The sequence below is a fragment of the Nonomuraea sp. MG754425 genome, from assembly GCF_021699195.1.
Taxonomy (GTDB): domain Bacteria; phylum Actinomycetota; class Actinomycetes; order Streptosporangiales; family Streptosporangiaceae; genus Nonomuraea.
On the sequence record NZ_SSXE01000078.1, the window covers coordinates 1 to 40,483 of the forward strand.

The 40,483-nt window shown below is 72.7% G+C and carries 41 protein-coding genes; 16 read left to right on the forward strand and 25 right to left on the reverse strand.

Annotation, left to right across the window (positions count from 1 at the left end):
* From FAF44_RS25755 to FAF44_RS25775, 5 genes are all read left to right on the forward strand, one after another.
* Positions 1 to 562: hypothetical protein (locus FAF44_RS25755; protein ID WP_237105829.1), on the forward strand; the 562-nt coding region annotated here is incomplete at its 5' end.
* Positions 559 to 1,500: a DUF418 domain-containing protein gene (locus FAF44_RS25760; RefSeq protein ID WP_237105830.1), complete on the forward strand. Its 942-nt coding sequence runs from the start codon at positions 559 to 561 to the stop codon at positions 1,498 to 1,500. The genes FAF44_RS25755 and FAF44_RS25760, both read left to right, overlap by 4 nt.
* Positions 1,460 to 2,236 carry a carbon-nitrogen hydrolase family protein gene (locus tag FAF44_RS25765; protein ID WP_237105831.1) on the forward strand — a complete coding sequence of 259 codons (777 nt, stop codon included), beginning with the start codon at positions 1,460 to 1,462 and terminating at the stop codon, positions 2,234 to 2,236. Before FAF44_RS25760 ends, FAF44_RS25765 begins: the two co-directional genes overlap by 41 nt.
* A gap of 46 nt (positions 2,237 to 2,282) precedes the next feature.
* Positions 2,283 to 2,729 (forward strand): hypothetical protein, encoded by a 447-nt coding sequence (locus FAF44_RS25770; RefSeq protein ID WP_237105832.1) that lies wholly within the window; start codon positions 2,283 to 2,285, stop codon positions 2,727 to 2,729.
* Positions 2,726 to 3,121 carry a hypothetical protein gene (locus tag FAF44_RS25775; protein WP_237105833.1) on the forward strand — a complete coding sequence of 132 codons (396 nt, stop codon included), beginning with the start codon at positions 2,726 to 2,728 and terminating at the stop codon, positions 3,119 to 3,121. Before FAF44_RS25770 ends, FAF44_RS25775 begins: the two co-directional genes overlap by 4 nt.
* A gap of 40 nt (positions 3,122 to 3,161) precedes the next feature.
* Here the strand turns inward: FAF44_RS25775 and FAF44_RS25780 are convergent, their stop codons facing one another.
* Entirely contained in the window at positions 3,162 to 4,646 is a 1,485-nt protein-coding gene (locus FAF44_RS25780) for an acetyl-CoA carboxylase carboxyltransferase subunit alpha/beta (RefSeq protein WP_237105834.1), read from the reverse strand.
* 87 nt (positions 4,647 to 4,733) lie between these two features.
* Complete coding sequence (locus FAF44_RS25785) at positions 4,734 to 5,891, reverse strand: CaiB/BaiF CoA-transferase family protein (RefSeq protein WP_237105835.1); 1,158 nt, start codon at positions 5,889 to 5,891, stop codon at positions 4,734 to 4,736.
* 79 nt (positions 5,892 to 5,970) lie between these two features.
* On the opposite strand from FAF44_RS25785, the gene FAF44_RS25790 reads away from it, so the two are divergent.
* Positions 5,971 to 6,510 carry a uridine kinase gene (locus FAF44_RS25790; protein WP_237105836.1) on the forward strand — a complete coding sequence of 180 codons (540 nt, stop codon included), beginning with the start codon at positions 5,971 to 5,973 and terminating at the stop codon, positions 6,508 to 6,510.
* Here FAF44_RS25790 and FAF44_RS25795 read toward each other — a convergent pair.
* A complete protein-coding gene (locus FAF44_RS25795) occupies positions 6,500 to 7,168 on the reverse strand; it encodes a histidine phosphatase family protein (protein ID WP_237105837.1) in 669 nt (222 codons plus the stop codon). The two genes, FAF44_RS25790 and FAF44_RS25795, sit on opposite strands and share 11 nt — an antisense overlap.
* Positions 7,169 to 7,245: 77 nt before the next feature.
* On the opposite strand from FAF44_RS25795, the gene FAF44_RS25800 reads away from it, so the two are divergent.
* Positions 7,246 to 8,109 carry an NAD(P)-dependent oxidoreductase gene (locus FAF44_RS25800; protein ID WP_237105838.1) on the forward strand — a complete coding sequence of 288 codons (864 nt, stop codon included), beginning with the start codon at positions 7,246 to 7,248 and terminating at the stop codon, positions 8,107 to 8,109.
* 12 nt (positions 8,110 to 8,121) lie between these two features.
* Here FAF44_RS25800 and FAF44_RS25805 read toward each other — a convergent pair whose 3' ends face one another.
* Genes FAF44_RS25805 through FAF44_RS25815 form a run of 3 tightly spaced genes read right to left on the reverse strand, consistent with a single transcriptional unit; the run spans position 8,122 to position 12,313 of the window.
* The gene (locus FAF44_RS25805; protein ID WP_237105839.1) at positions 8,122 to 9,930 is read right to left on the reverse strand and encodes a hydantoinase B/oxoprolinase family protein; all 1,809 of its coding nucleotides are present in this window, start codon (positions 9,928 to 9,930) and stop codon (positions 8,122 to 8,124) included.
* On the reverse strand, positions 9,923 to 11,923 hold the full coding sequence (locus FAF44_RS25810; RefSeq protein WP_237105840.1) for a hydantoinase/oxoprolinase family protein: 2,001 nt from the start codon (positions 11,921 to 11,923) through the stop codon (positions 9,923 to 9,925). Before FAF44_RS25810 ends, FAF44_RS25805 begins: the two co-directional genes overlap by 8 nt.
* 6 nt (positions 11,924 to 11,929) lie before the next feature.
* Positions 11,930 to 12,313: a hypothetical protein gene (locus FAF44_RS25815; RefSeq protein ID WP_237105841.1), complete on the reverse strand. Its 384-nt coding sequence runs from the start codon at positions 12,311 to 12,313 to the stop codon at positions 11,930 to 11,932.
* A 129-nt stretch (positions 12,314 to 12,442) separates the two neighbouring features.
* Here FAF44_RS25815 and FAF44_RS25820 point away from each other — a divergent pair, with 129 nt between their 5' ends.
* Positions 12,443 to 13,063, forward strand: a complete 621-nt coding sequence (locus FAF44_RS25820; protein WP_237105842.1) for a thymidine kinase — start codon at positions 12,443 to 12,445, stop codon at positions 13,061 to 13,063.
* Positions 13,064 to 13,210: 147 nt separating this feature from the next.
* Here FAF44_RS25820 and FAF44_RS25825 read toward each other — a convergent pair whose 3' ends face one another.
* The 4 genes from FAF44_RS25825 to FAF44_RS25840 all read right to left on the reverse strand — a co-directional run bounded on the left by FAF44_RS25825 (position 13,211) and on the right by FAF44_RS25840 (position 16,032).
* Positions 13,211 to 13,630: a MarR family winged helix-turn-helix transcriptional regulator gene (locus FAF44_RS25825; protein ID WP_237105843.1), complete on the reverse strand. Its 420-nt coding sequence runs from the start codon at positions 13,628 to 13,630 to the stop codon at positions 13,211 to 13,213.
* Between the two features lie 26 nt (positions 13,631 to 13,656).
* Positions 13,657 to 14,328: a DsbA family protein gene (locus tag FAF44_RS25830; RefSeq protein ID WP_272895014.1), complete on the reverse strand. Its 672-nt coding sequence runs from the start codon at positions 14,326 to 14,328 to the stop codon at positions 13,657 to 13,659.
* A gap of 62 nt (positions 14,329 to 14,390) precedes the next feature.
* The gene (locus FAF44_RS25835) at positions 14,391 to 15,287 is read right to left on the reverse strand and encodes a hypothetical protein (RefSeq protein ID WP_237105845.1); all 897 of its coding nucleotides are present in this window, start codon (positions 15,285 to 15,287) and stop codon (positions 14,391 to 14,393) included.
* Between the two features lie 67 nt (positions 15,288 to 15,354).
* A complete protein-coding gene (locus FAF44_RS25840; RefSeq protein ID WP_237105846.1) occupies positions 15,355 to 16,032 on the reverse strand; it encodes a carbon monoxide dehydrogenase subunit G in 678 nt (225 codons plus the stop codon).
* Between the two features lie 72 nt (positions 16,033 to 16,104).
* Between FAF44_RS25840 and FAF44_RS25845 the strand changes: the two genes are divergently transcribed.
* The 3 genes from FAF44_RS25845 to cydB all read left to right on the forward strand — a co-directional run bounded on the left by FAF44_RS25845 (position 16,105) and on the right by cydB (position 19,427).
* On the forward strand, positions 16,105 to 16,959 hold the full coding sequence (locus tag FAF44_RS25845) for a polysaccharide deacetylase family protein (protein WP_237105847.1): 855 nt from the start codon (positions 16,105 to 16,107) through the stop codon (positions 16,957 to 16,959).
* A gap of 189 nt (positions 16,960 to 17,148) precedes the next feature.
* Positions 17,149 to 18,492, forward strand: a complete 1,344-nt coding sequence (locus FAF44_RS25850) for a cytochrome ubiquinol oxidase subunit I (protein WP_237105848.1) — start codon at positions 17,149 to 17,151, stop codon at positions 18,490 to 18,492.
* A 14-nt stretch (positions 18,493 to 18,506) separates the two neighbouring features.
* Complete coding sequence (cydB, locus tag FAF44_RS25855) at positions 18,507 to 19,427, forward strand: cytochrome d ubiquinol oxidase subunit II (protein ID WP_237105849.1); 921 nt, start codon at positions 18,507 to 18,509, stop codon at positions 19,425 to 19,427.
* Here cydB and FAF44_RS25860 read toward each other — a convergent pair.
* Genes FAF44_RS25860 through FAF44_RS25880 form a run of 5 tightly spaced genes read right to left on the reverse strand, consistent with a single transcriptional unit; the run spans position 19,400 to position 23,929 of the window.
* Positions 19,400 to 20,131 carry an ABC transporter ATP-binding protein gene (locus FAF44_RS25860; protein WP_237105850.1) on the reverse strand — a complete coding sequence of 244 codons (732 nt, stop codon included), beginning with the start codon at positions 20,129 to 20,131 and terminating at the stop codon, positions 19,400 to 19,402. The two genes, cydB and FAF44_RS25860, sit on opposite strands and share 28 nt — an antisense overlap.
* Positions 20,124 to 20,855: an ABC transporter ATP-binding protein gene (locus FAF44_RS25865; RefSeq protein ID WP_237105851.1), complete on the reverse strand. Its 732-nt coding sequence runs from the start codon at positions 20,853 to 20,855 to the stop codon at positions 20,124 to 20,126. Before FAF44_RS25865 ends, FAF44_RS25860 begins: the two co-directional genes overlap by 8 nt.
* On the reverse strand, positions 20,852 to 21,841 hold the full coding sequence (locus FAF44_RS25870) for a branched-chain amino acid ABC transporter permease (protein WP_237105852.1): 990 nt from the start codon (positions 21,839 to 21,841) through the stop codon (positions 20,852 to 20,854). The genes FAF44_RS25865 and FAF44_RS25870 overlap by 4 nt, the downstream gene beginning before the upstream one ends.
* Positions 21,825 to 22,703, reverse strand: coding sequence for a branched-chain amino acid ABC transporter permease (locus FAF44_RS25875; protein WP_237105853.1), 879 nt, complete (start codon positions 22,701 to 22,703; stop codon positions 21,825 to 21,827). Before FAF44_RS25875 ends, FAF44_RS25870 begins: the two co-directional genes overlap by 17 nt.
* Positions 22,700 to 23,929 carry an amino acid ABC transporter substrate-binding protein gene (locus FAF44_RS25880; RefSeq protein WP_237105854.1) on the reverse strand — a complete coding sequence of 410 codons (1,230 nt, stop codon included), beginning with the start codon at positions 23,927 to 23,929 and terminating at the stop codon, positions 22,700 to 22,702. The genes FAF44_RS25875 and FAF44_RS25880 overlap by 4 nt, the downstream gene beginning before the upstream one ends.
* Before the next feature lie 101 nt (positions 23,930 to 24,030).
* Here FAF44_RS25880 and FAF44_RS25885 point away from each other — a divergent pair, with 101 nt between their 5' ends.
* The gene (locus FAF44_RS25885) at positions 24,031 to 25,071 is read left to right on the forward strand and encodes a LacI family DNA-binding transcriptional regulator (protein ID WP_237105855.1); all 1,041 of its coding nucleotides are present in this window, start codon (positions 24,031 to 24,033) and stop codon (positions 25,069 to 25,071) included.
* A 12-nt stretch (positions 25,072 to 25,083) separates the two neighbouring features.
* Here the strand turns inward: FAF44_RS25885 and FAF44_RS25890 are convergent, their stop codons facing one another.
* From FAF44_RS25890 to FAF44_RS25935, 10 genes are all read right to left on the reverse strand, one after another.
* On the reverse strand, positions 25,084 to 25,500 hold the full coding sequence (locus tag FAF44_RS25890; protein WP_237105856.1) for a hypothetical protein: 417 nt from the start codon (positions 25,498 to 25,500) through the stop codon (positions 25,084 to 25,086).
* A 61-nt stretch (positions 25,501 to 25,561) separates the two neighbouring features.
* Positions 25,562 to 25,984, reverse strand: a complete 423-nt coding sequence (locus FAF44_RS25895) for a hypothetical protein (protein WP_237105857.1) — start codon at positions 25,982 to 25,984, stop codon at positions 25,562 to 25,564.
* Positions 25,985 to 26,036: 52 nt separating this feature from the next.
* Positions 26,037 to 27,038, reverse strand: coding sequence for a hypothetical protein (locus FAF44_RS25900; protein WP_237105858.1), 1,002 nt, complete (start codon positions 27,036 to 27,038; stop codon positions 26,037 to 26,039).
* An 8-nt stretch (positions 27,039 to 27,046) separates the two neighbouring features.
* Entirely contained in the window at positions 27,047 to 29,407 is a 2,361-nt protein-coding gene (gene cutA / locus FAF44_RS25905; RefSeq protein ID WP_237105859.1) for an aerobic carbon-monoxide dehydrogenase large subunit, read from the reverse strand.
* A complete protein-coding gene (locus tag FAF44_RS25910; RefSeq protein WP_308193374.1) occupies positions 29,404 to 29,883 on the reverse strand; it encodes a 2Fe-2S iron-sulfur cluster-binding protein in 480 nt (159 codons plus the stop codon). Before FAF44_RS25910 ends, cutA begins: the two co-directional genes overlap by 4 nt.
* A complete protein-coding gene (locus FAF44_RS55930) occupies positions 29,873 to 30,706 on the reverse strand; it encodes a xanthine dehydrogenase family protein subunit M (protein ID WP_237105860.1) in 834 nt (277 codons plus the stop codon). Before FAF44_RS55930 ends, FAF44_RS25910 begins: the two co-directional genes overlap by 11 nt.
* Positions 30,703 to 32,145, reverse strand: coding sequence for a uracil-xanthine permease family protein (locus FAF44_RS25920; protein ID WP_237105861.1), 1,443 nt, complete (start codon positions 32,143 to 32,145; stop codon positions 30,703 to 30,705). Before FAF44_RS25920 ends, FAF44_RS55930 begins: the two co-directional genes overlap by 4 nt.
* A gap of 172 nt (positions 32,146 to 32,317) precedes the next feature.
* Entirely contained in the window at positions 32,318 to 33,625 is a 1,308-nt protein-coding gene (locus FAF44_RS25925) for a uracil-xanthine permease family protein (RefSeq protein WP_237105862.1), read from the reverse strand.
* A gap of 114 nt (positions 33,626 to 33,739) precedes the next feature.
* Positions 33,740 to 33,943: an RNA-binding S4 domain-containing protein gene (locus tag FAF44_RS25930; RefSeq protein ID WP_237105863.1), complete on the reverse strand. Its 204-nt coding sequence runs from the start codon at positions 33,941 to 33,943 to the stop codon at positions 33,740 to 33,742.
* A gap of 11 nt (positions 33,944 to 33,954) precedes the next feature.
* The gene (locus FAF44_RS25935) at positions 33,955 to 35,568 is read right to left on the reverse strand and encodes a PucR family transcriptional regulator (RefSeq protein ID WP_237105864.1); all 1,614 of its coding nucleotides are present in this window, start codon (positions 35,566 to 35,568) and stop codon (positions 33,955 to 33,957) included.
* A gap of 130 nt (positions 35,569 to 35,698) precedes the next feature.
* Between FAF44_RS25935 and FAF44_RS25940 the strand changes: the two genes are divergently transcribed.
* From FAF44_RS25940 to FAF44_RS25955, 4 genes are all read left to right on the forward strand, one after another.
* Positions 35,699 to 36,553: a DUF2877 domain-containing protein gene (locus FAF44_RS25940; protein ID WP_237105865.1), complete on the forward strand. Its 855-nt coding sequence runs from the start codon at positions 35,699 to 35,701 to the stop codon at positions 36,551 to 36,553.
* On the forward strand, positions 36,550 to 37,950 hold the full coding sequence (locus tag FAF44_RS25945; RefSeq protein ID WP_237105866.1) for an FdrA family protein: 1,401 nt from the start codon (positions 36,550 to 36,552) through the stop codon (positions 37,948 to 37,950). Before FAF44_RS25940 ends, FAF44_RS25945 begins: the two co-directional genes overlap by 4 nt.
* The gene (locus tag FAF44_RS25950) at positions 37,947 to 39,422 is read left to right on the forward strand and encodes a DUF1116 domain-containing protein (RefSeq protein ID WP_237105867.1); all 1,476 of its coding nucleotides are present in this window, start codon (positions 37,947 to 37,949) and stop codon (positions 39,420 to 39,422) included. Before FAF44_RS25945 ends, FAF44_RS25950 begins: the two co-directional genes overlap by 4 nt.
* Positions 39,423 to 39,702: 280 nt before the next feature.
* The coding region (locus FAF44_RS25955) for a serine/threonine-protein kinase (RefSeq protein ID WP_237105868.1) at positions 39,703 to 40,483 on the forward strand (781 nt) is incomplete at its 3' end.

Consider the following 40,483-nt stretch of genomic DNA (forward strand, 5'->3'; position numbering starts at 1 on the left):
CCCGAGGACGGCCCGCCCCGCCGCCGAAGCCCTGCCACATGCCCGCTTCGAGGAGTTCCCCGGCCTCTCCCACGCCGTCTTCCTGGCCGGGGCCTGCGCCCGGCAGCGGATCGTGGCGTTCGTCGCCGACCCCGCCCGCAGCGGCCCCGCCGCCCCCTGCCAGGATCCCCCGCTCCAGGCGGGCGGCCTGCACGTGACCGGCGCTCCCTACCAGGTCTCCCGCTCGCCGTGGCTGGCCGCGCCGCTCGTCCTGTTCGCGCTGGCCAGCCTGGTCCAGCTCGTCACGGCCGCGCTCAGGGGCAGGTCGGCGGCCGCCTTCGCGGGATTGTCGGGCGTGGCGTTCACGGGGCTCGTCGCGCAGTCCACGTACACGCTGGCGAGCAGGAACGAGACGGCCCTGGCCGTCGGGCTGCCCGACCTGGTCGTCCCGTACAGCGCGCTCGCGGTGCTCTCCGTCGTGCTGAGCCTGGTGACCCTCGCCCGCACCAGGGGCTGGCCGCAGATCGCGGCGGGCGTAATCGGTGGTGGATTCCTCGTATGGTGGGTCACCTGGGTGCTTTGACGCGGAAGACCCGCATTCACGAGCTTGACGCCCTACGCGGCTTCGCGGTGGGCGGCATCATGCTGGTCAACACCTGGCAGCACGTCAGCGTCAAGAAGGCGCACCCGGTGGCGCTCGACTGGTTTGTCGAGGCGTTCTTCCAGAGCCGGTTCTACCCGATCTTCTCGCTGCTGTTCGGCATCAGCTTCCTGCTGTTCCTCCAGGGCAACAGCCGGTGGGCGCTGCTGAGCCGGCTGTTCTGGCTGTACCTGCTCGGGGTGCTCCAGCACCAGTTCTACGAGGGCGAGGTGCTGACCGACTACGCCTTCTACGGGGCGCTGGTGCTGCTCCCGGCCACGTTCCTGCCTCCCGGCCTGCCGGTGCTGCTGCTGGGCGCGGTGGGCGTCGGGTGGGCGCTGCTGCCCGCCGTGGGCGGCGGGTCGCTGCTGATCCCCGGGCTGTTCCTGGTCGGCATGGGGCTGTGGCAGCTCCGGCCGTCCCGGTCGCTGCTGCTGCCCGGGTTCGCGGTCACCGCCCTGGCCGGCGTGCTGCTCACCATGGCCTGGAGCGCCACCGGCGAGTGGACGCTCTACAGCGTGGCCGCCCTGGCGGGCGCGGCGTCGTACGTGCTGGGCCTGCTGCTGGTCCTGCGGCCGTGGCTGTCGGCGGTGCTGGAACCGCTGGGCAAGATGGCGCTGACCAACTACGTCTCCGGCACCGCCGTGATCGTGCTGGCCCTGCCGCTGCTGGAGGCCGACCCCACCCGCTGGTCGGTGGTGGCGCTGGCGGCGCTCACGCTGGTCGCGCAGGCGCTGTTCAGCCGGTGGTGGCTGGCCCGCTTCAGGTACGGCCCGCTCGAATGGATCTGGCGCTGCCTGACCTGGTTTCGTCCGGTGCCCAACCGGCTAAAGTCGATCCGTGACCAGAATCGCCCTCTGCCAGATCCCGGTGTCCCCTGACCCCACGGTCAATCTCAAGAGGGCCAAGGAGGCGATCGCCGCCGCCGAAGGCGCCGACCTGGCGATCTTCCCCGAGGCCACGCTGACCCGCTACGGCCGGCGCATCACCACCCTGGCCGAGCCGCTCGACGGGCCGTTCGTGTCGGGCCTGGCCGACTCGGCCCGCGAGCACGGGCTGGCGGTGATCGCGGGCGTGTTCGAGCCCGGCGACGACCTGGTGCACAACACCGCGGTCGCGATCGACGCCCAGGGGGCGGTGCGGGCGGCCTACCGGAAGATCCACCTGTTCGACTCCTTCGGCGCGAAGGAGTCCGACCTCGTCGCGCCCGGCACGGAGCCGGCCGTGGTCGAGCTGGCGGGCGTCAAGGTCGGGCTGATCACCTGCTACGACCTCCGCTTCCCCGAACTGGCCAGGGCGCTGGTCGACCGGGGCGCCGAACTGTTCGCGGTGATCGCCGCCTGGGGCTCGGGCCCGCTCAAGGAGGACCACTGGGTGACCCTGGTCAGGGCGCGGGCGCTGGAGAACACCATGTGGACCGCCGCCGTCGGCCAGGCCCCCAACCCGGCCGAGTCGTCCGACGGGTTCGGGGTGGGCCGCAGCATGCTGGTCGACCCGCTCGGCGTGGTCCGCGCCGACCTGGGCACCGGCCCCGGCGTGCAGGTCGTGGAGGTGGATCACGAGTGGACGACCGCCGCCAGGGCCACGCTGCCGTGCCTCGAACACCGGGTGCTGTGACCCAACCCCGGTCCATGTCCCCGTCAACCGATCGTAAAGTAGGACTGTGAGCGGAACGCAGATGCAGAAGGTGGTCCCGCCGCGTCTGCTCGTGCCATATCTCTCGGGCAAGCGCACGGTCATCTCCGGCTACGTCTACCGGGTGCAGGATTGCGTCCGGCTGACCGGCCCCGAGGCCCTCTACCACGGGCTCGATTTGTCCTTCGAGGGCTCCGAGCTGTTCGGCGAGGTGCCCGAGCTCTACGTGATGCGCTGGTACGCCCGCGACGTCGACAACTACGCGGTGCCCTACGGGCCCCACATGGGCGGCGACTGGAGCGACGCCGCGCCGTTCGCCGGCAACGGGTTCACCACCTCCTCCGAGCACGTGGTGCCGCAGTTCCACACCGTGCCGATGCCGATCCCGGCCGGGGCGGAGATCGTCCACGTCACCGGCGAGGGCGAGTCGCCCTTCGCCGAGTACGACGGGCTCACCTGGCGGCCCGCCGCATGAGCGACGACCTCACGCCGATCGCCTCCGGCTTCGTGGCCCGCTTCGGCGAGCACACGCTGCCGGCCGCCCTCGGCCCGGAAGGCGACCAGGTGGTGCTGTTCAGCGAGGCCGAACTGGAGGGCTTCGAGGCCGTCTCCGGCTACTGGCGGCAGGTGGTGCCCAGGTCGCAGGTGGAGTGGCTGGTCCTGATCCGCACGGTGGGCGCGTTCGGCGGCGAGCCGTGCATCGTGCTCGACGAGGACGACGACGGGCTGCACATCGCCTACACCGGCCACAGCGGGATGAAGGCCGAGGCGCTGGGCTACTGGATGGTCGACCACGGCGCGTACGAGGTCGTGGTGCCCCGCGAGGAGGTCTTCTCCATCCGCGTCGAACGCACCCCGGTCCCGTAGCCGGGCGCGCCCCTCCCCCGCCGGCGGAGAGGGGCGCGGCTCAGCCGAGGTTGCGGAAGCGGGCCTGGCGGGCCGCGAAGCGCTCTTCCGGGCGGATCCGCAGCAACTGCGCGATCTCGTACTCCAGCGCGCGCCCCACCCGCTCGCAGAACTGCCTGGGCTCATACGCGGCGTCGGGCACCTCGGGGATGACCCGGTCGACGATGCCCTCGCGCCGCAGGTCGGTGGCGCGGATGTGCTGCGCCTGGGCGATCTCGGGCGCGAAGTCGACCGAGCGGTAGAGGATCGCGGAGGCGCCTTCCGGCGGCAGCGGGGCCAGCCAGGCGTGCTGCGCGCACAGCACCCGGTCGGCGGGCAGCAGCGCCAGGGCCGCGCCGCCGGCGCCCTCGCCGAGCAGCAGGCAGACGGTCGGCGCGTCGAGCATGACCAGTTCGGCCAGGCAGCGGGCGATCTCGGCGGCCAGCCCGCCCTCCTCGGCGGCCTTCGACAGGTCGGCCCCGGCCGTGTCGACCACGGTGACCAGGGGCAGGCCGAGTTCGGCGGCCAGCCGCATGCCGCGCCTGGCCACCCGCAGCCCGGCCGGGCCGAGCGGCGAGTGGGCGCGCTGGAGGCGGCGGTCCTGGCCGAGTACCACGGCCGGCGCGCTGCCGAACCTGGCCAGCGCGAGCAGCAGCCCCGGCTCGTTCTTGCCCTCGCCGGTGCCGCTGAGCGGTGTCACGTCGGTGGCGGCCAGCTTGAGCAGCGCGCGCACGCCGGGCCGGTCGTCGCGCCGGGACCGGGTGATCGCCTCCCACGGCTCCACCGGCCGCAGGTCCTCCTCGGGCGGCTCGCCCGCCGTGATGCCGCCGCGGTCGGCGGCCAGCACCGACAGCGCCCTGATCGCCACCTCCCGCGCCTCCTGGGCCGAGACCACCGCGTCGAGCAGGCCCTTGCCGTGCAGGTTCTCCGACACCTGCACGCCCTCGGGGAAGGAGTAGCCGTGCAGCGACTCGAACACCCGCGGCCCCAGGAAGCCGATCAGCGCCTCCGGCTCGGCCACGGTGACGTGCCCGAGCGAGCCCCAGGACGCGAGCACCCCGCCGGTGGTGGGGTGCCGCAGGTACACGAGGTAGGGCAGGCCGACCGCCCGGTGCGCCTGGATCACCGAGGTGATCTTCACCATCTGCACGAACGCGAGCGCGCCCTCCTGCATCCGGGTGCCGCCGGAGGCGGGCAGCGCCAGCAGCGGCAGCCGCTCGCGGGTGGCCCGCTCGACCGCGGTCACGAACCGCTCGGCCGACGCCACCCCGATCGACCCCGCCATGAACGAGAACTCGCAGGCCGCTATGGCCACCCTGCGCCCGTCGAGCCGCCCCTCACCGGTGATCACGGCCTCGTCGTAGCCGGACTTGACGCGGGCCGCGACCAGTTCGTCGGCGTAGGAGGAGCCTGGCTCTGCCGGGTCGGCGGGCGGCGCGTCCCACGATTTCCACGAGCCCCGGTCGAGGATCGTTTCGATCAGTGTGCGCGCGTCCGGACGGCTCACTATCGCTCCCTGGTCATCAATCAACGATGCAATGTTGACGCATGAGCGCCCCAGCCGGTGCCACCTGCCGCCGATCCTCGTTCCCGATCATCGTTCGCGCTCTTCCAGCCAGGCGAGCACGGCGTCGCCGTCCTGGCCGAGGGCGGGCGGCGCGGTGTGCTCGACCCCGGTCAGGCCGTCGAAGCGCAGCGGCGGCCCCGGCAGCTCGATCGTGCCCAGCACCGGGTGCTCCACCTCGACGACCAGGCCCTGGGAGCGGGTCTGCGCCCACTCGTAGACCTCGTCGATGCTCCTGATCGCGCCCGCGGGCACGCCCGCCTCGGCCAGCGCGGCCAGCCAGTGGGCGCGGTCGTGGGCGCTCAGGGCCTTCTCCATGTCGGCGATCAGCTCGGCGCGGTGGGCGAACCGGTCGCGGTTGGTGGCGTAGCGCGGCTGCCCGGGGTCGATGCCGAGCAGCGCGGCGACCTTGCGCCACTGGCCGTCGTTGGCGGCGGCGATCTGCAGCATGCCGTCGGAGCAGTGGAAGGCGCCGTACGGGGCGATGGAGGCGTGGTGGTTGCCGCCCGCGACCGGCACCTGGCCGCCGACCGTCCAGGCGGTGCCGTGGTAGGCGTGCACGCCGGTGATCGCGGCGAGCAGCGAGGTGCGCACGACCCGGCCCACGCCGGTGTGCTCGCGCTCGTAGAGCGCGGCGACCACGCCGTACGCGCCGTGGATGCCGGCCAGCAGGTCGCTGATGGACGCGCCGACGCGGTACGGCTCGTCGGGCGACGGGCCGGTCAGCGACATCAGGCCGCCCTCGCCCTGGGCGATCTGGTCGTAGCCGGGACGGCCGCCCTCGGGGCCGTCGTGGCCGAAGCCGGTGATCGACAGGACGACCAGGCGGGGGTTGAGCTCGTGCAGCCGCTCGACGGAGAAGCCGAGACGGTCGAGCACGCCGGTACGGAAGTTCTCGACGAGGACGTCGCTCTGGCGGACCAGGCGCTCGATCAGGCTCCTGCCCTCGGCGGACTTCAGATCGACGGCGATGGACTGCTTGTTGCGGTTGGCCGACAGGAAGTAGGTGGAGATGTCATGATCCGGTCCGACGAACGGCGGCCCCCAGCCGCGTGACTCGTCGCCCCCGTCCGGATGCTCGACCTTGATCACCCGAGCGCCCAGGTCACCGAGCATCTGCGCGGCGTGCGGCCCGGCCAGGGCCCTGGACAGATCGAGCACGACGATGTCACCGAGGGGTCCGAGCAAGATCCAAACCTCCTACTTGCGTTCGGGGTGAAAGAACATTCTCTCAGGCGTTCGCTTCCCGTCACCTACCCTGGGTCCGATGAAAGATCTGCCCTGCTCCGCGGCCCGCATCATGGCCCTGCCGCCTTCGTGCGGCCCGGTGCGGCTGGTGGCCGTGGACGGGCCCGCCGGCTCGGGCAAGACGACCTTCGCCGGCGAGCTGGCGGCGGAGCTGGATTGCCAGGTGATTCACAGCGACGACTTCCCCGTGCCGTGGGAGGAGGGGCCCGGCGGGTGGTTCCACGCCCTGGAGTCGCAGGTGCTGCGCCCGCTGCGGCGCGGCCGGCCGGGCGGTTTCCGCAGGTACGACTGGGTGCGCGGGGTCTACGCCGAGCGGGTGACCGTGCCGCCCGCGCCGGTCCTGGTCATCGAGGGCGTCGGCACGGCGCGGGCCTCGGTGGCCGGGCTGCTGGCGTACACGGTGTGGGTGGAGGCCGACGAGCGGGTGCGCCTGCGGCGGGTGCTGGGCCGAGACGGGGCCGCGCTGGAGCCGCGCTGGCGCGACTGGTTCGCGGCCGAGCGGGCCTGGTTCGCCCGGGACCACACCCGCGAACGTGCCGATCTCGTGATCAGAACGTGAGGTGGCCGACGTCGTTGAAGCGCACGAGCCGGCCGCCGTCGCGCCAGACGGACACCGAGGCGTTCAGCACGGGCCCGAACTCCAGCACGGCCGCGAGTTCGGCGTCCGGCCGCCCGCCGAGGACGTGGCGCAGCGCCAGCACCACGGCGTCGTGGGCGACGATCAGCACCCTGCGCCCGTCGGCCGGCCGCCCGAGGTCGTCGAGGCAGGCGCGCACCCTGACCACGACGTCGGCCAGCGACTCGCCTCCGGGCGGGCGGAAGGCGGGCACGCCCTCGGCCTCCCGGCGGGCCAGCTCGGCCGGATGGCGTTCGCGGACCGCGGCCAGGTTGAGGTGCGCGAACAGGCCCGGCTCCTGGTCCCTGAGCCGATCGTCCACGGTGACCGGCAGCGGCCCGGCGCCCCAGGAGTCGCGGGCGATCTCCCAGGTGTCCAGCGCCCGCGGGTACGGCGAGCACCACACCAGCTCGGGGGCCTCGCCCGCGGGCAGGGCGGCCAGCAGCCGGCCGAGCGCCGCCGCCTGCGCCCTGCCCAGCCCGGTCAGCCGCACCTCGTCGTCGCCGGGCCCGTAGACCAGCGGACGCGGGCCGGCCTCCTGGTAGGCGAGGTTGGCCTCGCTCTCGCCGTGCCGTACCGCCATGATGCGCGCAGGGGCCATGCGCCCCATCCTCACACGCGTCCGTGTCACGGGCGACGGCGGCGATCTTTCCGGCCCGCCGATCGTACGGTGGGGGCATGACTTCTGTTGCTTTCCTCGGGACCGGGCTCATGGGGCTGCCCATGGCCGGCAATCTGAGCAGGGCGGGCCTGCGGGTGACGGCGTGGAACCGCACCAGGGACAAGGCGCTGCCGCTGGAGGCGGAGGGGGCGGTGGTCGCGCGCTCCCCCGCCGAGGCGGTCGAGGGCGCGGACGTCGTCGTCACGATGCTCAGCGACGGCGACGCCGTGCACGACGCGATCTCCGCCGCCGCCCCGGGGCTGCGCGGCGGGCAGGTCTGGGCGCAGATGAGCACCGTCGGCCTGGCCGCCGTGGAGCGGCTGTCCGCGCTGGCGCGGCAGCACGGCCTGACGTTCGTGGACGCCCCGGTGCAGGGCACCCGGCAGCCGGCCGAGCAGGGCAAGCTGATCATCCTCGCCGCCGGCCCGGCCTCCGCGCGACCGGCGCTGGAGCCGGTGTTCGGGGCGCTCGGGCAGCGCACGCTCTGGATCGCGGACGAGGCCGGGGCCGGCACCCGGCTCAAGATGGCCACGGTCAGCTACAGCATCTCGCTGACCGCCGTCGTGGCCGAGGCGCTCGCGCTGGCCGGCGGGCTGGGGCTCGACCCCGGCCTCGTCCGGCAGGTCGTCACCGGCGGCCCGATGGACAGCCCCTACTTCCAGGCCAAGTCGGAGGCCATCCTGGAGGGCGACTTCGCGCCCAGCTTCACGGTGCGCAACGCCGAGAAGGACACCCGGCTGATCGTCGAGGCGGGCCGGGCGGCCGGGGTGCGGCTCGACGTGGTGGCGGCGGCCGGTGAGCGCTTCCGCCGGGCGCAGGCGCGAGGGCACGGCGAGCAGGACATGGCGGCCACCTACTTCGCCAGCTTCGACGAGGGGTAGGCCAGCGGCTCCTTACAGCTCGTCCACGTCGGCGTGCGCCCGGCCCCCGGCGAGCCTGGCGTACCCGGGACCCCGGTCGAAGAACCGGTCGGCGGGCGGGCGCAGGCGGGCGCGCAGTTCGGCCGTGCCCTGCTCGTCGATGCGGTCGCCGTCGAGGACCACCCCGTAGTCACCCAGCGCGCCCGCGATCGACACCTTCCCGTCGCGTACGTCGGCCGCCACCGCCCGGGGGTCGCGGTCGTACGGGGAGCCCCAGCCGCCACCGCCGGTCGTGCGGATCCTGATCAGCTCGCCCGCCTGCACCTGGTGGTCGTCCACCAGCCCTTCCATCTCCTTGCCGGCGATCTCCACGCGGAACGGCCGTCCGGCCAGGCCGCCGTTGACGCCCCAGCAGGACAGGATCGAGCGGTCGGCGATCGACATGTACGAGGCGTCGCGCAGCATCCGGATGTGCTTGTCGTAGCCGAGCCCGCCCCTGAACATCCCCGGACCGCCGGAGTCGCAGGCCAGCGCCAGCCGCTCCACCCGGAACGGCCATCGGGCCTCGGCGAACTCGACCGGGATGTTGCGCGAGTCGGGCACGACGTGGATGGTGTCCTCCCCGTCGGCGTACCAGCGCCCGCCGGAGCCGCCGCCCAGCACCTCTCGCATCAGGTACGGCTGCTCGTCGGCGTCGGCGCCGTACACGCCGGTGTAGCGGATGGTCTCCTGGTCGGCGGGCATGCGTCCGCCGGTGGCCTTGGCCAGCACGCCGGCCAGCACGCCGAGCAGGCGCAGGATGACGAACGTGCGGGCGTTGGTGGGGGCGGGGAAGACCGGGGTGAGCAGCGTGCCCTTCTCCGGGAAGATCATCTTGATGAGGGGCACCACGCCCTCGTTGACGTCCAGTTCGGCCATGCGTTCCGGCGTGTCGGCGAGGTTGCGCAGCACGGGCGCGAGCCACTTCTTCAGGAACACCCCGTCGGCGTAGTCGCCGGCGTGGTTGATCGGGCCCTTGGCCTGCGGCGAGGTGCCGGTGAAGTCGATCGTCAGCGGCGCGTCGGCCGCGTGGTCCACGGTGAGCGTGATGCGCTGGGCGTGCAGGCGGGGCTCGTCCACGCCGTCGTGCTCGGCGTAGTCCTCCCACGTGTACGTACCCTCGGGGATCTTCGCCAGCAGTTCCCTGCGGAACGTCTCGGTGGTCTTGCCGATGATCGCGTCGAAGCACTCGTCCACGGCCTGCCTGCCGTAGCGCTCGAACAGTTCGGCCAGCCGCCGGGCCCCCATCAGGCAGGCCGAGCACTCGGCGTCGAGGTCGCCGGCCAGCGAGTCGGGCATGCGGGAGTTGCGGGTCATGATGCGCAGCGCGGCCTCGTTGGGCACGCCTTCGTCCCACAGCTTGATCGGCGGCACCATCAGGCCCTCTTCGAAGACCGAGCGGGCGTGGGAGGGCATGGAGCCGGGGACCGAGCCGCCGATGTCGTCGTGGTGGCCGAACGCCTGGACGAAGGCCACCACCACGCCCTCGTGGAAGACCGGGACGGTGACGCACAGGTCGGGCAGGTGGCCGATGCCGCCTTCCGACAGGTAGACGTCGTTGTGGAAGTAGACGTCGCCGGGCTTCATGGTCTCGATCGGGAAGTCGCGTACGACGGGCTGGACGAGCGCGCTGTAGGAACGGCCGGTGAGCTTGCGCAGCCGCGCGTCGTGGATGCCGGCGCGGAAGTCGTGCGCGTCGCGGATCATCGGCGAGCGGGCGGTGCGGGCGATGGCGGTCTCGACCTCCTTCTCGACGGAGGCCAGCGTCCCTTCGACGATCTCCACCAGGATGGGATCAGTCACGGCTTATCTCCACATTTCCGTATTCGTCGAGCTTGGCGGTGAAGCCGGGATGGACGGGAATCGTCGAGCCGTACTCCTCGATCACCGCCGGCCCCCGCACCGTGGCCCCCGGGCCCAGGGCCGAACGCTGGTGGATCGGGGTGTCGCGGGTCTCCTCGAAGTGCACCGGACGCACCGAGGTGCCGCCCTCGCCCGCCTTGTCCAGCCGGCGGACGGCCGGGCGGGTGATCGGCCCGATGCCGGAGACCCGCAGGTTGACCCACTCCACGCCGTGCCGGGGGTCGTCGCGGTAGGCGTAGCCGTACAACTTCTCGTGGGCGTCGTGGAAGCGGGAGAGCACCTCGGCGTGCCAGTCCTCGTCGATCTCGCCCGCCGGGGCGGGCACCCGCACCTCGTACGCCTGGCCGTAGTAACGCAGGTCGGCGCTGCGCTGGTAGACGGGGTCGTCGAAGCCCTCGCGGTCGAGCGCCTCGCCCGCCTGATGCTCCAGGTCGTGGAAGATCTCCACGGCCTTGCCGAGCGACAGGTCACGGGTGACGTACGTACGCACGTAGTCGTTCTTGACGTCCACCGTGAGCAGCCCGAACGCCGAGACGTTGCCCGGGTCGCGCGGGACGAGCACCGACGGCAGGCCCAGGATGTCGATCAGCCGGCAGGCCAGCAGCGGCCCGGACCCGCCGAACGTCACCAGCGGGAAGTCCCGCACGTCCAGCCCGCGCTTGACGGTGAGCTGCCTGATCGCGTTGCTCTGGTTGAACGCGCTGATCTCCAGGATGCCGGTGGCCGTGCGCTCGGCCGTCAGGCCCAGCTTGTCGGCCAGCGCCTGGATGCCGGTGCGGGCGGCGTCCACGTCGAGCGGGATCTCCCCGCCGAGCAGGTGCGGCGGGATCCGGCCGAGGAACACGTGGGCGTCCGTCACGGTCGCCTCGGTGCCGCCCTTGCCGTAGCAGAGCGGGCCCGGGTCGGCGCCGGCGGAGCGCGGCCCCACCTTGAGCGTGCCCTCGGGCGAGATCCACGCGACCGAGCCGCCGCCCGCGCCGACCGTGATGATGTCGATCATCGGGATCTTGCACGGGTAGCGCCCGACGGCCCCCTCGGTGGTGAGCGAGGGCTCGCCGTCGATCACCACGGCCACGTCGGTCGAGGTGCCGCCGCCGTCCAGGGTGATCACCGACCGGTGGCCGGCGGTCTCGGCGATCAGCGCCGCGCCCAGCGCGCCCGCCGCCGGGCCCGACAGCACGGTGGTGATCGGCTGGTTGACGACCTCGCGGGCGGACAGGACGCCGCCGTTGGACTTCATCACCGAGAACGGCCGGCCCAGGCGGCTGGACAGGTTCGCGAGGTAACTGCGCATGGCCGGCTTGACGGCGGCGTCGACCAGGGTGGTGACCGAGCGCTCGTACTCGCGGTACTCGCGCAGCACGTCGCTGGACAGCGAGATCACCGCCTCGGGGTGCTCGCGCAGCAGCACCTCGCGCATGCGGCGCTCGTGCTCGGGGTTGGCGTAGGAGTGCAGGAAGCAGACCCCGATCGCCGTGACGCCCTTGGCCCGGAACCAGCGGGCCACCTCGACGGCCTGCTCCTCCGAGAACGGCCGCACCTCCTCGCCCCGGTGGTCGAGCCGCCCGCCGACGGTCTTGACCAGGTGCACGGGAACGATTCTGGGCGGTTTGACCCAGAAGTAGGAGTTGCCGTAGCCGTCGGGCACGCTCTGCCTGGCGATCTCCAGCACGTACTCGAAGCCTTCGGTGGTGATGAACCCGAGGCTCTCGATCCGGTCCTCCAGGAGCCGGTTGGTGGCCACCGTCGTGCCGTGCACGATCGCGCCGACGTCGAGCCGGCCCAGCTTCTCCATGCCCGCGAGGAAACCGTCGGCCGGGTTCGCGGGGGTCGAGGGGGTCTTCGTCGTGAGGATCTCACCGGTCTCCTCGTCCACCGCCACCACGTCGGTGAAGGTTCCTCCGGTGTCCACTCCGATACGCACGCTACGCATGGCTCCTCAGCTCCGGCGACGGCCGAGCACTTCGTCGATGACTCGGGGCGCGTTCGTGGGGCCGACGTAGGCCGCCAGGCGCACCACCATCTCCTGCGACCGGGCGAGCTCGGCCTCGACCCTGGCCTTCCCCGACTGCCCGGCCTGGACCCCGAAGTAAGCCCCGATAATGGTACCGATGACACCGGCCACACCGGCGAACAGCGGGGCGAACTCCCCCGTGGCGAACACGGCGGCGCCGAAGGCGACCAGGAGCGCGGCGATGCCCGCCACCACCACCAGGAAGCCGTAACGCCAGCGGGTGGCGTCGGCCTGGGCGGCCGTGAGATCGTCCTGCCTCATCAGCGCGTCCAGCGGCGAGGTCTGGGACGGCGGTTTATCGGTTACCACGGATTCCTCCTGAACAACTACAGGGGAGAAATGTCCCACGAGGTCATGGAACAAGCCAAGCCGCTAGGCTGACGGCCCGTGATCGAACTGTCTGCCTTGTCTGCCGTGCCGTCTGGTGCCAGAGATGCCGTGCTGAAGTTCTACTTCGGCCCCATGGACTGCGGAAAGTCCACCCTGGCGCTCCAGATGAACTACAACCACGGACGGCAGGGCAGGCGCGGCCTGGTGCTGACCAAGCACGACCGCTCCGGTGGGCCGAAGGTCACCAGCCGGATCGGTCTCGGGCTGGAGGCCATCGAGGTGGAGGACTCCCTCGACCTCGTGGGGCTGGTGACCGCGCACGACCGCGTCGACTACCTGATCTGCGACGAGGCGTGCTTCTACACCGTCGAGCAGATCGAGCAGCTCGCCGACCTGGTGGACTCCTACGGCGTGGACGTCTACGCCTTCGGGCTGGCCTCCGACTTCAGGTCCGTGATGTTCCCGGCGGCGCAGCGGTTGTTCGAGCTGGCCGACGAGGTGTGCCGGCTGCAGGTCGAGGTGCTGTGCTGGTGCGGGCGGCCCGGCCTGCTCAACGCCAGGATCGTGGGCGGGACGATGGCGCGCACGGGCGAGCAGGTCGTGATCGGCGACACCGGCGACGCGCCCGTGCGCTACCAGGTGCTCTGCCGCCGCCACCACCGCGCCGGGCAACTCGGCGAGGACGAAAGCGTGGGCGTCGACGACCCAGGCGAGGGCTCGGCCGCCTGACCCCGCGAGAGGCCGGACGGCCTCCCGGCGACGAGGCGGTGCGCGGCGGGCAGGTGCTCTCCCGGCGGCCAGGCGGAGCGCGACGACCAGGTGCTCTCCCGGCGGCCAGGCGGGGCGCGGCGGCCGGGTGGTCTTCCGGTCCGGCGGTCAGGCGGGGTGTGGTGGGATCAGGCGGTCGAGGGCGGCTCTCAGCGCGCGGGCGTCGCCGCCGGGCAGCGGCCCGAGGAACTCCTCCTCGGCCGCGTCCACGGCCCGGCCGGCCCCGGCCAGCACCTCGCGCCCGTGCCCGGTCAGCTCCACCATGTTCCTGCGCCGGTCGGCGGGATCCGGCCGGCGCGCCACGAGCCGCTTGCGCTCCAGCGTGTCGACCATGGCGACCATGGTCGTCCGGTCGATCCCCAGCCGCTGGGCCGCTTCGAGCTGCGACAGCGGCTCGGGGCCGGCCAGCACCGACAGCACCCCGAACTCACGCCCGTCGATCCCGTACGGCTCCAGCGCCGGGCCGATCAGCTCACCCAGGCGCAGACCGGCGTGCTTGAACAGGTAGACGAGGCTGCGTTTCGACACCCTGTGATTCTTCCACCGCCGCGCGCTCAGACGGCGCAGTGCCCGTCGTCGTCGCACCCGTCGGCGGGCGGGGCGAGCTGCGTGATCGGCGTCTGCCCGGTGCGCTCGGCCACCTCGTCGATGGCGGCGGCGAAGGTGTCCTCCGGTTGCGCGCCCGACACGGCGTACTTGCCCTCGAAGAGGAACAGCGGCACCCCGGAGATCCCGAGCGAGCGCGCCCTGGCGAGCTGCTCGTGCACCTCCTCGGTCCCTTCGCCGGTGTCGCGCACGCCCGCCTCGGCGGCCAGCCCGTCGAGCACGCCCTGGTCGGCCACGTTGAGCCCCTCGGTGAAGTACGCGCGGAAGAGCCGCTCGGCCATCTCCTCGCCCAGCCCCTGCCGGGTGGCGACCTCGATGAGCCGGTGGGCGGGGAGGGTGTTGGCGTTGACGGCCTGATCGTAGTTCAGCTCCAGCCCTTCCGCCGCGGCGACTCCGACGATCTGCGGCATCCGCTGGGTGAACTCCGGGCCGAACTTGCGCTCCAGCGCCGGGATCAGCGGCTCGCCGTCGGCCGAGGCGTCGGGGTTGAGCTGGAACGGCCGCATCGTCACCTCGATCGTGCCGCCCTTGGCCCGGAACCGCTCGGCGGCCCTGGCGAAACGGACATGCCCGATGTAACACCAGGGGCACACCACATCCGAAAAAATCTCGACCTTCATACCGGTGCACAACCCGATCGCGCCGGACGGGATTCCGCCTCCGGCGAACCGGCTTCGGCGCGTTATCCGGCGGCCAGCTCCTCCAGCCGGTACGGCAGGTACGCCGAGTCGTCCACCAGCGCGGACGCGCCCCGCCACCAGCCGAACCACTCGCCGCTGCGCCACATCCAGTCGACCCGCTCGATGGCCGCCACCACGTCGCCCACCGTCTCCCACCGCTCGCCGAGCTGCTCGGCGGAGGCTCCGTGGCGCAGCGCCCATGTCCGCAGCACACCGACGGCGGCGGCGGGGGCCGGGCGGGCGTACGGGTCGGGGCTCTCGCCGGGCAGCCGGTGCGGGCCGAGCCCGGCCGCCACCCCCCAGCTCCACTGCGCCTCGGCGGGCCGGGAGTAGCGCAGCGACTGGAAGTCGAGGTTGGAGCCGAGCTCACCGTCGGGGCGGCGGGCGACGACCGCGTCGAGCCGCCCTCCGGCATCGAAGTGCACCACGAGCCGCTGCCCCGGTTTCACGCCGGGCGGCAGGTCGAACCGGTCTTCCGCGTGCCAGGAGTTGAGGTCGACCTGGGCGACGGGCGCGCCCCACATCTGGTCGGCGGCGTCGTCGGCGACCCAGGCGGCCAGCATCTCCAGCGCGGTCAGGTCGGTCCAGGGCTCGATGGCGACGGCCGTGCGCACGACCTCGTCGGGCGGGGGCAGCTTGCCGCCCCTGGGCTTGGCCCACCAGACCTCGCCCAGCTCGCGGGTGCCGACCAGCAGCGCGGCGATGGCGGCCAGTTCGGCCGAACGCCTGGTGAGCTGCGCGCCGAGGGCCAGCTCCAGCGCGCGGGCGGTACGGTCGTCCCCGAGCACGGGACGTACACCGGCGATCAGCGTCTCGGCCGTCGGACGCTCCTCGCCCAGCAGGTTGCGTACGACCCGCCTGGCCTCGGTGCGTGCGTCTTCAGCATGTGCCTGCCGCATACCGCCACGCTACGCCTGGAGATCCTTTTCCGCGAGAGCCCGGGAGGGCACCAACTCCGTGCCCGGCTCAGACGCCCCTCCGGCGGGCCCCTCTCCCCAGCAGCCAGCCCAGGGTGACCCCGCCGAGCGCGATGCCGGCCCCGGTGCCGAAGGCCGCCAGCATCACCCACGGGCGGGTCTCGGCGGGCTTGCCGGCCGGCCGTTCGAAGACCGGTCCGCGCGCCGCCGGGACGTCGTGCGCCGCGACGGTCTCGGCGGTCTCGGCGGTCTCGGCGGTCTCGGCGGCAGGTGCCGTGGCAGCCGGGGCGGGGGCCGTCAGGTGCTCCTCGACGGCGGCGAAGAAGCGGCCCGCCGTCCGCTTGGCCGCCGCGCTCAGCATGCGCTGCCCGACGCCGCCGATCGTCCCGCCGACGACGGCCTCGGCCTGGTAGTCGACCCGGGTCCGGCCGTCGAGCTCGCCGAGCCGGACGACGACGGTGGCGTCCACCGTGCCGGGCGCGCCCTGCCCCCGCGCCTTGAGCGTGAAGCTCTCGGGCTCCAGCGGGTCGCTCAGCGCCACCTCGCCCTGGTAGACGCCCTTGATCGAGGCCACGCCCGCGTTGATCGTCATCCGGTACGTGTCCGGCCCCGTCTCCTCCAGCCGCTCGCACCCCGGGATGGTGCGTACCAGCACCGCCGGATCCCTGAGCGCCGCCCACACCCGATCCCTGTCCACGCCGATCTCGGCGCTGCCCGCGAGTTCCATGCCGCCACTTTAGGCAGCGGGGGCCGCGCGGATAAGGGCAACACCTCACAGAGACTGGCAAGATGGTGGCTCATGATCAGGGGACCCGGGGTGATCGGCGCGGCGTGCGCCCTGCTGCTGACCGCCTGCGTCCCCGCCGGGACCGCCTCCGACGCGGCGGCCGGCGCGGCTTCCGGCCCCGCCACCGACGCACCCACGCGCAGCCCGGCGGCCACCGCGCCGACGGGCCCGCCGGGCGTCAAGCCGCGCAAGGGCGAGGTGCGCCCGATCCCCCGCACCGGCGACCTGCCTCCGGTGATCAGCTCCATCCCCACCGGCCGCAAGGTCGTCTTCCTGACCATCGACGACGGCTGGGAGCAGGACCCGGGGTTCGTCGCCCAGGTACGCGACCAGCGCATCCCGATCACCGCCTTCGCGATGCGCGACGCGGTCGAGGCCAAGGGCACCCCCGACGAGTCCGGCGGCCCGGCCCGCTTCGTCGGAGCCGGGAAATGGGGATATTTCCGGCAGCTCCGCGACGCCGGCGCGCCCGTCGAGAACCACACCCTCACCCACCCCAACCTCCGCCTGCTCGGCTACCCCGCCCAGCGCCGCGAGATCTGCGGCTCGTCGAAGCTGATCGAGAAGGAGATCGGCACGCGGCCCACCCTGTTCCGGCCGCCGTTCGGCAACTACAACACCGACACGCTCAGGGCCGCCGGGAGCTGCGGCATGTCGGCCGTGCTGCTGTGGACGGCCACCGTCCAGCCCGGCGGCAAGATCGCCTACCAGGTGCCCGACAAGCAGCTCCGCCCCGGTGACATCCTGCTCCTGCACTTCCGTCCCAACCTGGCCCGCGACTTCCGCGTCCTGGTCAAGAAGATCAAGCGCCGGGGTTACGAGCTGGGCGACCTCCAGGCGTACCTGGCGGCGGCCGGCTCCCGCTGAGGTCCGCCGCGCGGCGGACCGGCGATCGGCCGCGCGGGTGACGCGCCCGGCCGGAGCCACCCGCGATCCTCGGCGGAGCAGCACGTTCAGCCGATGTGACCAAGCTCGCATCGCATTGCTCTACGGCTTGTAGTACTACTACGAGTAGATGTACTACAGCGTGTAGAGCTCAGGGAGTCGACGGGGACAATGGACGCACTTGATCTTGCTCGGTGGCAGTTCGGGGTGACCACCGTGTATCACTTTCTGTTCGTGCCCCTGACGATCGGCCTCGGGATCTTCGTGGCCGGCCTGCAGACGGCCTGGCACCGCACGGGCAACGAGCAGTACCTGAAGCTCACGAAGTTCTTCGGCAAGCTGTTCCTGATCAATTTCGCCATGGGCGTGGTCACCGGCATCGTGCAGGAGTTCCAGTTCGGGATGAACTGGAGCGAGTACTCCACGTTCGTCGGCGACGTCTTCGGCGCGCCGCTGGCCATGGAGGCGCTGCTGGCCTTCTTCATGGAGTCCACGTTCCTGGGGTTGTGGATCTTCGGCTGGGACCGGTTGCCGAAGAGGGTGCACCTGGCGACCATCTGGGCGGCGGCCATCGGGTCCAACCTGTCGGCCTACTTCATCCTCGCGGCCAACGCCTGGATGAAGCACCCCGTCGGCTACGAGGTCGTGGACGGCCGGGCCAGGATGACCGACCTGTGGGCGGTGCTCACCAACTCCACCGCGCTGGCGCAGGTCCCGCACGTGATCGCGGGCTCGTTCGTGGTGGCGGGCGGCTTCGTGCTGGCGGTGAGCGGCTACTGGCTGCTGCGCACACGCGCCGGCATGTGGCGCTCGGCGGCCCGCGCCGCGCTGCTCGTGACGGCCCTCGCGGGGGCGGTCGTCGCGATCACGGGCGACCACTCGGCCAGGCTCATGTACGAGCAGCAGCCCATGAAGCTGGCCTCCGCCGAGGGGCTGGAGCACGACACCCAGGGCGCCGCGTTCAGCGTCGTCCCCGGCATCGAGATCCCGAATCTGCTGAGCCTGCTGTCCGACCACGACGCCGACGCCACCGTCCAGGGGACCGAGGACCTGCAGCGGCGCTTCGAGGCGGAGTTCGGCCCCGGCGACTACCGCCCCGACCAGAACGTCGTCTTCTGGTCGTTCCGGGTGATGATCGTGTTCGGGATGACCACGGTGGGCCTGTCGGTGCTCGGCCTCTGGCTGACCCGCCGGAGGCGGCCGTTCCCGGCCTGGCTGTCGCGGGCGTTGCTGCTCGCGCTGCCGCTCCCCCTGGTGGCGGTGATCGCCGGCTGGCTGCTCAGCGAGATCGGCCGCCAGCCGTGGACGGTCACGGGCGAACTGCTGACGGCCGCCAGCGTGTCGCCGGGCGTGTCCCTGGCCGAGGTCGCGATCTCCCTGACGATCTTCACGCTCCTGTACGGCGCACTCGCGGTGACCGAGGTCGTGCTGCTGGCCAGGCACGTCCGCAAGGGCGTCGAGGAGCAGGCGCCGGCCCCGGCGGCCGAGACGCGCGAGCCGTCCCTGATGTACTGAGGAGCAAGAGGACAATGATCGAGTTCTGGTTCGTCATCATCGCCTTCCTCTGGACCGGCTACTTCGTCCTGGAGGGCTTCGACTTCGGCGTCGGGATGCTCACGCCGCTGGTGAGCAGGAACGCCGCCGAGCAGCGCGCCGGCCTGCAGACCATCGGCCCGGTGTGGGACGGCAACGAGGTGTGGCTGATCACCGCCGTCGGCGCCATGTTCGCCGCCTTCCCCGCCTGGTACGCGGGCATGTTCAGCTCCTTCTACCTGCCCGTGACGCTGATCCTGGTGGGGCTCATCGTGCGCGGCGTCGGCCTGGAGTGGCGCGGCAAGGTGGACAACCCGTTCTGGTGCGACCTCGGCATCGTGGTGGGCAGCGCGCTGCCCGCGTTCCTGTGGGGGGCGGTCTTCGCCGGCCTGCTGTTCGACGGCCCGGTGGCGGCGCTGCTCGGCGGCGCGTTCACGCTGGCGGTGTGCGTCCTGCACGGCGCGGTGTTCCTGGCGCTGCGGACCACCGGCCCGGTGCGCCGCCGCGCCAGGACGGCCGCCGTGATCGCCGGCGGCGTGACGATCCCGGTGGCCGTGGCCGCCCTGTCGGGCCTGGGCACGATCCCGGCCCTGGCCGCCATGGCGGCGCTCGCGGCGGGCACGGCGCTGATCTGGCGGCGCAGGGAGGGCTGGGCGTTCGCGGCCACGGCGGGCGCGATCGTGCTGGCCACGCTGGCGGTCTTCATGGAGCTGCGGATGCGTCCGCTGCCCGGCCTGACGCTGGCCGAGGCCGCCTCGGGGCCGTACACGCTGACCATGCTGAGCTGGATCGGGCTGATCACGCTCCCGTTCGTGCTGGGCTACCAGGGGTGGACGTACTGGGTGTTCAGGAAGCGGGTGATGACCGGAAGGCCGGTTCAGGTGGCGGGTCAGGTTGCCGGGGCGCCGCCGAGGTAGAGGCGGCCCAGGCGCGGGTCGGCGGCCAGTTCGCGGGCGGGGCCGGAGATGTGCACCCGCCCGAGGTCGAGCACGCAGCCGAGATCGGCCATCTCCAGCGCCCGGCGCGCGTTCTGCTCCACGAGCAGCACCGCCACCCCGGTCCTGCGCATGAGATCGATCTGCTCGAAGACGACCTGGGTGTTGCGCGGATCGAGCCCCATCGACGGCTCGTCCAGCAGCACCACCGACGGCTCCAGCATCAGCGCCCGCGCGAACTCGACCTGCTTCTGCTGCCCGCCCGACAGCAGCCCCGCCATGCTGTTCCACCGCTCCCGCACGACCGGGAACAGCTCCTTGACGGCCTCGATCCGCGCGGTCAGCCGGGCCTGGTCGCGCACGGTGAAGCCGCCGAGCCGCACGTTCTCGGCCACCGTCATCTCGCGGAAGACGCTGTGCCCCTGCAGCACGTGGGCCAGCCCCAGGCCGAGCAGGCGCTGCGGGGACAGGCCGGTCACGTCCCGGCCGGCCAGCAGCACCCGCCCCGACCTGGGCGCGAGCAGCCCGCTGGCGACCTTGAGCACGGTGGACTTGCCGGCGCCGTTCGGCCCGACGAGGCAGACGACCTCGCCGGCGCGCACGGGGACGCTCAGCCCGCGCAGCACGGGCGCGGCCCTGCCGTACCCGGCCACGACGTCCTCCAGGGACAGGACGATCTCAGACACCGAGATACGCCTCCAGTACGCGCGGGTCCTGCCGGACCGAGTCGGGCGGGCCCTCGGCGATGGGCGCGCCCCGGTCGAAGACGATCACGTGGTCGCACATGCCCATCACCATGTCCATGTTGTGCTCCACGACGAGGAACGTGCGCCCCTCGGCGTTGAGGTCGCGCACGAGGCCGACGATCCGGTCGATCAGCGCCGGGTTGACGCCTCCGGCGGGCTCGTCGAGCAGCACCAGGTCCGGCTCGGCCATCAGGACGGCGGCCAGTTCGAGCAGCTTCTGCTGCCCGTACGACAGGTCGCGGGCCTCGGCCTCCTCCAGGTGCTCGATGCCCATGCGGCGCAGCCAGTGGCGGGCCCGCTCGATCTCGCCGGTGTCGCGCAGCCCGGCCAGCAGTTCGCGCAGCCGGGTCCGCCGGACGGCCACCAGCATGTTCTCCAGCACGGTCAGGCGCGGGAAGACACGGCAGAGCTGGAAGGTGCGGCCGATGCCGGCGTGCGCGACGCGGTGCGGCGAGTACCGGGTGATGTCCCGCTCGCGGTAGCGCACCCGCCCCGCGTCGGGCCTGACCATGCCGGTGACGATGTTGAAGAACGTGGTCTTGCCCGAGCCGTTCGGCCCGATCAGGCCGTTGATCGCGCCGTCGCGCAACTCGACCGTGACGTCGTCGACGGCGCGCACGCCGCCGAACGACTTCGTCAGCCCCTCCGTGCGCAGCGAACTCATCCGGCCACCCCCTGGAGTCTCTGGTCGGCGCTCTCGTCGGGAATGGACGGCCCGGCCCGCCGCCGGGTGAAGCGGGCCAGGATGCCGTCCGGCATGAACAGCACGACCAGCACCAGCACCAGCCCCGTCGCGGTCAGGTGGATCTGCGTCTCGCCCAGCGCGATCAGGAAGTACTCCCCCGCCGGGGCCACGATGAGCGCGCCGAGCAGCGGCCCGTACAGGTGCCTGACGCCGCCGAGCAGGCTCATGAGCACCATGTACGAGCCGATCAGGATGGAGAAGACGAAGATCGGGTCGAGGCTGCCGAACCAGAGCGCGTACAGCCCGCCCGCCAGGGCCACGAACAGCGCGGACAGCGCGAAGGCCGCCACCTTGTACGCCCCGGTGGGCACGCCCAGCGACTCGGCCTTGTCCTCGTCCTCCCTGATGGCCCGCAGGCCGGCGCCGAACCGGGAGCGGGAGACGTGCCGCCACGTGAGCAGCGCGACCCCGAGCAGCGCCAGGAACAGGTAGAAGAACACCATGTGCGTCTCGCCCCGGTGCAGGCCGGGGAAGGGCGAGGGGACCTGGAGGCCGGTGGAGCCGCCGGTCAGCGAGCGCCAGCCCTGCACGACGAGGTTCATCATGGACACCAGCGCGATGGAGACGATCACGAACGACGCCCCGCGCACGCGCACCGCCGCGACGCCGATGCCCACGGCGAACGCCGTGACCAGCAGCGCCGACACCGGCAGGGCCACGGCCCAGGGCACGTCCAGGCGGACGACGAGCAGGCCGGTGCCGTACGCGCCGAGGCCGAAGAAGGCCGAGTGGCCGAGCGAGACGTAGCCGGTGAAGCCGCCCAGGAGGTTCCAGGAGGTGGACATGGCGGCGTACATGACGGTCAGCGCGCCCGCGTACACCAGGTAGTAGTTGGGCGCCAGCCACGGGTAGGCGATCGCCAGCGCGGCGAGCAGCAGCGCGAGCCCTCTAGAAACGGTGCGCAAGCCGGCCTCCGAAGAACCCCTGGGGGCGTGCGAGCAGGGTCAGGAAGAGGAAGACGTAGAACATCATCGTGGCCCAGGTGGCGTCCACGGTGACCAGCACGAGACCTTCGACCACGCCGAGCACGATGGCCGCCAGCGCCGCGCCCACCACGCTGCCCAGCCCGCCGACCACGATGATCGCCATGAGCTTGCCGATCCACACCCAGTGCGAGGCGGGGAAGAACGGCGTGATCAGCGCCAGCACGGTGCCGCCCACGGCGGCGGTGGCCAGGCCGACGCCGAAGCCGTAGCCGGCCACCCGCTCGGTCTGGACGCCGACCAGCCTGGCCGCCTCGCGGTGCTGGATCGTGGCCCGCAGCGCCTGCCCGAAACGGCTCTTGACCAGCACCGCGAACAGCACGGCGAGGGTGAGCCCGGCCACCGCGAAGGCAATGATCTTGTCGTAGGGCAGGTGCACGCCGCCGACGGTGAGCGAGCGGGTCGCGTAGTCCATGCTGACCGACTTGTACGAGCCGGTGTAGACGGTGCCGAGCAGCCCTTCGATGGTCAGCGCGATCCCGAAGGTCAGCAGCACCGACATCATCGCGAGGTTGTCCGGCGCGAGCCGGGCGACGAGCAGCCGCTGCACCGCCACGCCCAGCACGAAGAAGGCCGGCACGGTCAGCGGCAGCGCCAGGAACGGGTCCACGCCGAACGTGGTGTGCACGGTGTAGGTGAGGTAGGCGGCCAGGAACAGGAAGGCGGGGTGGGCCACCATGACGACCCGCATCACGCCGAAGTACAGCGACAGGCCCGAGGCGAGCAGCGCGTAGAGCCCGCCGGTCAGCACGCCCAGGGCCAGCCCCTGCAGGAGCAGGTTCACCAGTCCTGCTTCGGGTAGACGAGTTCGGCGGTCCTGGCCTGCTCGGGCAGGACGATCTCCACCTTCCCGCCCACGTACTGCTGGATCATGTGCGCCTGCTCCGGACGGCCCTTGTCGTCGAAGGACAGCGGGCCCACGACGGTGTCGAAGGTGCTCTTCCTGATGTGCTCGGTCAGCTTGTCCTGGCACTCCTTGGCCGCGTCGACGCACTTGACGGCGTTCACGGCGGCCTCGACGATCTGGCCGACGGTGTAGCCGTTGGCCGCGTCCTCGTTGGCCGCGCCGCCGAACAGTTCCCGGTAGCGGCCGACCATCGCCTGGTTGCCGGTGAAGGTCGCGGTGGCCGACCAGCCGACCGGCGAGAGGATGTGCTCGGCCGCCCCCTTCACCGCGCCGGGGAACTCGGCGAGCGTCGGCCCGGTCGAGAAGGCCGCGAGCTTGGGCTGCACCTTCAGCTCCTGCAGCGCGCGCACCAGGCCGACCGAGTCCTCGAACTGCGTGCCGCCCACGACCAGGTCGGGCTCGGCGGCGGCGATCTTGGCGGCGATGGGGGCGAAATCGGTGGTCTCCGGGGGGTACACCTCGTCCACGACCGTCTTGACGCCGGCCGCGGCCAGCCGGTCGCGCAGCCCGTACGCGGTGCCCTGCGCGAACGGGTCGTCCAGGCTCGCGTACGCGGCCGTCTTGGGCCGCTGGTCGGCCGGCAGCCCGGTGAGGTAGTCGGCCAGGTAGTCGTAGTGGTCGCTCGCGATGGCCGGGGCCGCGTAGAACAGCCGCTCGAAGCCCTGCTCGAACACCTCGGCCGCGGCTCCGGCGGGTTCCACGAAGAGCATGTCGTACGATTCGGCGACCTTCGCCGCGGGGATCACCAGGCGCGAGGAGAACGGCCCGAAGACCAGGTTCACCTTGTCCTGGGTGATGAGGGATTCGTAGTCGGAGCTGACCCGGTTGGGGTCGGAGGCGTCGTCACGGAAGATCAGCTCGACCTTCCTGCCGAGCAGGCCGCCCTTGGCGTTCACCTGGTCGGCCCAGACCTGGTACCCCTCCTGGATGCCCTTGCCGGGCTCGGAGAAGTCGCCGGTGAGCGGGAGCGAGACGCCGATCTTGACCGGCCCCTGCTGCTGTCCCGGCGGTGGGGCCGCGCCGGGTTCGTCGGACTTCGCGCACGCGGTGAGCGCAAGTGCGCAGATGGACATGATCGTCAAAGCCTTGCGAACTCTTGCCATCGAGGAGACCCCCGTCAGAAGAGGCGAACGAAAGCGCTTTCGCAAGCGCTTTCGGTTACGATTACACGGGATTCCGCCCCGGACAAGGGGGTTCGCACGGTATGGCGAAGCGACCTTCCCCGCCCTCCCCGCCCCGGCTGCTCGACGTGGCCAGAGCCGCGGGTGTCTCGCTGGCCACGGCCTCGCGGGCGATGACCGGCAGCACGGGGGTGAGCGCCGAGGTCGCGGCGCACGTCCAGGCGATCGCCTCCGAGGTGGGCTACGTGCCCAACAGCCACGCGCGGGCGCTGGCCGGCGGGCAGGCGTCGATGGTCGGGCTGATCGTGCACGACGTGGGCGACCCCTACTTCGGCGAGATCGCCAGGGGCGTGCTGCGCGGCACCGAGAGCCGCGGCTACCTGGCGCTGATCAGCCAGACCGAGCGCGACCCGGCGGCGGAGCTGGCCCGCATCCGCGCCCTGCGCGCCCACCGGGTGACCTCGATCGTGCTGGCCGGGTCCGGTTACGTGGAGGCGGCCACGGAGGCCGACATCGCGGCCGAGCTGCGCTCGTTCACCGCGGCGGGCGGCCGGGCGGCGGTGATCGGCCGCCATCACCTGCCGGTGGACGCGGTGCTGCCCGACAACGCCGCCGGGGGCGTCACGCTCATGCGTCACCTGCTCGACCTGGGCCACCGCCGCCTGGGCGTGCTGGGCGGCCCGGCGAACCTGACCACGGTCGAGGACCGGCTGGCCGGGCTGCGCACGGCGTTCGGCGCGGCCGGGCTCGACTGGCGCTCGGTCCCGGTCGCGCACGGCGACTTCACCAGGGAGGGCGGCGCGGCGGCGACCGCGCGGCTGGTGCGGGCGCGTCCTGACCTGACGGCGGTGGTGGCGCTGAACGACCCGATGGCGGTGGGGGCGCTGTCGTGGCTGCTCAACGACGGGCGGCGGGTGCCGGACGAGATCTCGGTGGCCGGCTTCGACGACGTGCCGGTGGCCCAGGACGTGTACCCGGCGCTGACCACGGTGCGGCTGCCCATGGTGGGCATGGGCAAGCAGGCGCTGGAACTGGTGCTCAAGCCTCCGGCGGCCCGGCCGCGGCGGCGGCGCACCCGGCACGAGCTGGTGGTACGGGCCTCGACGGCCCCGCCGCCCTCCTGAGGCCCGGCCGCGCTATCCGACGACCCGCATCTGCTTGGTCCGGTGGTCGGTGAGGTGCAGGTCGCCGCCGAGCCGCTCCTTGAGCAGGTCCAGCACCTTCCGGCTGGACAGCACCGTCCAGAGTGGCCCCACCAGGTGGGGGTTGTACTCGGGGGCGGCGTCCATCCAGGCGTCCTTGCCGCGCTGGCTCGCGAACGTCGTGACGAAGAACTCGCCGTCCGGGGTCGCGCAGTACCCCGTGCGGAGTTCGGCGGCGTTCACCTGCATGCGGGGTGTGCAGCCCACCTTGGCGGAGAGCTGCTCGACGGTCATCGGGGCGGCGGCCGGCCGCGCGCCGGCCGCGACGTGGCCGGCGCCGCTCGCCGCCGAGCAGCCGGCGACCAGCCCGGCCAGCAGCAGGAAACCAGCCAGACGTGGAAATGTCGTCATGTGCGGAGGTACGCGGGCCCCGCGCGGCGGGTTCAGACACCTGCCGGACGGGTCTGGGCGGCTACTTGGGCGCGGGCGTCATGGAGACGCGGTGGTCGGTCAGGTGCAGGTCGCCGTTGAGCGGGCCCTTCAGCACCTCCAGCACCTTGAGCGGCCCCAGCACGGTCCAGCGCGGCCCCACGAGGTGCGGGTTGTACTCGGGCGCGTCGTCCATCCACTCGTCCTTGAGCCGCTCGGTCCTGAAGGTGTTGACGAAGAACTCGCCGGCCTGCGTCTTGCAGTGCGCCGTGCGTATCTCGTCGGCGTCGACCTGCAGCTTCGGCTTGCAGCCGACCTTGGCGGCGAGCTGCTCGACGGTCATGGGGGCGGGGGCGGGCTCGGCCTGGCCTGCCGCGGCGTAGTCGCTCCAGCCGCCGCCGGAGGAGCAGCCGGCGACCAGTCCGGCCAGCAGCAGGAAACCAGCCAGACGTGGAAATGTCGTCATGTGCGAGGTTACGCAGGGCCGCCCGCCGCGGTTCACCCGTTCTCTCGAAGGCTCACCGCAGGATGACGCAGCCGCGCGACCGCAGCCGGCCCAGCACCTCCGGCTCGCCGTCGAGCTTGTTCCAGCGCAGGTCGAGCTTGTCCAGGTCGGGCAGGTCGGCGGGCAGCTCGCGCAGCCGGTTGTTGCGCAGGTCGAGGTGCCGGAGCCCGGCGGGCAGCCGCGCCGGCAGCTCCGTGAGCAGGTTGTCGCGCACGTCGAGCCGGCTGAGCCCGTCGGGCAGGTTCGCCGGCAGCTCGCGCAGCCGGTTGCCGCGCAGGTGCAGCTCGCGCAGCCGGGACAGGCCGCCCAGCGTTTCGGGCAGCCGCTCCAGCCGGTTGTTGTACAGCCGCAGCTCGACCAGCGCGGCCATCGAGCCGAGCGCGCCGGGCAGCCGCTCCAGCCGGTTGTCGGTCAGGTTGAGGTAGGCCAGCCGGTCGAGCCGGCCGATCGACTCGGGCACCTCGGTGAACAGGTTGTCGCTGAGGTAGAGGTAGTCGGTGAGCGGCAGGTCGCCGACCTCCGGCGGGATCTCGGTGAGCCGGTTGTGCCCCAGATCGAGCATGCGCAGCCGGGACAGGCCGCCGATCGCGGCGGGGACGGCGGTGAGCGCGTTCTCGGCCAGGTTGAGCGATTCGAGCCCGGTCAGCTTCCACAACGAGCCGGGCACGTCGCTCAGCCCGTTGCCGCCGGCGGCCAGGTGGCGCAGCGCCGGGGGCAGCCGGTCGGGCAGCGCGCCGACCCGGTTGCCGTACAGGAAGAGGCTCTCCAGGCCGGGCGGGCAGCCGGGGAAGGCGGTCAGCTCGTTGCCGTCGAGGTGCAGCGCGCGCAGCGCGGACGACCCGGACAGGTCGGGCAGCACGCGCAGGCCGTTGCCGTCGAGCCGGAGCTCCGCCAGCCCGGCGAGCCCGGCCACCCACTCCGGCACCTCCGTGATCGCGTTCCAGGCCAGGTCGATCAGCCGGACGTCGCCGGGCACGGCGGGGAAGGCGGTCAGGCCGGAGCCGGGGGCACGCATGGGGCCGATCATCCCATGCGCGCGGCCCGCAGCTCGAACAGCTCCGACGGGGAGATCGGCATGCGGTTGACCTCGATGCCCTCGGCGTCCTCGAGGGCGGAGGCGATGACGGCCGAGACGGGGATCACGCCGGCCTCGCCCGCGCCCTTGACGCCCAGCGGGTTGAGCGGCGACGGGGTCTCCAGGTGACCGGTCTCGACGTGCGGGATCTCGGTGGCGTACGGCATGAGGAAGTCCATGAACGAGGCGTTGACGAGCTGGCCGTGCTGGTCGTAGACCATGCGCTCGTACAGCGCGCCGCCGATGCCCTGGGCCACCCCGCCGTGGATCTGCCCCTCCACGATCATCGGGTTGATCAGCCGCCCGCAGTCGTGCACGACGGCGTAGCGCACGACCTTGATCTCGGCGGTGTCGGGGTCGGTCTCGACGATCGCCGCGTGCATGCCGGCCGCGAACGTGGACCTGATCGGCGAGTAGTAGTCGCGCCCCTCCAGCCCCGGCTCCTCCCCCTCGGCGACGGGCGGCCGGTCGGGTGCGGCGGCCCCCGCGAACTGGGTGGCCTTGGCGGTCTCCTCGTCGAAGGCGTAACGCAGCGGGTTGGCCAGCACCGCCACGGTGGACAGCGGGACGGCCGCCGACGGGGTCCCGGCCACGTGCACGACGCCGTCGGCGATCTCCAGGTCGGCCGGGTTCGCCTCCAGCGCGTCGGCGGCGATGCGCAGCGCCTTCTCGCGCACCTTCCGGCAGGCCAGCGCGATGGCGTTGCCGCTGACGACGGCCGCCCTGGAGGCGAACGTGCCGACGGCGTAGCCGAACCTGCGGGTGTCGCCGGTGACCACGCTGACCCGCTCGATCGGCACGCCCAGCTCGGTGGCGGCGATCTGGGCGAAGGCGGTCTCGTGGCCCTGCCCCTGCGAGGTGAGGCCGGTCGAGACGTGCACGCGGCCGTCGGAGGTGATCTGCACGTGCCCGCCCTCGTACGGCCCCACGCCGGTGCCCTCGACGTAGCAGCCGATGCCGATGCCGCGCCCGGGACCGGCCTCGAAGGAGTCCCAGCCGATCAGCTCCTTGATCATCCGCAGCATCTCGGGGTAGTTCCCGCTGTCGTAGATCAGCGGCCGACCGTCCTGGAAGGTCATCTTCTGGTCGTACGGGAACTCCTCGGGTCGGATGAAGTTGGCCTCCCGCACCTGCGTGCGGTCCTTGCCCAGGTACCGGGCGATCTTGTCCATGGTGCGTTCCATGCAGAACACCCCCTGGGGCCGCCCGGCCCCGCGATACGGCGTGACCTGCACGGTGTTGGTGTACACGGCGGTGAACTCGACCCGGTACGAGCCCGGCTTGTACGGCCCCAGCAACTGCGTGGAGGTGACGATCGGCACGATGATCCCGTACGGGGTGTAGGCGCCGTGGTCGTGCAGGATCGTCACGTCCAGGCCCAGCACCCGCCCGTCGTCGTCGAAGCCGACCCGCACGTACTGCACCTGGCCCCGCTCGTGCGCCGAGGAGATGAAGTGCTCCCTGCGGTCCTCGGTCCACTTGACCTCGCGCCCGAGCGTCATGGCGGCCCACGGGACCAGCACCTCCTCGGGCCACGGGTGCACGATCTTCACGCCGAAGCCGCCGCCCACGTCGGGGGCGATCACCTCGACCTGCGGCAGCGGCAGCCCGAGCGCGGCGGCCACGGCCATCCGCACGCTGGTGGAGGTCTGGGTGCTGGAGTAGACGCGCAGGTCGCGGCCGTCCCAGCGGGCGTACACGCCGCGGCCCTCCAGCGGCATGCTGGCGCTGCGCTCGATGTCGAGCCGGAAGGCGAGCGTGTGCGGCGCGGTCTCGATGGCCTCCCTGGCGCCGCGCCCGTCGGCCGCCGCCACCTCCTGGACGAGGTGCGCGCCGACGTTGCCCGGCACGTCCTCGTGCACGAGCTGGGCGCCCTGCACGGCCTCCTCCAGGCCGACGACCGGCTTGAGCGGCTCGTAGTCGACCTCGATGAGCGCGCAGGCGTCCTCGGCGGCGTACCGGTCGGCGGCCACCACCATCACCACCGGCTCGCCGACGTGCCTGACGACGTCCCTGGCCAGCGGGTAGGCGGTGCGCCCGTGGGTGAGCGCGGGGTGCGGGATCAGCAGCGGCAGCGCCCGGCCGACCCGCTCGGGCAGGTCCTCCCAGGTGTAGACGGCGACCAGCCCCTCCACGTCGAGCGCGGCCGTGACGTCGATGTCGCGGACGCGGGCGTGGGCGTGCGGCGAGCGCACGAACGCCGCCGCGAGCGCCTCGCGGCCCAGGTCGTCGAGGTAGCGGCCGTTCCCGGTGAGCAGCCTGGGGTCCTCCCGCCGCTGGACGGGCTCGCCGAACAGCTTCGTCGTCATGCTTCCTCCGCCAGCAGCTCGGCGGCCCGGTGGACGGCCTTGACGATGTTCTGGTAGCCGGTGCAGCGGCACAGGTTGCCGGAGATGCCGTCGATCACCTCGTCCTCGGTGGGGGCCGGGTTCTCCCTGAGCAGGGCGGTCACCGTGCACAGGAAGCCCGGCGTGCAGAACCCGCACTGGAGCCCGTGGCACTCGGCGAACGCGCGCTGCACCGCCGACAGGCCGCCGTCCGCGTCCGCCAGCCCCTCCACGGTGGTGATCTCGGCGCCGTCCACGGTCACCGCGAACGTCAGGCACGAGCGCACCGGACGGCCGTCGAGCAGCACCGTGCAGCAGCCGCAGACGCCGTGCTCGCAGCCCACGTGGGTGCCGGTCAGACCGAGGTCGTGGCGCAGGCAGTCGGACAGCAGCCGCCGCGCGGGCACGCCGGTGCGCCTGGGCACGCCGTTGACGATGAGCGTGATCTCATGCTCCACGGGCCGCAGCCCCTTCCCGCGCCGCCTCGCGCAGCGCCCGCTCGGCCAGCACGCCCACCAGATGCCCCCGGTAGGCGGCGGAGGCGTGGATGTCGCCCTCGGGGTCGGTCGCGGCCCGTACGACGGCCGCCGCCGCCCGCCAGTCGGACCACGCCTCACCCAGCTCGACGACGACGGGGACGGGGCCGACCCCGATGCACGCCACCTTCGCGGAGCGCGCCGTGACGACCGCGCACACGCCCGCGAGCGCGTAGTCGCCGTGCCGGCGCGAGACCTCCTCGAAGGCGAACCCGCTGCCGGGCGCCAGGGCCGGGAAGAACGCCGACACCGCCACCTCGTCGGGCTCGACGGCCGACTCCATGGGCCCGACGAAGAAGTCCGCGGCGGGCACCTCCCGGACGGCCACGCCGTCGCCGTCCCAGCGGGCCAGCCGGACCCGTCCGTCCAGCAGCGCCAGCACGGCGGGCAGTTCGGCGGCCGGGTCGGCGTGCACGAGGCTGCCCACCACGGTGCCCCGGTTGCGGATCACCGGGTGGGCGACCAGCTTGAGCGCCCGCGTCAGCAGCGGGTGCACCCCGGCCGCCTCGACGTCGGCGTGCCTGGCCGTCGCGCCCACCCGCACCCCGGCCGGCGTCACCTCGATCTCGTCGAGGCCGGCCACCCGGTTGATGTCCACGAGGTGCTCGGGCGCGGCCAGCCGCATGTTGAGCATGGGGATGAGGCTCTGGCCGCCGGCCAGCACCTTGCCGCCCACCTCGGCGAGCGTGCGCACCGCGGCCACGAGGTCGCGGGGCGCGTGGTAGGCGAAGGGCGGCGGCTTCACCCGGCCTCGCTCGGCGCGGCCTCGCCCCGCGCCGGTTCACTGACAACGGGTTCGGGACGGCGGCCCGCGATGGCGCGCAGCAGGTGGTATCCGCCCAGCACCACGATCGTGCCGAGCGCGATCCCCTCAAGGGTGAATTCGCCGCCGATGGCGTGCTTCACAGGTCCGATGGCCAGGATCATGCCCGCCCCGATCGGAACCATGTTCACGGGATCGGCGAAGTTCACCCGGTTCTCTATCCAGATCTTCGCGCCGATCAGCCCGATCATGCCGTACAGGATCACGGTCACGCCGCCGAGTACGCCGCCGGGGGTGGCCGCGACCAGCGCGCCGAACTTCGGGCAGAGGCCGAACAGGATCGCGATGATCCCGGCGACGTAGTAGGCGGCCGTCGAGTACACCCTGGTGGCCGCCATGACCCCGATGTTCTCGGCGTACGTGGTCGTGGGCGAGCCGCCGACGGCGCTGGTGACCGCGGTGCCGACCCCGTCGGCCAGCACGGCGCGGCCCACGTACGGGTCCACGTCCGTCCCGGTCATCTCGCCGACGGCCTTGACGTGCCCGACGTTCTCGGCGATCAGCGCGATCACGGCGGGCAGCACCAGCAGCACGGCCGAGGTCTTGAAGTCGGGCGCGTGGAAGCTCGGCAGCCCGAACCAGTCGGCCTGCGCGACCGCGTCGAAGCTCACCCGGTCGTGCGGGAAGGCGGTCGCCACGCAGTACGTGCCCTCGGCCGGGCAGGCGTTCCCAGCCGCGTCACGCAGGTTCGTGCTCGGCAGCACGGACGTGACCGGCCCCGCGACCCGGTCCAGCACCCACGACAGCACGAACCCGGACACCAGCCCGACCAGCACCCCGATCCGCCCGATGAACCCCTTGAACAGCACGATGACCACGAACGTGAGCACCATGGTGACGAGCGCGACCCAGTGGTCCTGCGGCCAGTACACGTCCGCCACGACGAACGCCAGCCCGAACCCGATGAGCATCACCACCGCGCCGGTGACCACGGGCGGGAAGACGCGGTGGATGAGGTCCACGCCGAGGAAGTGGATCGCCAGCCCGGCCAGCGCCAGCACGAGCCCGGCGACCAGGATGGCGCCGGTCACGACGGCGTCCGCGCCCGCGGTGTCGCCGCCGGCCGCCGCCCTGATGGCGAACACCCCGCCCACGAAGGACGCGCTGGTGCCCAGGTAGCTGGGCACCTTCCCCTTCACGATGAGCAGGAACAGGATCGTGGCGACCCCGGACATCATCACGGCCACGTTCGGGTCCAGCCCCATGACCAGGGGGAAGACGAACGTCGCGCCGAACATCGCGATCACGTGCTGGGCCCCGAAACCCACGGTCCGGGGCCAGCTCAGTCTCTCGTCAGGTCTGACCACCTCGCCGGGTGCCAGGTTCTTGCCGTCACCGTGTTTGGTCCATCCCACTGTCATGCGAGCCCCTCTTGTGCTGGGCGCTTCGGGCCGGCGACACGTTCCGTTGCGGGCACATTAGGCCCACCGGCACGCTCCTACACGGGCATGATCTGCCAAATCTGCCCCGCCGACCAGAGAGAACCTCGCGCACACGGCTGCGGCCCCGCTGTGAGGGACCCCGGGCAGGCGGCTACCGGCGCGCGACGCGCAGCAGGTGGTAGCCGGCGAGCAGCACGATCGTGCCGAGCGCGATGCCGCTGAGCGCGAACGTGTCGGTGATCGGGAACGCGACGGGCCCGATGGCGCAGATGATCCCGGCCCCGGTCGGCACGAGGTTGCGCGGGTCGGACAGGTCCACCTTGTTCTCGATCCAGATCTTCGCGCCGAGCAGGCCGATCATCCCGTACAGGATGGTCGTCACGCCGCCGAGGACGCCGCCGGGGGTGGCCGCGATGAGCGCGCCGAACTTGGGGCACAGGCCGAACAGGATCGCGATGAGCGCCGCGACGTAGTAGGCGGCGGTGGAGTAGACCCTGGTGGCCGCCATGACGCCGATGTTCTCGGCGTACGTCGTGGTCGCCGAGCCGCCCACGGAGGTGGCCACGACCGTGCCGACGCCGTCGGCCAGCACGGCCCGTCCCATGTAGGCGTCGACGTCGGCGCCCGTCATCTCGCCCACGGCCTTGACGTGCCCGACGTTCTCGGCGATCAGCGCGATCACGACCGGCAGCACCAGCACGATGGCCGACACCTCGAACACCGGCCCGTGGAAGGACGGCAGCCCGATCCAGTCGGCCTGCGCCACCGCGTCGAGGTTCACCCGGTAGTGCTCGGTCACCTGGCCGCTGTCGTCGGGCGCGACGATCCGGCCGCCGGCCAGGTCCCACGCCCAGGACAGCAGGAAGCCGAACACCAGGCCGAGCAGCACGCCGATCCGGCCGAGGAACCCCCGGAACACCCCGATGAACACGAACGAGGCCGCCATCGTCAGCAGCGCCACCCACGGGTCCCTGGGCCAGTAGACGTCCGCCGCCACGTACGCCATGCCGAACCCGATGAGCATCACCACCCCGCCGGTCACGATGGGCGGGAAGACCCGGTGGATGACGCCGACCCCGAGGCGGTGGATCGCGTACCCGCAGGCGGCCAGCACCACCCCGACCACGAGCAGCGCGCCGGTGACGGTCGCGTCGCCGCCGCCCGCCGCCCTGATCGCCACCACGGCCCCGACGAAGGACGCGCTCGACCCCACGTAACTGGGGATCCTGCCCTTCACGATGAGCAGGAACAGGATCGTCGCGACCCCGGACATCATCACCGCGAGGTTGGCGTCCAGCCCCATGACGAGGGGGAACACGAACGTGGCCCCGAACATCGCGATGACGTGCTGGGCCCCGATCCCCACCGTCCGGGGCCAGCTCAGCCGCTCGTCCGGCTTGACCACCTCACCCGGTGTCAGGCGCTTCCCGTCGCCGTGCACCTTCCACCCGAACGCCACGTGCGCACCTCGATCTCCCGCCTGAGCAGCGGGTATGTCTCCTGCCTGATGTTGGAGAGCACAATAGAGGGTGGTGTGCGGCCCGCGTACGGCGGGAGCCCGGTGCGCGGGGGGCTACCCGACGCTGATCGAGAAGCCGTCCCCGCTGACCACCTGCCCCGCCCGGATCTTGGCCCGCTTGCGCAGCTCCACCTCGCCGTCCACCAGGACCATCCCCTCGGCGATGAGGTGCTTGGCCATCCCGCCCGTCTCGGTGATGCCGCAGTACTTCAGCAGGTCGCACAGCGGGATGTACTCGGTGCGCAGTTCGAATTCCACAACCCAGCAGCCTAGATGCCCCGCATCCGCAACACGTGCAGCGCCAGTGTGAGGTTCAGCCGCAGGTGGGGGTCGTCGGTGAAGTTGCCGAGCAGCCGTTCCAGCTTCCCGATCCGGTAGCGCAGGGTGTTGTAGTGGAAGTGCAGCCGCCGCGCCGTCTCCGCCACGTTCAGGTTGGTCTCCAGCAGCGTCTGGAGCGTGCGCCGCAGGTCGGCGTTCTCGGCGTCGTCGTCGGAGGCGAGCGACCCGAGCGTCTCGCGGACGAACGCGTGCAGTTCCTCGGTGTCGTTCACCAGCGACAGCAGCCGGTAGACCCCGAGCTGGTCGAAGTGGGCCACCGCGCCGTGCCCGTGCAGTTGCCGGCCCACCCGGGCCGCCTTCAGCGCCTGCGCGTACGCCTCCGGCAGCGTCCCGGCCCCCGGGCTGGGCCGCGAGGTGCCGGTGGAGAAGGTGGCGGGCGGCGCGTCGGCGAAGGCCGCGGCGGCGTCCTTGGCGACCCGGGCGGCGTCCACGGCGGCGTCCACCACGGCCACCACCTCGTGCGAGAACCCGGCCACGGCCCCCCGCGGGTCGTGCCGCCTGATCGCGGCCGTCCAGCACGCCACCAGCCGGTCCTGGGCGCTGCGCTCGTCGCCGTCGGGGTCGAGCTCGGCCACCAGCACGGTCACGGGCCGCGACAGGTCCCAGCCGAACGCCCGCGCGCGGGCCGTGACCCGTTCCGCCGTGCCGGCCCGGCCGGTGAGCACGTCACGCAGGAAGTCGGCCCGGTACTTGCTCTCGACGGCGTTGACCGCCTCCTGCCGGGTGACGACGAGCGCGGCGACGGTGGCCGCCCGCTCCAGGATGCCCACGTCGCTGTCCCTGATCGCGCCCGGCGGGCTGTAGGCCACGATCCTGCCGTGGTGGTGCCCGCCGGCCAGCACGGGCACCGAGGCGAACGACCGGGACCGCGCGGCGGCGGGCGTCCGGCGGGGCGCGGCCGGCGGGCCGTCGCGGGAGATCGACTCGCGCAGGACCGCCACGTGCTCGGCGGGGCCGGCGGTGGCCAGGACGCGGCCCGACCCGTCCACGGCCGCCACCGCCACCTCCAGGAGCTGCGCCACCTCCGCGGTGACCTCGTTGAGCCCGCCGCCGGCCAGCACCACCTGGACGAGCGCCCGGTGCGCCTCCTCGGCGCGGGCGAGCACGGCGGCCTGCCGGTTGAGGATGTCCGTGAGCACCTGGTTGAGGATGTCGTCGAAGCCGACGTCGTTGGGCAGCAGGATGAGCGGGAACCCGAGCCGGTCGGCCTGCTCGGCCATCTCGGCGGGCAGCTCGTCCACGTAGCGGCCGAGTTTGATGCCCAGCGCGGCCAGACCGCGCTCGTCGAGGTCGGCCACCAGCCGGCCGAGCGACTGCGGCGTGTTGCGCAGCGGGTAGCCGGTGGTCAGCAGCAGCTCGTGCGGCTTGACCCAGGCCAGGACGTCGGGCACTTCCATGACGTTGAGCCGCTGCACGATGCGGCCGAGCCCGCTCTCCCCGGCGATCAGCCTGGCGTCCGCGAGGGTGGACACGCCGAGCACCTCCCCCACGGACACGCCGTGGATGATCGTGCCGGTGCTGGCGAGACGGATGGGGGGTTCCATGGGGGAATTGTGACCCCGGAAGCCGTCTGTCAGGAAGAGCCAACCTTCGCGCTGACTGTTGGCAAATTTCTCCGTACGGAGGGTTCGGCGGCCGTTCTACGGTCAGGTCCAAGGTCGGTTGGGAGGTCCGGTGACCGTCAGTACTTCCGCGCGGCGCCCCCGCGTCCACGTCACGGGCGCGGCCAGCACCGCGGTCCGCCCCGTCCTCGGCTCACCGCGCCGCCCGGCCCGCGTGCTCGCGGTGTTCCCGGTGGGCGTGTATCTCGAGGTCGACACCGAGGTGCAGCCCTCGGTGATCGCCGTCGTCACCGGCGCGGCCACCCGGCTGCCGAACTCCGTGCTGCCGGCCTGCCCGCTGCCGGACCTCACGGTGGGTGACGAGGCCGCGGTGGGCGAGCGGGTGATCGACCTGGGGCCGCTCCGCCTGAGCGTGCGCCGCTGGTGGGATCCGGCCCCGCCGCTGGGCCGGCTGGAGCCGGACCGGCTGCGCGACGCGGTCGTTTTGCTGCGCGACCCGCCCGGCGCCGGGCTGGCCGGCCACGGCGCGGTGGACCTGCTCGCCGCGAGCTGCGCGGCGGGCCGGCTGCCCGGGATGGTGACGGCGGCGGAGCGGCTCGTCGGGCTGGGGCCGGGGCTGACGCCGAGCGGGGACGACGTGCTGGCCGGGCTGCTGGTGGCGCTGCGGCACCTGGGCACGGCCGCGCGGGCCGGGCGCGCGGTATGGCTGGCCGACCGGCTGGCGGAGGCCGTGACGTCCGCCGCGCGCACGCGTACGACGCCGCTGTCGGCCACCCTCCTGCACTGCGCGGCCAGGGGCGAGGCCAGTCCCGAGGTGATCGACGTGCTGCGCGGGGTGGCGGGGCGGCAGCCGCTCGAACCGGCGCTGCGCCGCCTGCACCGACTCGGCCACACCTCGGGCGCCGACCTGGCCCAGGGCATCGCCATCGGCGCGAGCGCCGTGCACGCGCTGGGCGGGCCCCGATGACCGGCCCGGCGAACGGCCCGATGAGCGGCCCGGCGAACGGTCCGGCGATCGGCCCGGAGCAGGCGGTCCTGGTACGGCGGGGGGCCTACCACGACTCGGTCGCCCTCATGCGGGTCAGCCGGGCCCTGTCGGAGCTGCCCGGCGTGACGGCGGCCATGGTCGCCATGGCGACCGACCTCAACGTCTCGATCCTGCGGGAGATGGGCTTCGCCGTCCCGGAGGCCGACCCGGGCGATCTGCTGATCGCGGTGCGGGCGCACGACACGGACGCGGCCGTCGAGGAGGCCGAACGGCAGCTCACCGCCGCGCGCGGGGCGGACTCGGATCCCGAGGAGCAGCCGCCGCTGACCACCCGCTCGGCCACCGCCCGCGGGGCCGGCGACCTCGTCCTGGTCTCCACCCCGGGCGAGTACGCCTTCTTCGAGGCCCTGGACGCCATCGAGGCCGGGCTGCCCGTCATGATCTTCAGCGACGGCGTCGGCCTGGCCCAGGAGCGCCGGCTGAAGGAGCTGGCCGAGACGAAGGGCGTCCTGGTCATGGGCCCCGACTGCGGCACCGCCGCGATCGGCGGCGCCGGTCTCGGCTTCGCGAACGTCCTCGCGCCCGGCCCCGTCGGCGTGGTCGCCGCGTCCGGCACCGGCGCGCAGCAGGTGACGTGCCTGCTCGACCGGGCGGGCGTCGGCGTCAGCCACGTGCTCGGGGTGGGCGGCAGGGACCTGTCGGCCGAGGTCGGCGGCCTGTCCACGCTGCGCGCCCTGGGCATGCTGGACGACGACCCGGCGACGGAGCTGATCGTGCTCATCTCCAAGCCGCCGGCGCCCGAGGTGGCGCGGGCCGTGCTGAAGCGGCGTCCGCGCACGCCCGTGGTGCCGGCCCTGCTGGGGCAGGCCGCGGGCACCGATCTCACGCGGGCGGCCGAGGACGTCCTGCGCGCGCTCGGCAGGCCCGTGCCCGAGTGGCCGTCCTGGCCCGCCCGGCCGGGCCCGCGCCCCGCCCCCAAGCGGCTCAAGGGCCTGTACTCGGGGGGCACGCTGAGCGCGGAGGCCGCGCTGCTCGCCGGGCAGGGCGACTTCGTGGACTTCGGCGACGACGCCTTCACCAGGGGCAGGGCGCACCCGATGATCGACCCGACGCTGCGGGTGGAGGCGCTCGACCGCGCGGAGGAGACGGACGTGGTGCTCATGGACGTCGTCCTGGGCCACGGGGCCGACCCCGACCCGGCCGCCTCGCTCGCTCCCGCGGTCGCCCGCACGCCGACCACGGTGGTGATCGCCCTGATCGGCACCGAGGGCGACCCGCAGGACCTGCGCCGCCAGGCCACGGCCTTCCACGAGGCCGGCGCGGCGGTGTTCACCTCCAACGCCCAGGCCGCCCGGCACGCGAGGAGCTTGCTATGACCCACGCGCAGCACCCCGCCCAGGAGCTCGGCCTGACACACGAGGGCCGTGGGGGGCACGAGGGATTTGGGGGCCGCGAGGAGGCCAGGGCCGCGGGCGCGCTGCTGAGTGCCCCGCCGCGCGTGATCACCGTCGGCGCGGGCCTGCTCGACGAGGCGCTGCGCGCGCAGGCCGTCCCGACGACGCCGGTCGCCTGGCGCCCGCCCCTGCCTGGCACCGCCGCCGACCTGGCCAGGGTGCTGGCCGACCCGCGCCGCCAGCAGGCCAACGAGCTGGCCGTGCGCAGGCTGACCTCCGCCCGTCCGTACCTGGTGGGCGTGCGGCGGGCGTCGGAGCTGCTCGACGAGGACACGTTCCTGCACGCCGGCCCGCCCATCACGTGGGAGCGGGCCTCCGGCCCGATGCGCGGCGCGCTGATCGGCGCGATGCTCCTGGAGGGCCGGGCCGCCGACGAGCGCGAGGCCGCCGACCGGCTGGCGGCGGGCGCGGTCGCGCTGCGTCCCTGCCACGAGCACTCCGCCGTGGGCCCGATGGCGGGCGTGGTGTGCCCGTCGATGTGGCTGTTCGAGGTGCGCGACGACGAGCACGGCGGCACCGCGTACTGCTCGCTCAACGAGGGCCTGGGCAAGGTCCTGCGGTACGGCGCGTACGGCCCGGAGGTCCTCGACCGGCTGCGCTGGATGGACCGCGTGCTCGGCCCGGCCCTGGCGGCGACGCTGGAGCGTACCGGCCCGATCGATCTGCGCGCGCTGATCGCGCAGGCCCTGCAGATGGGCGACGAGCTGCACAACCGCAACCGCGCCGCCACCTCGCTGCTGCTGCGCGAGCTGGCCCCGGCCGTGGTCGAGGCCGCGCCGGGCACGGCGGCCGAGGTGCTGCGCTTCGTCAACGGCAACGACCACTTCTTCCTCAACATCGGGATGGCCGCGGCCAAGGCCGGCACGGACGCGGCCCGCGACGTGCCGGGATCGTCCCTGGTCGTCGCCATGGCCAGGAACGGCACCGACTTCGGCGTGCAGGTGTCGGGGCTGGGCGGACAGTGGTTCACGGGCCCGGCGGGCGTGCCGGACGGGCTCTACCTCGGCTCGTACGGCCCCGAGGACGCCAACCCGGACATCGGCGACTCCACGATCACCGAGACGTCGGGTCTGGGCGGGTTCGCGATGGCGGCGGCGCCGGCCATCGTGCGCTTCGTCGGCGGCGAGGTGGGCGACGCGGTACGGGCGACCCGCTCCATGTACGAGATCACGCTCGCCGAGCATCCCGTCTACCAGATCCCGGGCCTCGGCTTCCGTGGCACGCCCGTCGGCATCGACGTCACGCTGGTGGCGCGGACGGGTCTGCTGCCCGTCGTCAACACCGGCATCGCCGGCCGGGTGGCGGGAACGGGCCAGGTCGGCGCGGGTCTGGTGGAGCCGCCGGCCGGGGCGTTCACCAGCGCGCTGCACGCCCTGGCCGCAGTGAGTAAGTGATCAATTTTTGTCCTGACATATCCGCACGTCAGGAGCGATGTAAGACACCATTGCCTTCCCTTGCGCATTCCACGCCGTTATCGTGACGATCCTCATAATCTGCAAGTAGCGTGAAGAACGCACGTGACGGATGAGGCGAGATGGGGGCGGGAACATGGCAGCCGACCGCTTGCTCAGCGGATCCGGCTCAGAAGGAGGTGCCACGGGGGGCGCTCCGCAGAGCCAGGGCCGACTGATCGGCAGGCGCTACCGACTGATGTCGCCTGTCGGCAGAGGCGGCATGGGCATGGTGTGGCACGCCCACGACGTGCTGCTCGACCGGGACGTGGCCGTCAAGGAGCTGATCCTGCCCTACGGCCTGGACAACGCGGGCCAGCAGGTGGCGCACCGGCGCATGCTGCGCGAGGCCCGATCGGCCGCGCGGCTGACGCATCCGGGCATCGTGACCGTCCACGACGTGGTCGAGGAGGACGGCCGGCCCTGGATCGTGATGGAGCTGGTCCGGGCGTGGTCGCTGGAGCAGGCCGTCCGGCAGAGCGGGCCGCTCCCGGTCATCCAGGCGGCCGAGATCGGCATCCGGGTGCTCGACGCGGTCGCGCACGCGCACGCCGCCGGCATCCTGCACCGCGACATCAAGCCGGGCAACGTGCTGCTGACCCAGGACCGCGTGGTGCTGACCGACTTCGGCATCGCGGCCATCGAGGGCGACGTCACGATCACCCAGACCGGGCTGCTCATGGGGTCGCCCGCGTACATCCCGCCGGAGCGCCTGTCCGGCCGGCCGATCACGCAGGCGGCCGACCTGTGGTCGTTCGGGGCCACGCTGTACGCCGCCGTCGAGGGCCGCCCCCCGTACGAGGGGCCCGACCCGGTGGCGGTGCTCGGCTCGGTGCTCACCCAGGACCCGATCAGGCCGCAGCGGGCCGGCGCGCTCATGCCGGTGATCGGCGGGCTGCTGCGCAAGAGCCCGTCCGAGCGGCTGACCGCCGCCCAGGTGATCGAGATGCTGGAGGCGGTGCTGCGCGCGCACGGCGCGCCCCGGCCACGCGCCCCCGAGACGC

Coding starts and splice junctions, on each gene's coding strand:
- FAF44_RS25885 (WP_237105855.1), top strand. CDS start 24,031: ATGGCGAAGCGACCTTCCCCGCCCTCCCCGCCCCGGCTGCTCGACGTG.
- FAF44_RS25850 (WP_237105848.1), top strand. CDS start 17,149: ATGGACGCACTTGATCTTGCTCGGTGGCAGTTCGGGGTGACCACCGTG.
- FAF44_RS25890 (WP_237105856.1), bottom strand. CDS start 25,500: ATGACGACATTTCCACGTCTGGCTGGTTTCCTGCTGCTGGCCGGGCTG.
- FAF44_RS25775 (WP_237105833.1), top strand. CDS start 2,726: ATGAGCGACGACCTCACGCCGATCGCCTCCGGCTTCGTGGCCCGCTTC.
- FAF44_RS25865 (WP_237105851.1), bottom strand. CDS start 20,855: ATGAGTTCGCTGCGCACGGAGGGGCTGACGAAGTCGTTCGGCGGCGTG.
- FAF44_RS25795 (WP_237105837.1), bottom strand. CDS start 7,168: ATGGCCCCTGCGCGCATCATGGCGGTACGGCACGGCGAGAGCGAGGCC.
- cydB (WP_237105849.1), top strand. CDS start 18,507: ATGATCGAGTTCTGGTTCGTCATCATCGCCTTCCTCTGGACCGGCTAC.
- FAF44_RS25880 (WP_237105854.1), bottom strand. CDS start 23,929: ATGGCAAGAGTTCGCAAGGCTTTGACGATCATGTCCATCTGCGCACTT.
- FAF44_RS25840 (WP_237105846.1), bottom strand. CDS start 16,032: ATGGAACTCGCGGGCAGCGCCGAGATCGGCGTGGACAGGGATCGGGTG.
- FAF44_RS25900 (WP_237105858.1), bottom strand. CDS start 27,038: ATGCGTGCCCCCGGCTCCGGCCTGACCGCCTTCCCCGCCGTGCCCGGC.
- cutA (WP_237105859.1), bottom strand. CDS start 29,407: ATGACGACGAAGCTGTTCGGCGAGCCCGTCCAGCGGCGGGAGGACCCC.
- FAF44_RS25935 (WP_237105864.1), bottom strand. CDS start 35,568: ATGGAACCCCCCATCCGTCTCGCCAGCACCGGCACGATCATCCACGGC.
- FAF44_RS25950 (WP_237105867.1), top strand. CDS start 37,947: ATGACCCACGCGCAGCACCCCGCCCAGGAGCTCGGCCTGACACACGAG.
- FAF44_RS25945 (WP_237105866.1), top strand. CDS start 36,550: ATGACCGGCCCGGCGAACGGCCCGATGAGCGGCCCGGCGAACGGTCCG.
- FAF44_RS25835 (WP_237105845.1), bottom strand. CDS start 15,287: ATGCGGCAGGCACATGCTGAAGACGCACGCACCGAGGCCAGGCGGGTC.
- FAF44_RS25895 (WP_237105857.1), bottom strand. CDS start 25,984: ATGACGACATTTCCACGTCTGGCTGGTTTCCTGCTGCTGGCCGGACTG.
- FAF44_RS25800 (WP_237105838.1), top strand. CDS start 7,246: ATGACTTCTGTTGCTTTCCTCGGGACCGGGCTCATGGGGCTGCCCATG.
- FAF44_RS25845 (WP_237105847.1), top strand. CDS start 16,105: ATGATCAGGGGACCCGGGGTGATCGGCGCGGCGTGCGCCCTGCTGCTG.
- FAF44_RS25920 (WP_237105861.1), bottom strand. CDS start 32,145: ATGACAGTGGGATGGACCAAACACGGTGACGGCAAGAACCTGGCACCC.
- FAF44_RS25790 (WP_237105836.1), top strand. CDS start 5,971: ATGAAAGATCTGCCCTGCTCCGCGGCCCGCATCATGGCCCTGCCGCCT.
- FAF44_RS25830 (WP_272895014.1), bottom strand. CDS start 14,328: ATGAAGGTCGAGATTTTTTCGGATGTGGTGTGCCCCTGGTGTTACATC.
- FAF44_RS25810 (WP_237105840.1), bottom strand. CDS start 11,923: ATGCGTAGCGTGCGTATCGGAGTGGACACCGGAGGAACCTTCACCGAC.